This window comes from Solirubrobacter ginsenosidimutans, assembly GCF_027587205.1.
Window position 1 is genome coordinate 1 of record NZ_JAPDOD010000048.1, and the last position, 57,671, is coordinate 57,671.

General features: G+C 70.9%; 52 protein-coding genes (1 of these 52 running past the window's edge). 33 read left to right on the plus strand and 19 right to left on the minus strand.

Annotated elements, in window-relative coordinates; genetic code table 11:
• Positions 1–133: 133 nt before the first annotated feature.
• Positions 134–844, minus strand: coding sequence for a TetR/AcrR family transcriptional regulator (locus tag OM076_RS34750; protein ID WP_270044762.1), 711 nt, complete (start codon positions 842–844; stop codon positions 134–136).
• Between the two features lie 67 nt (positions 845–911).
• Between OM076_RS34750 and OM076_RS34755 the strand changes: the two genes are divergently transcribed.
• The 9 genes from OM076_RS34755 to OM076_RS34795 all read left to right on the plus strand — a co-directional run bounded on the left by OM076_RS34755 (position 912) and on the right by OM076_RS34795 (position 14,716).
• The gene (locus OM076_RS34755; protein WP_270044763.1) at positions 912–2,360 is read left to right on the plus strand and encodes an MFS transporter; all 1,449 of its coding nucleotides are present in this window, start codon (positions 912–914) and stop codon (positions 2,358–2,360) included.
• Positions 2,361–2,383: 23 nt separating this feature from the next.
• Complete coding sequence (locus OM076_RS34760) at positions 2,384–3,622, plus strand: PucR family transcriptional regulator (RefSeq protein WP_270044764.1); 1,239 nt, start codon at positions 2,384–2,386, stop codon at positions 3,620–3,622.
• Positions 3,623–3,931: 309 nt separating this feature from the next.
• Positions 3,932–5,368 carry an ABC transporter substrate-binding protein gene (locus tag OM076_RS34765; RefSeq protein WP_270044765.1) on the plus strand — a complete coding sequence of 479 codons (1,437 nt, stop codon included), beginning with the start codon at positions 3,932–3,934 and terminating at the stop codon, positions 5,366–5,368.
• A gap of 4 nt (positions 5,369–5,372) precedes the next feature.
• A complete protein-coding gene (locus tag OM076_RS34770; RefSeq protein ID WP_270044766.1) occupies positions 5,373–6,398 on the plus strand; it encodes an ABC transporter permease in 1,026 nt (341 codons plus the stop codon).
• Complete coding sequence (locus tag OM076_RS34775; protein WP_270044767.1) at positions 6,399–7,445, plus strand: ABC transporter permease; 1,047 nt, start codon at positions 6,399–6,401, stop codon at positions 7,443–7,445.
• Positions 7,442–8,464 (plus strand): ABC transporter ATP-binding protein, encoded by a 1,023-nt coding sequence (locus OM076_RS34780; protein ID WP_270044768.1) that lies wholly within the window; start codon positions 7,442–7,444, stop codon positions 8,462–8,464. Before OM076_RS34775 ends, OM076_RS34780 begins: the two co-directional genes overlap by 4 nt.
• Positions 8,461–9,741: an ABC transporter ATP-binding protein gene (locus OM076_RS34785; protein ID WP_270044769.1), complete on the plus strand. Its 1,281-nt coding sequence runs from the start codon at positions 8,461–8,463 to the stop codon at positions 9,739–9,741. Before OM076_RS34780 ends, OM076_RS34785 begins: the two co-directional genes overlap by 4 nt.
• 114 nt (positions 9,742–9,855) lie before the next feature.
• Positions 9,856–12,234, plus strand: coding sequence for a hypothetical protein (locus tag OM076_RS34790; RefSeq protein ID WP_270044770.1), 2,379 nt, complete (start codon positions 9,856–9,858; stop codon positions 12,232–12,234).
• 58 nt (positions 12,235–12,292) lie between these two features.
• The gene (locus OM076_RS34795) at positions 12,293–14,716 is read left to right on the plus strand and encodes a hypothetical protein (RefSeq protein WP_270044771.1); all 2,424 of its coding nucleotides are present in this window, start codon (positions 12,293–12,295) and stop codon (positions 14,714–14,716) included.
• Between the two features lie 27 nt (positions 14,717–14,743).
• On the opposite strand, the gene OM076_RS34800 is transcribed toward OM076_RS34795, so the two are convergent.
• The gene (locus OM076_RS34800) at positions 14,744–15,355 is read right to left on the minus strand and encodes a TetR/AcrR family transcriptional regulator (protein WP_270044772.1); all 612 of its coding nucleotides are present in this window, start codon (positions 15,353–15,355) and stop codon (positions 14,744–14,746) included.
• A gap of 94 nt (positions 15,356–15,449) precedes the next feature.
• Here OM076_RS34800 and OM076_RS34805 point away from each other — a divergent pair, with 94 nt between their 5' ends.
• The 6 genes from OM076_RS34805 (at position 15,450) to OM076_RS46485 (ending at position 22,704) form a co-directional block, all read left to right on the plus strand.
• A complete protein-coding gene (locus OM076_RS34805; protein WP_270044773.1) occupies positions 15,450–17,015 on the plus strand; it encodes a 3-keto-disaccharide hydrolase in 1,566 nt (521 codons plus the stop codon).
• Between the two features lie 294 nt (positions 17,016–17,309).
• The gene (locus OM076_RS34810; protein ID WP_270044774.1) at positions 17,310–19,784 is read left to right on the plus strand and encodes a hypothetical protein; all 2,475 of its coding nucleotides are present in this window, start codon (positions 17,310–17,312) and stop codon (positions 19,782–19,784) included.
• Between the two features lie 13 nt (positions 19,785–19,797).
• Positions 19,798–20,193 (plus strand): hypothetical protein, encoded by a 396-nt coding sequence (locus tag OM076_RS34815; RefSeq protein ID WP_270044775.1) that lies wholly within the window; start codon positions 19,798–19,800, stop codon positions 20,191–20,193.
• A 20-nt stretch (positions 20,194–20,213) separates the two neighbouring features.
• Positions 20,214–20,738 (plus strand): TlpA family protein disulfide reductase, encoded by a 525-nt coding sequence (locus OM076_RS34820; protein ID WP_270044776.1) that lies wholly within the window; start codon positions 20,214–20,216, stop codon positions 20,736–20,738.
• Positions 20,739–20,765: 27 nt separating this feature from the next.
• Positions 20,766–21,179 (plus strand): DUF6941 family protein, encoded by a 414-nt coding sequence (locus OM076_RS34825; protein WP_270044777.1) that lies wholly within the window; start codon positions 20,766–20,768, stop codon positions 21,177–21,179.
• An 85-nt stretch (positions 21,180–21,264) separates the two neighbouring features.
• A complete protein-coding gene (locus tag OM076_RS46485; RefSeq protein WP_270044778.1) occupies positions 21,265–22,704 on the plus strand; it encodes an FAD-dependent oxidoreductase in 1,440 nt (479 codons plus the stop codon).
• Here the strand turns inward: OM076_RS46485 and OM076_RS34835 are convergent.
• From OM076_RS34835 to OM076_RS34855, 5 genes are all read right to left on the minus strand, one after another.
• Positions 22,691–26,167, minus strand: coding sequence for an amidase family protein (locus OM076_RS34835; RefSeq protein WP_270044779.1), 3,477 nt, complete (start codon positions 26,165–26,167; stop codon positions 22,691–22,693). The genes OM076_RS46485 and OM076_RS34835 overlap by 14 nt on opposite strands.
• A gap of 124 nt (positions 26,168–26,291) precedes the next feature.
• Complete coding sequence (locus tag OM076_RS34840; RefSeq protein WP_270044780.1) at positions 26,292–26,531, minus strand: (2Fe-2S)-binding protein; 240 nt, start codon at positions 26,529–26,531, stop codon at positions 26,292–26,294.
• Positions 26,528–27,688, minus strand: coding sequence for an NAD(P)/FAD-dependent oxidoreductase (locus OM076_RS34845; RefSeq protein WP_270044781.1), 1,161 nt, complete (start codon positions 27,686–27,688; stop codon positions 26,528–26,530). The genes OM076_RS34840 and OM076_RS34845 overlap by 4 nt, the downstream gene beginning before the upstream one ends.
• A gap of 195 nt (positions 27,689–27,883) precedes the next feature.
• A complete protein-coding gene (locus tag OM076_RS34850) occupies positions 27,884–29,176 on the minus strand; it encodes an aldehyde dehydrogenase family protein (RefSeq protein ID WP_270044782.1) in 1,293 nt (430 codons plus the stop codon).
• Positions 29,177–29,292: 116 nt separating this feature from the next.
• Positions 29,293–30,606, minus strand: a complete 1,314-nt coding sequence (locus tag OM076_RS34855) for a replication-associated recombination protein A (RefSeq protein ID WP_270044783.1) — start codon at positions 30,604–30,606, stop codon at positions 29,293–29,295.
• Positions 30,607–30,623: 17 nt separating this feature from the next.
• Here OM076_RS34855 and OM076_RS34860 point away from each other — a divergent pair, with 17 nt between their 5' ends.
• From OM076_RS34860 to OM076_RS34880, 5 genes are read left to right on the plus strand one after another with little or no spacing between them, the layout of a single operon-like run.
• On the plus strand, positions 30,624–31,649 hold the full coding sequence (locus OM076_RS34860; RefSeq protein ID WP_270044784.1) for a chromate transporter: 1,026 nt from the start codon (positions 30,624–30,626) through the stop codon (positions 31,647–31,649).
• Between the two features lie 2 nt (positions 31,650–31,651).
• Positions 31,652–32,956, plus strand: a complete 1,305-nt coding sequence (locus OM076_RS34865; protein ID WP_270044785.1) for a M20/M25/M40 family metallo-hydrolase — start codon at positions 31,652–31,654, stop codon at positions 32,954–32,956.
• A complete protein-coding gene (locus OM076_RS34870; RefSeq protein ID WP_270044786.1) occupies positions 32,956–33,747 on the plus strand; it encodes a DUF1385 domain-containing protein in 792 nt (263 codons plus the stop codon). The genes OM076_RS34865 and OM076_RS34870 overlap by 1 nt, the downstream gene beginning before the upstream one ends.
• Positions 33,748–33,797: 50 nt before the next feature.
• Entirely contained in the window at positions 33,798–35,309 is a 1,512-nt protein-coding gene (locus OM076_RS34875; RefSeq protein ID WP_270044787.1) for an ATP-dependent metallopeptidase FtsH/Yme1/Tma family protein, read from the plus strand.
• A gap of 40 nt (positions 35,310–35,349) precedes the next feature.
• Positions 35,350–37,455 (plus strand): EAL domain-containing protein, encoded by a 2,106-nt coding sequence (locus OM076_RS34880; RefSeq protein WP_270044788.1) that lies wholly within the window; start codon positions 35,350–35,352, stop codon positions 37,453–37,455.
• A gap of 107 nt (positions 37,456–37,562) precedes the next feature.
• Here OM076_RS34880 and OM076_RS34885 read toward each other — a convergent pair whose 3' ends face one another.
• The gene (locus OM076_RS34885) at positions 37,563–38,402 is read right to left on the minus strand and encodes a diacylglycerol/lipid kinase family protein (RefSeq protein ID WP_270044789.1); all 840 of its coding nucleotides are present in this window, start codon (positions 38,400–38,402) and stop codon (positions 37,563–37,565) included.
• Positions 38,403–38,427: 25 nt separating this feature from the next.
• On the opposite strand from OM076_RS34885, the gene mce reads away from it, so the two are divergent.
• From mce to OM076_RS34915, 6 genes are read left to right on the plus strand one after another with little or no spacing between them, the layout of a single operon-like run.
• A complete protein-coding gene (mce, locus tag OM076_RS34890) occupies positions 38,428–38,838 on the plus strand; it encodes a methylmalonyl-CoA epimerase (protein ID WP_270044790.1) in 411 nt (136 codons plus the stop codon).
• Between the two features lie 47 nt (positions 38,839–38,885).
• Positions 38,886–39,056: a hypothetical protein gene (locus OM076_RS34895; RefSeq protein ID WP_270044791.1), complete on the plus strand. Its 171-nt coding sequence runs from the start codon at positions 38,886–38,888 to the stop codon at positions 39,054–39,056.
• Positions 39,025–39,558, plus strand: a complete 534-nt coding sequence (locus tag OM076_RS34900; protein ID WP_270044792.1) for a phosphatase PAP2 family protein — start codon at positions 39,025–39,027, stop codon at positions 39,556–39,558. Before OM076_RS34895 ends, OM076_RS34900 begins: the two co-directional genes overlap by 32 nt.
• Positions 39,558–40,640, plus strand: coding sequence for a redox-regulated ATPase YchF (gene ychF, locus OM076_RS34905; RefSeq protein ID WP_270044793.1), 1,083 nt, complete (start codon positions 39,558–39,560; stop codon positions 40,638–40,640). The genes OM076_RS34900 and ychF overlap by 1 nt, the downstream gene beginning before the upstream one ends.
• On the plus strand, positions 40,637–41,041 hold the full coding sequence (locus OM076_RS34910; protein ID WP_270044794.1) for a cupin domain-containing protein: 405 nt from the start codon (positions 40,637–40,639) through the stop codon (positions 41,039–41,041). Before ychF ends, OM076_RS34910 begins: the two co-directional genes overlap by 4 nt.
• 32 nt (positions 41,042–41,073) lie before the next feature.
• The gene (locus OM076_RS34915; RefSeq protein ID WP_270044795.1) at positions 41,074–41,430 is read left to right on the plus strand and encodes a diguanylate cyclase domain-containing protein; all 357 of its coding nucleotides are present in this window, start codon (positions 41,074–41,076) and stop codon (positions 41,428–41,430) included.
• Here OM076_RS34915 and OM076_RS34920 read toward each other — a convergent pair.
• Complete coding sequence (locus tag OM076_RS34920; RefSeq protein WP_270044796.1) at positions 41,405–42,268, minus strand: 5'-3' exonuclease; 864 nt, start codon at positions 42,266–42,268, stop codon at positions 41,405–41,407. The two genes, OM076_RS34915 and OM076_RS34920, sit on opposite strands and share 26 nt — an antisense overlap.
• Before the next feature lie 23 nt (positions 42,269–42,291).
• On the opposite strand from OM076_RS34920, the gene OM076_RS34925 reads away from it, so the two are divergent.
• The gene (locus OM076_RS34925; RefSeq protein WP_270044797.1) at positions 42,292–42,747 is read left to right on the plus strand and encodes a MaoC family dehydratase; all 456 of its coding nucleotides are present in this window, start codon (positions 42,292–42,294) and stop codon (positions 42,745–42,747) included.
• Here the strand turns inward: OM076_RS34925 and OM076_RS34930 are convergent.
• Positions 42,744–44,132, minus strand: a complete 1,389-nt coding sequence (locus OM076_RS34930) for a SpoIID/LytB domain-containing protein (RefSeq protein WP_270044798.1) — start codon at positions 44,130–44,132, stop codon at positions 42,744–42,746. The genes OM076_RS34925 and OM076_RS34930 overlap by 4 nt on opposite strands.
• A 66-nt stretch (positions 44,133–44,198) precedes the next feature.
• Between OM076_RS34930 and OM076_RS34935 the strand changes: the two genes are divergently transcribed.
• Genes OM076_RS34935 through pdxH form a run of 3 tightly spaced genes read left to right on the plus strand, consistent with a single transcriptional unit; the run spans position 44,199 to position 47,874 of the window.
• A complete protein-coding gene (locus OM076_RS34935; RefSeq protein WP_270044799.1) occupies positions 44,199–45,845 on the plus strand; it encodes an acetolactate synthase large subunit in 1,647 nt (548 codons plus the stop codon).
• A complete protein-coding gene (locus OM076_RS34940) occupies positions 45,842–47,305 on the plus strand; it encodes an NAD-dependent succinate-semialdehyde dehydrogenase (protein WP_270044800.1) in 1,464 nt (487 codons plus the stop codon). The genes OM076_RS34935 and OM076_RS34940 overlap by 4 nt, the downstream gene beginning before the upstream one ends.
• Positions 47,302–47,874, plus strand: a complete 573-nt coding sequence (pdxH, locus tag OM076_RS34945) for a pyridoxamine 5'-phosphate oxidase (RefSeq protein ID WP_270044801.1) — start codon at positions 47,302–47,304, stop codon at positions 47,872–47,874. The genes OM076_RS34940 and pdxH overlap by 4 nt, the downstream gene beginning before the upstream one ends.
• Before the next feature lie 77 nt (positions 47,875–47,951).
• Here pdxH and mmuM read toward each other — a convergent pair whose 3' ends face one another.
• The 4 genes from mmuM to OM076_RS34965 form a co-directional block, all read right to left on the minus strand.
• Entirely contained in the window at positions 47,952–48,722 is a 771-nt protein-coding gene (mmuM, locus tag OM076_RS34950; protein ID WP_270044802.1) for a homocysteine S-methyltransferase, read from the minus strand.
• A complete protein-coding gene (locus OM076_RS46490; protein ID WP_270044803.1) occupies positions 48,697–49,587 on the minus strand; it encodes a DMT family transporter in 891 nt (296 codons plus the stop codon). Before OM076_RS46490 ends, mmuM begins: the two co-directional genes overlap by 26 nt.
• 64 nt (positions 49,588–49,651) lie before the next feature.
• Entirely contained in the window at positions 49,652–50,431 is a 780-nt protein-coding gene (locus OM076_RS34960; RefSeq protein ID WP_270044804.1) for a GNAT family N-acetyltransferase, read from the minus strand.
• Positions 50,432–50,479: 48 nt separating this feature from the next.
• A complete protein-coding gene (locus tag OM076_RS34965; protein ID WP_270044805.1) occupies positions 50,480–51,820 on the minus strand; it encodes a class II fumarate hydratase in 1,341 nt (446 codons plus the stop codon).
• Between the two features lie 106 nt (positions 51,821–51,926).
• Between OM076_RS34965 and OM076_RS34970 the strand changes: the two genes are divergently transcribed.
• On the plus strand, positions 51,927–52,154 hold the full coding sequence (locus OM076_RS34970; RefSeq protein ID WP_505017726.1) for an NfeD C-terminal domain-containing protein: 228 nt from the start codon (positions 51,927–51,929) through the stop codon (positions 52,152–52,154).
• 2 nt (positions 52,155–52,156) lie between these two features.
• Positions 52,157–53,566 (plus strand): SPFH domain-containing protein, encoded by a 1,410-nt coding sequence (locus OM076_RS34975; RefSeq protein ID WP_270044807.1) that lies wholly within the window; start codon positions 52,157–52,159, stop codon positions 53,564–53,566.
• Here the strand turns inward: OM076_RS34975 and OM076_RS34980 are convergent.
• From OM076_RS34980 to OM076_RS35000, 5 genes are all read right to left on the minus strand, one after another.
• Positions 53,563–54,198 carry an anti-sigma factor domain-containing protein gene (locus tag OM076_RS34980; protein ID WP_270044808.1) on the minus strand — a complete coding sequence of 212 codons (636 nt, stop codon included), beginning with the start codon at positions 54,196–54,198 and terminating at the stop codon, positions 53,563–53,565. The genes OM076_RS34975 and OM076_RS34980 overlap by 4 nt on opposite strands.
• Complete coding sequence (locus OM076_RS34985) at positions 54,191–54,748, minus strand: sigma-70 family RNA polymerase sigma factor (RefSeq protein ID WP_270044809.1); 558 nt, start codon at positions 54,746–54,748, stop codon at positions 54,191–54,193. The genes OM076_RS34980 and OM076_RS34985 overlap by 8 nt, the downstream gene beginning before the upstream one ends.
• An 86-nt stretch (positions 54,749–54,834) precedes the next feature.
• Entirely contained in the window at positions 54,835–55,665 is an 831-nt protein-coding gene (locus OM076_RS34990) for a DUF4394 domain-containing protein (protein ID WP_270044810.1), read from the minus strand.
• A gap of 95 nt (positions 55,666–55,760) precedes the next feature.
• On the minus strand, positions 55,761–56,219 hold the full coding sequence (locus OM076_RS34995) for a winged helix-turn-helix transcriptional regulator (RefSeq protein WP_270044811.1): 459 nt from the start codon (positions 56,217–56,219) through the stop codon (positions 55,761–55,763).
• A gap of 24 nt (positions 56,220–56,243) precedes the next feature.
• Complete coding sequence (locus tag OM076_RS35000; RefSeq protein ID WP_270044812.1) at positions 56,244–57,083, minus strand: alpha/beta fold hydrolase; 840 nt, start codon at positions 57,081–57,083, stop codon at positions 56,244–56,246.
• Between the two features lie 36 nt (positions 57,084–57,119).
• Between OM076_RS35000 and OM076_RS35005 the strand changes: the two genes are divergently transcribed.
• Positions 57,120–57,671, plus strand: the start of a protein-coding gene (locus OM076_RS35005; protein WP_270044813.1) for a xanthine dehydrogenase family protein molybdopterin-binding subunit. 1,578 nt of this gene lie beyond the right edge of the window; 552 of the gene's 2,130 nt are visible here — the first part of the coding sequence; it begins with the start codon at positions 57,120–57,122; its stop codon lies beyond the right edge, outside the window.

The window sequence follows — 57,671 nt, forward strand, 5'->3', positions numbered from 1 at the left end:
CCCCAGCTGAAAGAATGGAAGTCCTGTTGCGCTGACCGCTTGAGCCCGCCGACGCAAATGTTCCTCACCCCCCTCGCGCATGACTCGTTGCTCGCCGAAACCGATCACCGGAAGGCCCGGCGCAGTTGGACTTTCAAGCCGAAGCAGGCCCCTTCATGGTCTCGATCCCCCGCACCAGCGCATCGAGCCCGAACTCGAACCGCGCATCCGGCTCGACCTCGCTCGTCAACGGAACCGCCAGAGCGACGATGTGCGGGAAGCGATCCACGGGCAGCGCCTGCCAGTACCTCCGCAAGTCCGCGATGTACTGCTCGGCGGTCTCCGGGTTGTCTTTGGGTGTGTAGAGGGACTCCTCGTACGCCGTCGCCGTGGCGTACAGCGGCAGCACGTCGACCGCGTAGGAGATGACGTGGTCCGGCAGGCCGGCGTCGCGCAGCACGCCGAGTAGGCCGTTGATCCAGCGCAGGGCGTTCGGGCCGGTCGGGATCGTGCCCAGGGCGGCGCGGGCGAGGTCGCGGTGGGCGGCGAGGCCGGAGCGGATCCCGCGGATCGCCTCCTTGAGCTGTTCCTGCCAGGCGCCGGCGCCGACCTCGGGTGTCGGGAGGTCGGCGGCGAGGCGGTCGATCATCGCGGCGAGGAGCTCGTCCTTGCCCGCGAAGTGGGCGTAGAGCGAGGAGGGGCCGGTGCCGAGCCGGTCGGCGACCGCGCGCATGTTGAGCGAGTCGACGCCGCCCTCGTCGAGCACGGCCATCGCCGCTTCGACGATCGCGTCCGGGTTGAGCGTCCGGCGCGGCGGGCGGCGGGAGCGCATGCGCGGAGGGGTCGGCAGATCGCCACTTGACACGAACACGATTCTAGTGCTAGAACGTTGTTCGTCATAACGAACAACGTTCGGAGCACCGTTCAGAACCATGTCCGCCCTCGCCTCCAGTGCGCCCGCGACCACCACGACCGAAAGCGAAGCCCAAGGCCACCCACGCCGCTGGCTGATCCTCGCGCTGATCCTCGCGGTCGAGTGCATGGACCTGCTCGACGGGACGATCGTCAACGTCGCCGCGCCCTCCATCCGCGAGGACCTCGGCGCAAGCCTGGCCGCGCTGCAATGGATCGCGGGCGGCTACGCGCTGACGTTCGCCATCGGTCTCGTCACCGGCGGCCGCCTCGGCGACATCTTCGGCCGCCGGCGCCTGTTCCTGGTCGGCCTCGCCGGCTTCACCACCGCCTCCGCGCTGTGCGGCGCGGCCAACTCGCCCGAGACGCTGATCGCGCTCCGCCTCGTCCAGGGCGGCTTCGCCGCGATCATGATCCCCCAGGGATTCGGGATCCTCCGCCAGGCGTTCCCGCCGAACGAGATCCAGAAGGCGTTCGGCCTGTTCGGCCCCGTGATCGGACTCTCTGCGGTGCTCGGCCCGATCGTCGGCGGCGCGCTGACCGACGGCGACCTCTTCGGCCTCGGCTGGCGCGCGATCTTCCTCGTCAACCTTCCCATCGGCCTGATCGCGTTCGCCGGGAGCGCGAAGCTGCTGCCGGAGTCCAAAGCGGACCAAAAGCCCACCCTCGACCTGGGCGGCGCCGCGCTGGTCACGGCCGCGATGGGTTTGCTCGTCTACCCGCTGATCCAAGGTCGCGAGGGCGATTGGCCCGCGTGGACGTTCGTCTCGATGGCCGCCAGCGCCCTCGCGCTGCTCGCCTTCGTAGTCCGCGAGCGCCGGCGCGAGCGCGACGGCGTCTCCCCGCTGGTGACCATGAGCCTGTTCCGCAAGCGCGCCTTCTCCGCCGGCCTCGCCTCCGCGTTGACGTTCTTCGCCGGGATGATCGGCCTGATGCTGACCTTCAGCCTCTATCTGCAGCTCGGCCAGGGCTTCAGCGCGATCCACACCGGCCTCACGCTGGTCCCGTGGTCGCTCGGCACGGCCGTCGGCGCCGGGCTCGGGGCGGGCCTGCTCGGTCCGAAGTTCGGCCGCCCGACGCTGCACGCCGGGCTGCTGGTGATGCTCGCCGGCGTGTTCGGTCTCCTCCTGGTGTCCAACGACGGAGCGAGCTCCTGGGCCTTCGTCGGGCCCGAGCTGGTCGCGGGGGTCGGGATGGGCGCGATGCTCGCCCCGCTCTTCGACTTCGTGCTCGCGGGCGTCGACGACGACGAGGTCGGCTCAGCCTCCGGCGTCCTGAACGCGATGCAGCAGCTGGGCGGCGCGATCGGCATCGCGGTGATCGGGACCGTCTTCTTCTCGGTCGCCGCCTCGGGCGGGCTGATCGACGCGTTCCACACCACGCTGTGGATCGAGGCGGGTGTCCTGGTGGTGACAGCAGGGCTCGTCGCGCTGCTGCCGATGCGCGCCCGTGAAGGAGAGCACGGGTGATGCACCGGTAGTCTGGGACGTATATGCCGCCGCGCGATGACGAGGTCCAGGCCCTCGTCGAGCAGCTGAGCGCGGACCTCGACCGCTCGGTGCTCGTCGATGACGCCAGCCTTCGCCTGCTCGCGTACAGCCCGACGCTCGGGTCCGACGACGAGGTCCGCAAGACCGCGATCCTGACGCGCGAGACCCCGCGCGTCATTCGCGACCTGCACTTCGCGCAGGGCATCGCCAACGCCACCCGCCACGTGCGCACGGCGCCGCGGCCCGATGTCGGCCTGGAGTCGCGGGTGTGCGTCCCCATCCGCTGTCAGGGCGCGCTGTTCGGCTACCTGTGGCTGATCGACGCCGACCAGTCGCTGACCGACGGCGACTGCGCGGCGGCGGAGCGGACCGCGGCCGAGATCGGCACGGCGATGTACCGCCGCGACGAACTGGAAAAGCCGCAGCGGGAGCTGGAGGTGCGGTTGCTCGAGCTCCTGCTCGGCGATGACGCCACGCAGCGCGAGACCGCCGCCCACGAGCTCGCGGCCGAAGACGTCCTGGTCCCCGGCACCGCGGTCGGCGTGCTCGCGGTGCGCCGTATGGGCGAGCCCGACGCCGAGCTCGGCGCGGCCGAGCGCGCCCGCCTCGGGCTGACGCTGGACCAGTTTCGCCGCACGCTTCCCCGCCGCCACGCCCTGAGCACGGTGCAGGCCGACCACGGCGTGCTCGTCGTCGCGCTCTCGGAGCGGGCGAGCATCGCCGATCTCGCCCGCCGGGCGCAGGACGCGCTCGACGCGGCGTTCGCGGGCGAGGGCCAAGCGATCATCGGCTACAGCGACCTCTGCGAGCACCTCCGCGACGCCCACCGGGCGCACGAGCACGCCCGCCTGGCGCTGCGGGTCGCTTCGGCGCTCCCGGAGCATGGCTCACCTGCTGGTTGGGAAGGTCTGGGCGCGTACCGGCTGCTGGCCAGAGCGGCCGAGACCCCGCACGCCCGCGAGCTGATCCATCCGGGCTTGCCGAAGCTGTTCGCGCTGCAGTCCAAGGAGTCCCTCGTGCAGACGCTCGAGGCCTATCTGGACAACGGCTGCGACACCAAACTCACCGCGGAGGCGTTGTTTCTCCACCGGGCGAGCCTCTACTACCGGCTGCAGCGGATCGAGGCCATCACGTCGACCTCACTTAAGAGCGGCGCGGACCGTCTCGCGCTGCACTCCGGACTCAAATTGGCACGGCTTGTGGGCATGCATCCAGCGCTGAGACGTACCAACACCGACTAGACCCGGTTGCGACGCTGGTCTAGGCTGCCGCGTCGCGGTTTCCGACGAATGACTGCCGGACCGCGGGCCGCCCGTCCATAGAGTTGTGGGCGAGGTGGAGGTCGAACCCGTGCCCATTGGAGGGGGGCGGAAGATATGCGCGCACAACGAATGGCCGTACTCGGCTGCACGGCGTTGCTTGCCATTGGGGCAGCAGCGTGCGGTAGCTCGAGCGACGATACCGGTGGTAGTTCTGACACCGGGGGCACCACAACGGAAGCCCCGAAGGGGAACGCCGACACCGTAATCCTCGGCACGACCGACGCGGTCGTGGCGCTGGACCCGGTCGGGGCTTATGACCTCGCGTCACAGCAGCTGATCGGCAACATCTATCAGAACCTGATGTCGATTCCGGCGGGCGGCAACAAGCCCGAGCCGGACGCTGCTGAGAGCTGCGAGTTCTCGGACCCGAAGACGTACACCTGCAAGCTCAAGGCAGGCCTGAAGTTCTCAAGCGGCGACCCGCTGACCTCCGAGGACGTCAAGTTCTCGCTGGACCGCATGGTCAAGATCGCCGACGCGACCGGCCCGTACACGCTGCTGGCCTCGCTGAAGTCGGTGGACGCGCCGGATCCGGCGACGGTCACCATGCACCTCAAGAAGCCGGACGGCACGTGGCCGTTCATCCTCACGCACAACGTCGCGGCGATCGTGCCGAACGAGATCTACCCGGCCGACGCCAAGCAGCCCGACGACAAGGTCATCGGTTCCGGCCCGTACGAGCTGACGAAGTACACGCCCGGCCAGCAAGCGGTCTTCAAGGCCAACCCGAACTACACCGGGCCGAACAAGGCGCAGACGCCGAACTTCATCGTCACGTACTTCAAGGAAGCGTCGGCGCTGAAGCTGGCGATCGAGCAGGGCGACGTCGACGTCGCCTACCGCTCGCTGTCCCCGACCGACCTCGACGCTCTGAAGAAGGAGTCCGACAAGGGCATCAAGGTCGTCGACGGCGCGGGTACCGAGATCCGCTACATCACGTTCAACGTGAAGAAGAAGCCGGTCGACAACATCGCCGTGCGTAAGGCGATCGCGCAGGTGATCGACCGCCAGTCGATCGCGACCAACGTCTACAAGGACACCGTCACGCCGCTGTACTCGACGGTTCCGGCGGCCCTTCCGGGCCACAAGGACTCGTTCAAGGACGCGTTCGGCGATCCGGATCCGGCGAAGGCGAAGCAGATCCTGGCCGACGCCGGGATCACGACCCCCGTCGAGCTCGACGGCTGGTACACGCCGACCCACTACGGCCCGGTCGAGGTCGATCTGTGGAACGAGATCAAGCGTCAGCTCGAGGGCAGCGGCCTGTTCAAGGTCAACCTGGACTCGACGGAGTGGGATCAGTACAAGCAGGAGGCCTTCGAGAAGGGCACGTACTACTTCTACGGCCTCGGCTGGTTCCCGGACTTCCCGGACGGCGACAACTACCTGTCGCCCTTCATGCGTGACGGCGGGTTCTTCGTCAACGGCTACTCCAACAAGGACGTCAACAAGGCGCTCGACGAGGAGATCGCCTCAGACGACGAGGCCAAGCGCGCTGAGGCGTTCGGCGTCGTGCAGGATCACGAGGCCGAGGACGTGCCGCTGATCCCGCTGTGGGAAGGCAAGCAGATCGCAGCGGTCCGGGAGGGTGTGGAGGGCGTCGAGAAGACGTTCGACCCGGCCTTCCAGTTCCGTTTCTGGCTGATCACCAAGAAGGAGTCCTAGTCGGATGAGCCGGGCCGGATCGCTCCGGGGCTATGTCCTAGTCCGGATCGCGCTGATGATCCCCATGATCTGGGTTCTCCTGACCGTGGTGTTCCTCATGATGCGCGTTGCCCCGGGCGATCCGATCTCGGCAACGCTCGGCGGGAAACTCTCGCCGGCGCAGCTGGCTGAGCGCAAGGCCGCGCTCGGCTTTGATCGCCCCTTGATTCAGCAGTACCTCGAGTACCTGTGGGACGCCGTGCGCTTCAAGTTCGGCACCACGATCACCGACGGGCAGACGATCGGTTCGATCGTCGTCGAGAACGGCGGCGCGACGCTGACGCTGACCGTCGCCGCGCTGTTGTTCGCGCTCGTCGTCGGCCTTCCGCTCGGGCTCTTCGCCGGCCGCTTCCGGGAGACGGTCCCGGACGCGTTCATCCGCATCTTCGCGATCCTCGGCTACGCCGCGCCGCCGTTCTTCGTCGGCCTGCTGGCGCAGTTGCTGTTCGCAAAAAACCTCGACTGGTTGCCAGCGTCGAAAATGGCGTCGCCAATAGTCCAGGCGACCTCGGTCGAGCACACCCACATCCTGATCGTCGACCTCGCGATCGAGGGCAACTGGGACGGGGTGTGGGACGTAATACGTCATCTCATACTCCCGATGGTCACGCTCGGGTTGCTCGTCATGGGCGTGTTCATCCGGCTCGTGCGGGTCAATGTCGGGCAGGCGCTCGGCGGCGACTATGTCGAGGCCGCGCGCGCCCGCGGCGTGCCAGAGCGGCGTGTCGTCTCGCGCCACGCGTTCCGCAACGCGCTGATTCCGGTCGTGACCGTGATGGGCCTGCAGGCCGCGCTGCTGCTCGGCGGCGCCGTCCTGACCGAACAGACCTTCAGTTGGCCCGGACTCGGCAGCCGTCTCCTGCAGTACCTCAATAGCCGCGACTACATCGGCGTGCAGGGGCTCGTCACCTTCTTCGCCTTGATCGTCGTCGTGATCTCGCTGATCATCGACATCGTCAACGCAGTGATCGACCCGCGAGTGAGGTACTAGGTGACCGCGACCACCACCGTCACGGGCTCCGAGGACAAGGCGCCCGTCGTCCAGCCACCTCAGCGCGGGAACATCTTCGCCAAGATCGCCGCGCCGTACCGCCACTCGCACGGGATCCAGCGCTTCATGCTCGTCTCGGGCACGGCGGTCTCGATCCTGCTGATCCTGACGGCGATCTTCGCCCCGCTGATCGCGCCGTACAGCTTCGACACCTACCAGGACGCCGCCGGGCGCTTCCCGCAGCAGGGAGAGCCGACGGCCCGCAACCACTGGGGCACCACCGTCCAAGGCTTCGACGTCATGTCGCGCACGATCTACGGCGCGCGCACGGCGGTCGAGGTCGTGATCCTCGCCGTCGTCTTCTCGATCGCCATCGGCGTGCCGCTGGGCCTGATCTCCGGGTACATCGGCGGCTGGCTGGACCGCATCCTCGTCCTGATCATGGACGCGCTGTTCGCGTTCCCGTACCTGCTGCTGGCGATCGTCGCAGCATTCCTGCTCAAGAACACGATCGACTCGGGCATCGTCGTCACCGCCATCGCGATCACGGTGGTCTACGTGCCGCAGTACTTCAGAGTCGTCCGGGCATCCACCTTGAGCGCCCGAGAATCCACCTACATCGAGGCGGCGCGGGCGATGGGCGCCCGTCCCTCGGTGATCATCCGCAAGTACCTGTTCGGCAACGTCGTCCAGAGCGTCCCGGTGATCGCGACGCTCAACGCGGCCGACGCGATCCTGACGCTCGCCGGCCTCGGCTTCCTCGGCCTCGGCATCCAGCCGACGCAGGCCGCCGAGTGGGGCTACGACCTGCAACGCGCGGTCGCCGACGCCGGCGCCGGCATCTGGTGGACCGCGCTGTACCCCGGTCTCGGCATCGTGATCGCCGTGACCGCGCTGACGCTCGTCGGCGAAGGACTCAATGACGTGTTGAACCCGACCCTGCGCCGGCGCAACGTGAAGCGGCCGGACGTCCAGCGCCGGGCGATCGGCTCTTCAGCGGTCGGACCGGCGACCGCGCCGGATGTCGAGGAGGAGGCGGGTCGATGAGCGAACCAGCTCTCTCACTGCGCGACCTGCGCATCTGGTACGGCCACGAGCGCGGCGCCGTCCGCGCCGTCGACGGCGTCAGCCTGGATCTGATGCCGGGCGAGACCGTCGGTCTCGTGGGCGAGTCGGGCTGCGGCAAGTCGACGCTCGGCCGTGGCGTGCTCGGCCTGCTCCCCGAGGGCGCCGGCCACGCCGGCGAGGTCTCCTACAAAGGCCGCAACATCCTCGACCTCAAGCCGAAGGAGCTGCGCGCCCTGCGCGGGCCGGAGCTCGGGATGATCTTCCAGGAGCCGATGACCCGGCTCAATCCGCTGATGAAGATCTCGGCGCACTTCGAAGAGGTGCTCAAGATCCACGAGCCGGAGCTCGGCAAGAAGGCCTCGCGCAACCGCGCGCTGGAGACGCTGCGGGGCATGGGCATCCCGCCGACGCGCTACCACCAGTATCCGCACGAGTTCTCCGGCGGCATGCGCCAGCGGATCATGATCGCGCTGGCGCTCGTGCTGCGTCCCGCGGTGGTCGTGGCCGACGAGCCGACGACCGCGCTCGACGTGCTCGTCGAGGCCCAGATCCTGCGGATCATCGCCGACCTGCGGCGCAACTTCGACACCGCGCTGCTGCTGATCACCCACAACCTCGGCATCGTCGCCGAGGCGTGCGATCGCGTCGCCGTGATGTACGCGGGCCGCTTGGTCGAGCAGGGTCCGGCGTTCGACATCACCACCAAGCCGGCGCACCCGTACTCGCGCGAGCTGCTGCGGTCGACGATCTCGCTCTCCACGGTCGAGCTGCACTCGATCCCCGGGGCGCCGCCGAACCTGGTGAACCCGCCGGCGGCGTGCCGGTTCCACCCGCGCTGCCCGGACGCGATGAAGGTCTGCGCAGAGCTGTGGCCGCCGACCGTCGCGACCGGCCCGGCCAGGCGTTCCGAGTGCTGGCTGCACGGCACCCAAGACATCCCGGCGGGCCTCGAGGCACCGCTCGAGCGTGAGGCGCTGGCCGCCGCGGAGGAAGCATGACGGCCATCACCGAGGCGACGAAGACCTTGATGGAGATCCGCGATCTCCAGGTCCACTTCGCGCTGCACGAGACCTTCAAGTCACGGATCACGGGTCGCGGCGGCCGGGCGGTCAAGGCCGTCGACGGCGTGTCGTTCGACCTCGAGGAGGGCGAGGTCCTCGGCCTCGTCGGCGAGTCGGGCTCGGGCAAGACGACGCTGGGTCGCGCGCTGCTCGGCCTCGTCCGCCCGACGGGCGGAAGCGTGAAGCTGCGCGGTGAGGAGCTCGCCGGGCTGCCGGAACGCCAGCTGCGACCCAAGCGCCGCCACCTGCAGATGGTCTTCCAGGACCCGCACGCTTCGCTGAACCCGGGCATGACCCTGGAGACCGCGCTCGCGCACCCGCTGCAGATCCACAAGCTGACCAGCGGCGCCGCCGAGACCAAGGCGAAGGTCCGCGAGGTCCTCGAGCTGGTGAACCTGTCCCCGGTCGACCAGTTCTCCTACCGGCTGCCGGGCGACCTCTCCGGCGGCCAGAAGCAGCGCGCCGCGATCGCGCGGGCGATCATCACCAGCCCCGACCTGGTCGTCGCGGACGAGCCGATCTCGATGCTCGACATGAGCGTCCGGGCGAAGATCCTCGACCTGATGATCGATCTCAAGAAGCGGCTCGGGCTGACGTACGTCTACGTCACGCACGACCTGGCGAGCGCCAAGTTCTTCTGCGACCGCGTGGCGATCATGTACCTCGGCCGGATCGTGGAGATCGGGACCGTCGAGCAGATCTTCAACGATCCCAAGCACCCGTACACCCAGGCGCTGATCCGGGCGATCCCGGAGCCCGATCCGACGAAGGCGCTCCCGCGCGACCTTCCGCGCGGCGAGGTGCCCGACGCGGCCGCGCCGCCGCTGGGCTGCTCGTTTCACCCGCGCTGCCCGAAGGCGTTCGGCCCCTGCGGCTGGGAGACGCGCGACCTGCGCTCGATCCTCGATGAGCGCTGGACGAACGCGGGCGAAGAGGCCTACACGACCGAGCGCGGGCTGTTCGGCGATCTCGAGAAGCTCGAGATCGGCCACGAGGCGGTCGTTCCGGCCGGCTCGGGTCGCGACCCGAGCGAGCTCGTGAAGATGCTCGAAGAGATCCGGGCCGAGGACCCCGACGAGCCGCTGTGGAAGGGCGTCAAGGACATCCAGCCCGAGACGCACGGCGTGCGCGTGACGTTCGAGCCCGGGATCGACCCCGAGCTTTACGACACGGACGGCTCCAGGGTCGCCTGTCTGCTCTATAAACCGGAGTAGAACGCTCATCCGACACTAGTCGGACCCCCACGTCCGGACTTCTGCCGTCTGCCGAAAGACAGCACGGCAGCGGTCCGGAAGGCTTCATGAGAGACCGCTACGGGGAGGGGCTCCATGAGGGTTGGACTGGGTGTCGTACTGGCGGGCGCGGTATTGGCCTGGCCAGGAGGGGCATGGGCGGCGGACTTCCCGCCGCCCATCGACAAGCAGGTCGTCCAGGATCAGGACGACATGACCTGGGGCGACTACAAGCCGGTCCCGGGGACGAACTGGGCCGACCCGACGCTCGTGCCGTCGGTCCGCAAGCTCAAGATCGCCGTGGTCGCGGTGGACTTCACCGACCAGCCGTTCGTGATCACGCAGCCCAAGGGCACCGATCCGTTCGGCAACCCGCAGACACAACCGGTCGCCCGCGCGGATGTACCTCGTTTTTATGCAGACTTCGATGGCCTGCCCAGCGCCCTCAACAACGGGCACACGGTCAACGAGTACTGGATGGAGCAGACGCACGGGCGGATCGGCATGAGCTTCACGCCGTTCGGCCCCTACCTGATGCCGCGCCCGCTCTACGAGTACGGCCTCAACGAGTTCAACCAGCAGAGCGGCTGCCCGGCGGGGCACACCTGCAACGGCAACATGGATCGCGACGTCGACACGCTGTGGACGGCCGATCAGGGCGCGAACATCCGCTCGCAGTTCGACCTCGTCCTGCGCGTCTACGCGGGCTACGACGAGACGACGATCTGGCAGGAGTTCGGCGAGATGAAGTTCGAGACCAAGGAGGAGGTCCCGGACGAGTGGGGCCCGCCGGACCCCTTGCTCCCGAACTGGGTCACGAACCGCTACGTGCCTTGGACCTCGTGGCGCGCGGGCGCCCAGCAGTGGGGTCTCTCCTCGATCCGCCAGGGCGAGAGCTCGGGCACGATCACGCATGAGATCGTCCACACCTTCGGCCTGCCCGACAACAACAACAACCCGTACGCGACGCCGTATCACCGCGTCGGCTCGGGCCCGTGGGACATCCTCGACCGCGGCTCGTTCAACGGCCCCGGCGGCCCGCACAAGCGCTGGCTGGTCCCCGTCACCCAGGGCGGCGCGATGGAGGCGGGGATGACGCTGTGGACCCGCCTGAAGAACAACTGGCTCGACGAGGCCGACGTGCACCGCGTCACCCGCAGCGGGCTCGCCGCCTCCGGCGTGCAGACGATGCGGGTCAAGGCGCGCACCGTCGACCCCGGTACCGACGGCTCGCTGGCGGGCATCAAGCTCGACCTCGACGGCGCGGCGCCGATCGACAAGACGCCGGCCTGCGACACCAACACCAACCCGCTGTGCGCCGGCACCGGCTGGCAGTACTACACGCTCGAGACCGTGCAGCGGATCGGCGAGGACTCGATGACGCCCGACAGCGGCGTCCTGATCCAGAAGAACAAGAACAACTCGTCCAACGGCTGCGGCTACAGCTGCTTCTCGTGGACGATCGACGCCCACCCGGAGGACATGAACAAGGTCGACTTCCTGCGTCCGCGCACGAAGACGCCCGTCATGCGGACGATCGGCGACTACCGCCAGCTCAACGACGCGCTGTTCCACGCCGGGACGAACTCGGGCTCGCAGTACGAGTTCGAGGACACCGCCAACCGCCTGCACTTCTACGTCCTCAACGTGCAGCGCGACGCGCAAGGCGTGCAGTCCTATGACGTCGCGGTCCGCAACCTCGACGGCGCGGGCCCGCACACCCGCGGTGTCACGGTCGGCGCGCCGACCGCGCTCCTGAACCCGGCCGGCGTCAGCACGTGCACGTTCACGGTCAACAACACCGGCGTGACCAAGCCGGTCACCGCGCCGGCGTCACCGCTGGACGACCCGAACCCGTACGTCAGCTCGGACGTCTACCGGCTCTCGGCGACGGCGAGCAACGGCGTGCAGGTGCACCTGACCAACGCGATCGCCGCGATCAAGGCCGGGCAGTCGGCGCAGATCCCGGTGTACTTCCAGGGCGGCAACGGCAGCGTGACGCTGCGGGCGACGTCGGAGAGCGATCCGTCGAAGTCGGCCGTCGGCGTGTGCGTCCAGGGCGACGTCGGCGGCACGGTGCCGGCGACGCTGGCGCTGACGCTCGGCACGCCGGCCGCGTTCGGTGCGTTCACGCCGGGCGCGACGAAGGACTACACGGCCTCGACCACGGCCAACGTGATCTCCACCGCCGGTGACGCCGCGCTCTCCGTGGCCGACCCGAGCTCGGCGAACTCTGGCCACCTGGTCAACGGGGCCTTCGCCCTGCCGCAAGCGCTGCAGGTCAAGGCGCGCACGGCCACCAACCCGGGCTCGGCGCTCGCGCCGCTTCCGGCGACCGTGCTCACGTGGGCCGCTCCGGCGTCCAATGACGCCGTGACCGTGGACTTCGCTCAGCGGGTCAACGCCGTCGACGCCCTGCGCACCGGGGCGTACGCCAAGACGCTGACGTTCACGCTCAGCACGACCACACCGTAGGGCTGTAATCGGGGCGCCGGCTCCGGCCGGCGCCCCGCCATCAATCAAGGGGGGTTCGATGGGCAAGTGCCGGACCGCCGGCGTCGTCGCGACGCTGGCTTTCGCGTGTGTGGCGCCGGGAGCGCACGCACAGACGCTGCAGCCGCTGGACAAGCAGCAGGTGCAGGACCAGTACGACATGAGTTGGGGCGACTACAAGCCGATCCCCAACACGAACTACCAGGACCCGGCGGTGCAGCCGACGGTCAAGAAGTGGAAGGTCGCGCTGGTCCTCGGCGACTTCCCGAACCGGCCGTTCTACGTGACGCAGGCGCCCGGATCGACGATCTTCGGCAACCCGCAGGCGACCGCCGCCAACGTGCCGCGGGCGGACGTCGGCCGCTTCTACGCCGACTTCCTCAACAAGCCGCAGGCGCTGAACAACTTCCAGACCATGAACCGGTACTGGATGGAGGACTCCTTCGGCAAGTACGGCGTCGACGTCACCCCGTTCGGCCCGTACGCGATGGACTTCAAGGACTACCAGTACTGGGCGCCGACCACGAACTGCCCGACGGCCACGGTCACGCCGTGCGGGAAGAACTTCAGCTCCGAGCTGCGGGCCAAGTGGACCGCCGACGTGGGCGCGGCGACCGTCGCGTCCTTCGACAACATCTTCTGGGTCTCCGCCGGCCAGGATCAGAGCTCGACCTGGCAGGAGTTCGGCAACGGCAAGTTCCTCAACGAGAACTCGATCCCGGACGCCTTCGGGCCGAAGGCGCTCGATCCGACGCTCGCCAACTGGGCCTCCTCGCGCTACGTGCCGTGGACCTCGTGGGTCGCGCGGTCCAACGTCTGGCCGAGCGCGTCGGGCAACAGCTCGACCGAGGCTGAGAGCTCCGGCATGGCGACCTACGCCCACGAGCTCTCGCACAACCTGAGCATCCCGGACAACTACAACAACCCGTTCGGCGAGGTCCAGCAGCGCGCCGCCACGGGCATCTGGGACATGCTCAGCCGCGGCTCCTTCAACGGCCCCGGCGGCACCCACACCCGCTGGCAGATCCCGCCCACGCAGGGCGGCTCGCTCGGCGCGATGCACAACGTGCGCAACAAGCGAAAGCTCAACTTCCTCGACGACAGCGAGCTGTTGCGGTTGAACCGCAACGGGCTCGCACAGACCGGCCTGGCCGTGAGCGAGGTCACCGCGCGCGAGGTCGAGCCCGGCCCGAACGCCGGCGGCGTGCAGGTCACGCTCGACGGCGGCGACAAGACCGCGCCGTGCGACTGGAACACCAACCCGCTCTGCGACGGCGTCCGCTCAGGCCCGAACGGCACCACCACCAACACCTGGAACCACTACACGATCGAGGTCGTGCAGCGGATCGGCGCGGACTCGTTCACGCCCGCCCAGGGCGTGCTGATCTCCAAGACCAAGGACAACAACTCCTCCTGCGGCACCTACTCGTGCTTCGTCTGGATCATCGACGCGCACCCGGAGGACATCAACCGCCTGGACTTCGTCAAGCCGGACGGCACGCCGCAGAAGGTCACGATCGCCGACCCGCGCCAGCTCAACGACGCGACGTTCAACGCGGGCACCAACTCGGGCACCTCGTACGAGTACGAGGACACCGCGAACCGCCTGCACTTCTACATCCTCGACGTCCGCAAGGACGCCGCGGGCGTCGTGCACTACAAGGTCGCCGTCAAGTCGCTGGACGGCGCGGGCCCGCAGACCCGCGGGGTCAAGCTCTCGACGCCCACGCCCGGCACCGCCGACGGCTTCGCCACGTGCACGTTCGGGCTCACCAACACGGGCGCGGCGGCGGCGACGCCCAACGTCCATCCGCAGGACGCCTCCGCGTTCCTCGGCTCCGACGTGTACCGCCTCTCGGCCACGGCGAACGGCGCGGGTTGGTCGGCGCAGCTGAAGAACGCGCTCGCCACGGCGAAGTTCGGTGAGACGATCCAGGTGCCGGTCTACGTCACCAAGGGCGCCGGCGCCGGCTCGGTCACGCTGCAGGCGACGTCGGAGAGCGATCCGAGCAAGAGCGTGTCGGCGAGTTGCTCCGACGCGAGCGTCGGCGGCACGGTGCCCGCGACGCTGGCACTCACCACCGGCACGCCCGCGAACTTCGGCCCCTTCACCCCGGGCGTCGCTCGCGACTACACCGCCACGATGGCCGCGACCGTCACCTCGACGGCCGGTGACGCCGCGCTCAGCGTGGCCGATCCGAGCACTGCGAACCCCGGCAAGCTGGTCAACGGGACGTTCACGCTCGCCACGCCGATCACCGTGAAGGCGTCCAGCGGCGCCGGCACGGGTGGCGACTACACGCCGGTCGGCGGTACCACCGCGCCGGTGCTCGCCTACAGCGGCCCGGTCTCCAACGACGCCGTCACCGTCGGCTTCCGCCAGACGATCGGCGCCAATGAGGCCCTGCGCACCGGGGCGTACGCCAAGACGCTGACGTTCACGCTCAGCACGACGACTCCGTAGCCGGACGGACGCCGCCGCCGGTCGCGCTCACGCGGCCGGCGGCGTCTCCGCGGGGTTGAGGAAGAGGGCGATCAGATCGGCGTAGGTCTCCTCGAGCTCGATCGAGCCCTCGTCCAGGTACTCCTGGAGCTGCAGGCCGTCCAGCACCGCGATGACGACCGCGGCGAGGCGGTGCGGCGGCAACGCGTCAATCACGCGCCCGGCCGCCTGCTCGGCGGCGATCAACCGGGTGAGGTCCCCGCGCAGGGCGCGGTAGCGCTCGACGAAGTGGTCGTGCGCCGGATGCTCGGCGTCCATGGCCTCGGCCGCCAGCACCAGCAGCATGCGGATCAGACCCCGGTTCGGGGCACTCGCGCGCACATAGGCGCGCATCGTCGCCACCAGCACGCGGTCGTTGTCCTCGAAGAGCTTGACGACCGTCTCCGCGTTGTCCTGCTCGTGCTGGTCGAGCGCCGCGACGAGCAGCTCGGTCTTGCTGGGGAAGTGGTACAGCAGACCCTGGCGGGACACCCCGGCCTCGGCGGCGATCGCGTCGATCGAGACGCTGCGGAAGCCGCGGCCGGCGAACACGCCGATCGCCACCTCGAGGATGCGGTCGCGCGTCACCTGGCCCTGCGGGGTCGTGAAGGTCTTGGCCATCTCGCGACAAGACTATTGCGGGTTGACGGTCTGACGGTTCCGTAAGTAGGGTCTGACAGGTTAGTAAGTCGGGTCTGTCATGAGGAGACGTTCCGTGTTGCGGATCAAGCAAGTTGGGTTGGCGGTGGGCGTGGCGCTCGCGCTGGCGGCGGCGCCGGGCGTCGCGCACGCCGAGCCGGGGTACACGACGATCTTCGATGGCACTCCGACCGGGTCGGACGCCTCGTTCGACAAGTGGGCGCAGGTCGGCGGCGGCAACATCGCGCTGCAGGCCGACGGCACGATGCGGACCTCGTCGGGGTTCGGGATGCGCTGGTACACGGTCAAGTCGTTCGGCGACATGTCGCTGAAGGTCGAGTACCGCGACGCGCGCACGGCGCCGGGTTACTCGAACGGCGGCGTGCTGGTGCGCTTCCCGGACCCGCGGACGCCGGCGGCGCAGACGCCCACGTCCTGGGCGTACGACTGGGCGGGCGCGAGCGGTCCGTTCCCGCCGGCCAAGCACTACCAGAGCGACCCGGCGTCGAGCGATCTCGGCCTGCAGACGAGCTGCCAGCGGGCCATCCCTTCGCTCATCCCGGCCGAGTGGGCGCCCACCTGGGTCCCGGTGGTCTGCGGCGAGGAGGTCCAGATCAACGACTCGCCGGACGGCGGCGACCTCGACCCGCGCAAGACCGGCTCCGTCTATGGCTTCGCCGACCTCGACGCACAGCGCTCGAACGCGGTCGAGCGCTACCCCGCCCTCGGCGCGTGGCACACGATGGAGGTCCGCACCGTCGGCCAGCAGTACACGGTCCTCGTCGACGGCAAGGTGATCAACCAGTGGGACGGAGCGGTCCCGATGAGCTTCCCGTCGCGCGGTCTGGGTGACCCGCCGACGATGGCCCGCCAGCTCGCCAGCGGCTACATCGGCCTGCAGGACCATCAGGACGGCGACGTCGTCGAGTACCGCGACGTCCGGGTGAAGGAGCTGGCCGCAACGCCGAAGAACACGGCGGCGCCGGTCGTGGCCGGCGACGGGTTCACGGGTCGCCCCCTGACCTGCACCACGGGCACGTGGAGCAATGTCGACGCCAACCAGGCGTACGTGATCGACTGGATCCGCTCCAACCCGCCGGTCAACGACGCGCCGACCGACGAGCAGATGGGCAACGTCAAGGTCGCCACGGGGGCGACCTACACGCCCTCCAGCGCGGATCTCGGCAAGGTCGTCTGGTGCCGGGTGACGGCGATCAACGCCGCCGGCGCGACCGCGTGGGCGACCAAGGCGGCGCCGGCGATCACCTTCGCGAGCGACGCGGCCGGAACCGTCGGCGGCTCAGTCCCGGCGACGCTGGCCCTCACGCTCGGCGCACCGGCGACGTTCGGCGCGTTCACGCCGGGCGTGGCGAAGGACTACGCCGCGTCGACCACGGCCACGATCACCTCGAGCGCCGGTGACGCCGCACTGGCCGTCAGCGATCCGGGCCACCTGACGAACGGCACGTTCTCGCTGCCGCAGGCGCTGCGGGTCGAGTTCTCCAAGGCGGTCTGGACGGGTCCGGCCTCCAACGACAGCTCGACGATCACGTTCCGCCAGCACATCGGCGCGACGGACGCGCTGCGCACCGGCGCGTACACGAAGACGCTGACGTTCACGCTCAGCACTACAACGCCGTAGGAGCTTCTCATCTCGCTTTCCGCCGCGGCCCATGTCGGGTCGCGGCGGGTGCGACAGCGGTCGTCCACGGCGCTCTGGACTTCTGGCACGTGACGGATGCGCGAGAAGTCCGACGACACGTAGGTTTGCTTCAGGGTCGTAGAGGAAGCACTTCCAGGAGGTGTCGTGCCGAGGTTCCGTCTTTGTCGCCAGGCTGCGTTGGGCATTGCGCTCGTCGCCGGTTTCGCTGCGCCCGCGGCCGCATCGGCCGCGGTACCACCGCTCGATCCGCAGCAGGTCGAGGATCAGCAGAACATGACGTTCGACGATTTCAAGCCGATCCCAGGCGTCGACTGGGCGACCAACGGCGCGGTCCCGACGAGCAAGAAGGTGACGATCTCGCTCGTCGCGTTCGACTTCGACGACCAGCCGTTCGTCATTACCCAGCCCAAGAAGAGCGATCCCTTCGGCAACCCGCAGATCGATCCGGTCCCGCGGGCGGACGTCCCGAAGTTCTACGCCGATTTCTACAACAAGCCGAGCGCGCTCAACCACGGCCACACGATCAACGGCTACTGGATGGAGCAGAGCGGCGGCAAGGTCGGCATCACCGACATCAAGACGTACGGCCCCTACCGGATGCCGAAGAAGCTCTACCAGTACGGCGTCAACGACATCGGCCAGCAGGGCAAGCCGACGGGCAACGGCTGCCCGGCCGCGACCACCGTCACGGGCGCGCAGACGGCCACGCAGACGATCACGGTCGACGACTCGGCGTTCTTCTACGTCGGCGACGTGATCACGTTCAGCGCGGTCACACCGTCAGGTACCAAGACGGTCACCGCGATCCCGGACGCCACTCACATCACGGTCAGCGTGCCGATCACGGTCGCCAACGGCGCCACCGTCCAGGACTGCGTCAACACGAACTTCAACACCGACGCCAACGCCCTCTGGAACGCGGACACCGGCTGCGCGGCGACCAACTGCGGGTCGACGATCCACCTGTTCGTCTACGCCGGCTATGACGAGACCTCGGTCTGGCAGGAGTTCGGCGAGATGATGTTCCAGAACAAGGAAGACATCCCGCACGCCGTCTGGGGCAACCCGAATCCGAAGAAGCCCAACTGGGTGGCCAGTCGCTACGTCGACTGGACCTCGTGGTTCGCGGGCGAGCAGCAGTGGGGCGAGTCGAGCATCCGCCAGGGCGAGAGCTCGGGCACGATCACCCACGAGATCAGCCACAACATCTTCTCGGTCGGCGACAACAACAACAATCCCTACGTCACGCCGTACCACCGCGTGGGTTCCGGGACCTGGGACATGATGGACCGCGGGTCCTTCAACGGGCCCGGCGGCCCGCACAACCGCTGGGAGGTGCCGGCGCAGTACGGCGCCTCGATGGGCGCGGAACACACGCTGCGCTCCAAGGTCGGCATGGGCTTCGTGCCCAACTCGCAGGTGCTGCGCGTCAACCGCAACGGGCTCGCGCAGTCCGGTCTGGCGGTGGCGGATGTCGTCGCCCGCGCGGTCAACGCCGAGCCCCAGGCCACCGGCATCCGCTCCGGCATCCAGGTGTTCCTGGACGGGTCGGCGCCGGTCGACAAGGAGCCGACGTGTGACATCAACACCAACCCGACGTGCGACGGCGGTGGGCCGAGCGGCCAGTGGACGAACTACTCGCTCGAGACCGTCCAGCGCGTCGGCTACGGCTCCTTCGAGCCCGACAACGGCGTCCTGATCGCCAAGAACAAGGCCTGGGCGTCGGGCGCGACGCGCGGCACCGAGGGCTCCCAGTGCGGCTACAACTGCTTCACCTGGGTCGAGGACGCGCACCCCGAGGACATGAACCAGGTCGACTACTACAAGCCCGACGGCACCCCCGTCATGCGCACGGTGGCCGACTACCGGCAGCTCAACGACGCGCTGTTCCACGCGGGGACCAACTCGGGCTCGTCCGCGGAGTACGTCGACGCGGCCAACAACCTGCACTTCTACGTGATCGACAAGTACACGGACGCCCGCGGCATCCTGCACTACCACGTGGGCGTCCAGAACACGACCGGCGCCGGCCCGCAGAAGCGCGGCGTCTCGGTGGCCACCGAGGCCGGTGACGCGCTGAACACCTGCACGTTCAAGCTCACCAACACCGGCGCCGCCGCGACGACCGACCCCGCCCTGCACCCGCAGGACGAGACGGCATCGCTGAACAACGACATCTACCGCCTGTCCGCCTCGGCCTCCGGCCAGGGCTGGTCGGCGGACCTGCGCAACGCGCTCGCCACCGCGAAGTTCGGCGAGAGCATCGACGTGCCGGTCTACGTCTCCCACGCCTCGGCGGCGGAGCCGGGCAACACGGTGACGCTGACCGCGACGTCGGTGAGCGATCCGTCGAAGACCGCCACCGCCACCTGCGCGCAGGCGCAGACCGGCGGGACCGTGGGTGGCTCGGTGCCGGCGACGCTGTCGCTGACGCTGGGTGGACCGGCCGCGTTCGCTCCGTTCCAGCCGGGCGTCGACAAGGACTACGCCGCGTCGACCCCCGCCACGGTCACCTCGACCGCGGGTGACGCGACGCTCAGCGTGAGCGATCCCGGCCACCTCACCAACGGCGCGTTCTCGCTGCCCGAGGCGCTGCGGGTGGAGTTCTCGAAGTCGACGTGGAGCGGGCCGGCATCCAACGACCTCTCCACGATCACGTTCCGACAGCACATCGGCGCGACGGACGCGCTGCGTACGGGTGCGTACAGCAAGACCCTCACGTTCACGCTCTCGACGACCACTCCGTAGCCCTCTGGTCGTCGTGATCGCCGCCGCCGCAGCGCTCTCCAGCTGCGGCGGCGGCGCCTCCTCCGGGCACGCGCCGCCGCCGAACGTGGCGGTGGTCGTGCCCGACGGCGTGTTGCGCGAGCTCGGCGAGCCCTGTGCCGGCGGCGAGCCGTACCTGTACGCGCACGCCACCGCGGCGTTCCGGATCGAGGACGCCGGCGGGAAGACGGTCCTGCGGGGCGAGCTGCCCGAGGGCAAGGCGATCGCCGCGCTCAATCATGATCCGGGTGTGCCTCGCGTCCCGACCTTCTGCCGTTTCGAGCTGCACGCCGACCTGGCGACGAGCGCTCGGTACCGACTCGTCCTCCCCGAGGGCGATCCGGTCCCGCTCGCGTTCAAGGACGGCAAGGCGACGGCGGTGATCGGGTGAGGCGGGTCGTCTGCCTCTGCATGGTGCTGCTGTTGGCCGGCTGCGGCGGGGCCGCCCTGTCACATGACGGCGGGCGGGCGACGCTTCCGGGTCCGCTGCCGTCGGGCGTGCGCTTCGCGGCCGCGACCTCAAAGGCACAGGCCCCGCCGTTCTCGCTCAAGCTCCTCGACGGCACGCCGGTGCAGGCCGCCAAGCTCTGGGGCGACCGGCCGGTGGTCGTGTTCTTCTTCGCCTCGTGGTGCAGCCGCTGCGCGGCGCAGCAGGACCGGCTGGCCCCGCTGGTCAAGCGCTACCGCGACGTCGTCACGTTCGTCGGCGTGGGCGCGCAGGACAAGGCACCGGCGGTCAAGTCCTGGCTCGACGCGCACGACGTGACCTATCCGGTGGCGATCGACGGCGGGCAGGACATGTGGCGCCGCTACGCGGTCCGTCAGCCACCGGCGGTGGTGCTGATCGCCCCCGGCGGCAAGCTCGAGCGCGGGTGGACGGGCGGCGTCACGACCGACGTCCTCGACACCGAGCTCAAGCGCCTTGTCCAGCGCTGAATCTCGCTCTGCGATGCTTGCCGTCGCATGAAAGTGACTCTGTTGCTGGCCGACGCGGCCCAGGTCTCCGAGGGCAAGCTGCACATCCTCGGCGGTGGGTGGAGCGTCACCGGGCCACCCGCTCCGTCGGCGATCGCGCTCCTCGTCGAGGTGCCGTGGGATCAGACCAACCGGCGGCTCGAGTGGCGCCTGGAGCTCGTCGACAGCGACGGCTACCCGGTCATGACCCCCGACGGCGAGGGCGGCGAGACCGCGATCGTCATGGGCGGCGAGTTCGAGGTCGGGCGCCCGCCGGGCACCCCTCACGGCGCGCCGATCGCGATGCCGGTCGCGCTGAACCTCAGCCCGCTCCCGCTCGCGTCGGGGAGCCGGTACGAGTGGCGATTCACGATCGACGGCGAAAGCCGCGACGACTGGCGCCTCACCTTCAGCACCCGCTGAGTTCCGGCACATCTCGGAACCGCGGGCGCCGAACCCTCGACATTTGGCGATTGGTCGGCTCTCGGACCGGACGTAGGCTCGTCCGGTGAGCGAGGAGAAGCAGGTCGACGTCGCCATTGTCGGCGGCGGGCCGGCGGGGATGGCCGCTGCCATCGCCGCCCGCAGGGCAGGGTCGTCGGTCGTCGTGATCGACGAGTACGCCGCGCCCGGAGGCCAGATCTGGCGACGTCGCTTCGACGAGGTCGGCGCTTCCGCGCCGAAATCGCTTCCGCCTGAGGCGCGCGCGCAGGTGGCCGAGTTCACGGCCTCCGGCGCCGAGCTGCTCGCGGGCCGCTCCGTGTGGGGCACGCCGGAGCCCGGCGTGCTGATGCTCACCGGCGACGGGCCTTCGCGGGTCCGCGCTCGCGCGATCGTGCTCTGCACCGGCGCCTACGACCGCCCGGTCGCCTTTCCGGGTTGGACACTCCCGGGGGTGATGACCGCGGGCGGCGCCCAGGCGTTGGCGAAGGGCCAGGGCGTGCTCCCGGGCAAACGGGTGCTCCTGGCGGGTGCGGGACCCTTCTTGCTCCCCGTGGCAGCGCAACTGGCTTCGCTGGGCGCGGAGATCGTGGCCGTCGCCGAGGCGACGCGGCGACGCGAGTGGGTGGGCGTGGGGCCGCGGATGGCCGCCCATCCGGCGCGGCTCGTCGATTACGCCAAGTACCGCACGCGGGTCCGCAAGATCGTGTGGGGGCACGTCATCGTGCGCGCTTCAGGCGAGGGGCGCGTGCGAACCGCGACCATCGCCGAGGCGGGGCCGGACTGGGCGCCCACCGGCGCCGAGAAGACCTTCGAGGTCGACGCGGTCTGCACGGCCTACGGCTTCCTCCCGTCCGTCGACCTGGCGCGCGCCCTGGGCTGCGAGCTGGCGGGTGACGCGGTCGCCCACAACGAGGACATGCAGACGTCGGTCAAGGGCGTGTTCGTGGCGGGCGAGGCGACGGGGATCGGTGGCGCCGACCTCGCGCTGGCCGAGGGCGAACTCGCGGGGTATACCGCCGCGGCCCACGCCGCGAGCCCCGGGACGGCGGGCGTCGACGGCCACGCCGGGCCGCTGGCCGGCGCAACGGGCCGCTTCGGCGCCGCGAAGGCCGACGGCGCGCGGCCCAACGGCGTCGTGCCGGCGCGGCCCGCGGTCGACCTCGCTCCGCTCCGCGCCCGCCGCGCCAAACTCGCGAACTTCGCCGGCATCCTCGCCGATCTCTTCGATCCGCGGCCCGGCCTGCGAACGCTGGTCGACGCGGACACGACGCTCTGCCGCTGCGAGGACGTGACCGCGGGCGCGGTCGACGCCGCCGTCGCCGGCGGCGCCACCACCCTCTCGGCCCTGAAGGTCGTCACCCGCTGCGGGCAGGGACCGTGTCAGGGCCGCGTGTGCGAGCGGCTCGTCGCCGCGCGCGTCCCGGCCCCCGAGCGCTTCAGCGCCCGGGAGCCGATCCGTCCGATTCCGCTCGGCCTCCTGATGGCCGAAGCTACGGATTCGTAGTGCTCAGCGTGAACGTCAGCGTCTTGCTGTAGGCGCCCGTTCGCAGCGCGTCGCTCGCCTTCACGGCCTGCTTGAAGGCGATCGTCACCGGGTCGTTGGACACCGGCGCGGCCCAGGTGGACTTGCTGAAGCTCACCTGCAGCGGCTCCGGCAGCGCGAACGTCCCGTTCATCAGGTGGCCGGGATCGCTGACCGTCAGCGTCGCGTCGAGCGCGGTGCTGACGATGTTCGCGGTGGTCGAGGCGCTGTACTCCTTCGCGAGGCCGGGCGTGAACGGCCCGAAGCTCGCCGGAGCGCCCAGCGTCAGCGACAGCGTCGCCGCCACCGTGCCGCCCACCGGGGCGGGCACGACGGTCGCGTCGCCGCCCGCGTCGGCCGGGACGACCTCGCCCGGCCCGCACGACTTCGTGCGGTCGATGTAGACGATCGGCGCGATGCAGTGCCACGTCTGCGGCATCACCTCCGACGGCGTCTGGCGCACGAGCGCGGCCCGCTCGAACGCGTAGCCGAACCCGAGCAGCTTCGCGTCGTCGCCGGCGGTGCCGGTGAACGAGATCGATTGCGGGCGGCGGGCGGTCGCGTCATAGCCGGCCGGGATCGACACCTGCGGGTAGCCGGCGCGGGTGCCGACCTCCGCCATCGTCGCGGTCAGCGAGAGGATCGCGTCCACCGGCGCGCCGGCGTTGGCCAGCAGCGTGTCGATGTACGCCTTCGACAGCGTCCGGCCGTTCGCCAGGTCGTTGGCGTACGACGTCGCGGTCGCGGGGTCGCCGAGGTTGATCGCGGCGGCCGCGCGCAGGCGCGCCTGGCCGAACTTCAGCGTGTCGCGCGGGTGGGCGTCGTTGAAGGCGACGATGTCCGCCGTCGACTTGCCGTAAGGCGCCAGGTAGGCGTCCAGGTCGCGCTTGAACTCGCGGTCGACGATCTTCGCCGTCGTCGGGCGGTTCGGCGCCGTCAGCGGGACGATCGTCGCGCCGAGCGCGGTGATGTCGGCCACCGCGTCCGTGAACGGCGTCAGCGAGTTGCCGCTCGTCGGCGCGATCACGCCGATCCGCTTGCCCGCCAGTGCGCCCTTGGTCAGGCCCGCCGCGTAGTCCGGCGCGACCGCGGGAGCGTTCGCGGTGGTGGCGTCCGCCGGGTCGGGGCCGACCAGTCCGGAGAGGACCGAGGCGATGTCGGCCACGGACTTGCCCACCGGGGCCGGGATGTCCTGCGAGCGCGCGACCGGCATCACGCCGGTCCGCGAGACGAGGCCGAACGTGGGCCGGAACGCGGCGACGCCGGTCGCCGCGGCGGGGGCCAGCGCCGAGATCGACGCGCTGTTGGTCGCGTTGTTGGTGCCGGAGGTGGTCTCGTCGGTCTCGACCCCGATCGTGGCCGCGGCCAGGCCGGCCGCGGCCGCCGCCACCGCACCCGCGCTGGACCCGTTGGTCGAGGTGCGCACGTCGTAGGGGTTGAGCACCTGGCCGTGCAGCGAGCCGTAGCCCGCGGGCATGCCGGTCGCCACCATCCCGTTGAGCTCGGTCACGTTGACCTTGCCGAGGATGATCGCGCCCGCCGCCTTGAGCTTCGTCACGACCGCGGCGTCCTTGGTGGGCACGACGTCCTTCAGTGCCAGCGAACCGCCGGTGGTCGGCATCCCCGCCACGTCGATGGTGTCACTGACGAGGACCGGGATGCCGGAGAGCGGACCCGGCCGCGGAGCCGCGGCTTCGGCCAGCGCGCCCGGGTTGATCGCACGGACCGCGTCGATGCCCGGCCCCTGGTTGTTGACGTAGTGGATGCGGTCCAGGTACGCCTTCACGAGCTGCGTGCTCGTCAAGGTCCCGGCGGCGAAGCGCCGCTGGATGTCGTTGATGCTCAGGTGCTCGAGGTCGAGCACCGGCGCGATCAGCGCGTCGGTCAGCGGGCCGGCGAAGCCGGCGAACGGGCCGCAGCCGACCGGGTCATAGGCGGCGGTGCCGGGCACGCAGCGCCAGGACGCGGGGTTGATCTCCGACGCCGGCTTGCGGTTCTTGGTCGCCTGCTCGTACGCGTAGGCGTAGCCGAGCAGCTTCGCCTCGGAGAAGCGGCGGCCGACGAACGTGATGTTGACCGGGCGTCCGGTGTCGGCCGGGAAGCCGCCGGGGACGCTGACGATCGGGTAGCCCGCGAAGGCGGCAGGCGAGATCAGCCCGAGCTGGGTCTGCAGCACGGCGTCGACACCGTTGAGCAGCCCGTCGAGGTAGGTCCGCGCGCGGTTGATCTCGAACGTCTTGACGCCCTCGTACTCGGCCTCCTCGTCGGGGTTCTCGAGGTGGTACTGCGCGGGCGGGCCGAACCGCGAGTCGCCGTACTTCAGGCCCTCTTCCGGATGGTCGTGGAAGTAGGCGTAGGCCTCGTCGTAGCTCTTGATCGGCGCGCTCGCGGGCAGCCGCGAGAGGTAGTGGTTGAGGTCGCGGCGGAACTCGCGGGTCTGCAGCGACTGCGCGGTGGGGAAGTTCGGGAGGGTGATCGTCACGAGCGTCGCGCCGAGGTTCTGGAGCGCGGTCTTGGCGGCCGCGTACTGTGCGCTGCCGCCGCTGGTGACGGCGATCCGCGCGCCCTGGAGGGCGTCCGGCTTCAGGCCCGCCGTGTAGTCCGTCCCTACGACGGGCGCGGTCTCCGCGGTGTGCGGGTCCTCCGGGTCGACCGCGGTCAGGGCGTTGAGCAGCAGCGCCGCGTCGCTCGTGGTCTGCACGAGTGGCCCGAGCGTGTCCTGCGACTCGGAGATCGGCACGACGCCCGTGCGACTCCACAAGCCCGTGGTCGGGCGGATGCCGACGACGCCGTTCTGGGTCGCGGGCGAGAGGATCGAGCCCTCGGTGTCCGACCCGATCGTCAGCGCGGCGAGGCCCGCCGCGGCGGCGACGCCCGAACCGGCGCTGGACCCACCCGGGTCCGTCGAGGTGTCGTACGGGTTGAGCACCTGCCCGTGCAGCGAGCCGTTGCCGCTGGACTGGTTGTTGGAGACCCACGCGGCGAACTCGGTCAGGTTGACCTTGCCGAGGATCACCGCACCCGCGGCCTTCAGGCGCTGCACGACGAACGCGTCCTTGTCGGGCACCGAGTGCTCGAGCACGATCGAGGACGCCGTCGTCGGCATCCCTGCGACGTCGATGTTGTCCTTGAGCAGGACCGGCAGGCCTTCGAGCGGCCCGCGGACGCTGTGCGTCGCGCGGGCGAGGTCGGAGACCCGCGCTTCTCTGAGCGCGTTCGGGTTGAGCGCGCGGACGGCGTTGAGCGCCGGGCCGCGCTGGTTGACCGCGGCGATGCGGTCGATGTAGGCCTTGGTGAGCTCGACCGACGTCAGCTCACCCGCCGTCAGCTTCGCCTCCAGCTCCGTGGCCGAGGTGCGTTCGAGATCCGGCACGGCCGCCGCCGCCGGCTGCGCTCCCGCCGCCAGCGCGGTCACCACGGCCAGCGCCGCGATGTGCTGCTTCATCTGTCCCCCTCCGTTGAGGTGTTGCTCCTCCGAGCGGAACGCTATGTCTGGCGCCGGTTTGCGCCCAACCGGCAGATGCCTGAAGTGGGGCCGGACCCGACCGGCAGGTGTCGCGACTCGGCCCCTACGTGTGGCCCGTCGTGACCCGCATGCCCGCGGTCACGGGGGTGATGCACGAGCGGACGACGACCCCGTCGACCACGACGCGGCATTCCTGGCACACGCCGATCCCGCAGTAGAGGCCGCGCGGGTTGCCCGCGGGGCTGTCGCGCAGGGTCTCCTGGCCGGCGGTGAGCAGCACCGCGGCGAGGCTCTGCCCGCGTGGCGCGGTGAGCGCGCGCCCGTCGACGATCACCTCGATCACGAGGCGGCCAGCTCGACCGGGGCGAAGCGGTCCGGCGAGAACCACTCGATCGGCACCGGGCTCGGCGCGCCGGTGTGCCACAACGCGACGAGCTCGCCGGTCGCGGGGGCGAGGCCGATGCCGGCACCCTCGTGCCCGGTGGCGACGCAGATGTTCGGCGCCTCCGCGAACGGGCCGATGATCGGCACGTGATCGGGCGTCAGCGGGCGCAGGCCGGCGTACACCCGCAGCGCGCGGGCGTCGTTGAGGACCGGGAAGAAGCGGGCGGCGCGACGGGCGATCGCGCCGGCGACGCCCAGCTCGACCTCGCGGTCGAAGCCGACGTGCTGTCTCGAACTGCCGAGCAGCGCGGTGCCGGACGGGGTCGACTCGACCACCATCGCGATCTGCAGGGCGGCGTCGTCGGCCTCGACGGCGGCGACGTACCCCGCCTCGCTCAGCTTGCGGCGGAAGACCACGGGAGAGCGTTCGAGCACCACGATCTGGCCCTTGCGCGGCGTGACCGGGACGGTCAACCCCGCGGTCTCGAGCAGCTTCGGCGTCCACACGCCCGCGGCGATGACGACCATGTCCGCGCCGACGCGGCCGGAGCTCGTCTCCACGCCGGTCGCGCGGCCGTCGGCTCCGCGGAGGATCGCCTTCACCGTGACGTCGGTGACCAGCTCCGCCCCGAGGCGCACGGCGCCGCGGACGAGCGCGGCGGTCGCCAGCCGCGGCTCCAGCTGCGCATCGGCCGGATAGAGGACGCCGCCCGGGAGGTCGTGCGCGGCGTACGGCTCCTCGCGGCGCAGCGCGTCCGCGTCCAGCACCTCGCCTTCGACGCCCAGGCCCGCGAGCACGCGGTTGCGCTCGGCGCAGGCGAGCAACTCGGCCTCGGTCTCGGCGACGACGATGCTGCCCTTGCGGTCGTACTCGAAGTCGTCCAGCTCGGCCGAGAGGCCCTGCCAGAGGTCGCCGGAGCGAAGCGCGAGCGGCAATTCGCGCTCGAGCTCCTTGTCCCACGCGAGCACATTGCCCTCGCACGAGCCGGAGCTCCCGGAGGCGACGTAGGAGCGATCGTAGAGCCGGACGGACACGCCGGCCGCGGCCAGGTAGTAGGCGCACGAGGCGCCCACGACGCCAGCGCCCACCACGACGACGTCAGGACTGCGACCCATGATCCCACCCTAGGGGCTATGTGCGATCCCGGCTTCCGACATTCGATGCATGGAAGCCCTGCCGCCCTTCGACATATCTCCATTGCGGGGGTCATCCGACGAGACGGAAAATGCCGGGCAAGGGGGACCACTGGGTCCATGTAAGAGGGGTGTGTGCGCGACGGTGAGTGGTGCGAGCGGAGGGGCCGCCGCCACTCACCGGTTGCGCGCGGACCGCACGAGCGCTCGCAACGCCGGCCAGCGGCGCGACTCCCGCCCGTGGCGCGCTTCGGCCACAGCGGTCATGAACGACGTGTCGCGCACCGGCAGCCGCGGCGTCCCCGGGGCCCAGGCGGCGCGCCATTCGAGCTGGCGCGGAACGACGTGGCGCGCGATTCGCACCTCCGGCGCCGTGGGCGAGAGCCCGTGGCGGCCGAACCACGTGGTCTCCGACGGCAGCCGGCGCGAGACCCGCTCGCCCTTGTAGCGGTCACGGGCCCAGACGGAGATCGGGCCGGCGCGACCGTCGCGGGCGGCGACGCGGACGGCCGTATCGGCGTCCGGGACCACGACGACCGCCAGCGTGAGTCCATCCGGGCGGGTGAACCGCGGGTCCTCGGCGGTGAGGCCGTCGAGGATCATCGGCGTCGCGAAGACGCCCGGCGCGCTCGGGCCGATGTCGGTGTCCTCGGCTCGCGGGTCGCCGACCTTCAGGCGCGCGGCGCCCTCGCGCAGCGCCTCGACGAGGCCGACCACGGCGCCCTCGACCATCACGAGCCGGCCCGCGGCGGCGGGGTGACGCCCCGATCCGGCGAACGCGGCCCACAGGGCGGCCTCGACCACCTGATCCCTCGGCGCGCCCTCGAGCACGAGCAGGGTCCCGAGCCGGGCGGGCGGCTGCAGGTCGAGCACGCGCCGGCAGTGGTCCTCGAGCCCGGGCGCGGGCGGCATGGCGGTGGTCAGAAGCTCGCCGGGAAGGCCGGCACGCAGGAAGATCTGGCGCAGGCGCTGAGCGGCGAGCGGCGCCCCCGCGGCGAGGATCACGGCATTTCCGGCGAGCAGCGCCGCAGCGGCCTCCAGGACGGGCTCGGCCCACGGCGAGGCCGACGGGCCGCGCAGGCCGATGACGCCCACCGGCGATTGGATCAGGCGGGTGCTGCGACCCGCGAGCAGCGCCACCCGCGAGGCGAGGCGCCGGTCGGCGAGCGCCCGCGGCCCGTCCGCGGCGAGCCGGTGCAGACCCTCGACGGTGGGCAGGAGCTCGGAGCGGACGATGTGGCTCTTCGGCCAGCCGGTCTCGTCCGCGAGCCTGAGCGCGACGGCGTCGAGCTCGTCGAGCATCGCCACCGCCGTGCGCCGGATGTAGCGCGCGCGGGACGCGACCGGCACGAGCGACCACAGCGGCTGCGCCATCCTGGCCGCCGCCGCGGCGCCGGCGAGGTCGACCGGGTCGAGCGTCCCGAGCAGTGCGCCGCTGGCGGGCGCGCGGATCTCGACGGCGTCAGTCACGCGCCCACCGCGGCCGGGGCAGAGCGCCGTCTCGGCCCGCGAGCGTCGAGTTTCTCGCGCTGTACTCGAGAAAGTCGACGCTCGCGTCGCGCGCGCCGGCCCGCCTCGCGCCCACTTCACGCATCTCGGCGCCTCGCGCTGCGCGCGGCGTTGAGCCGCTCGCGCATCGTCGGCTCGGTGTCGCCCGGGTCGTAGAAGCGCAGGCCTTCGAGGCCTTCGGGCAGGTGCTCCTGGTCGTTGACGTTGCCCGGGTGATCGTGCGGGTAGTCGTAGCCCTTTCCGCGGCCGAGGGACTTCGCGCCCGGGTAGTGGGCGTCGCGCAACGCGGACGGTGGCAGCGCGGCTCCGTGCTCGCGGATGTACGCGCGCGCCGCGGACAGCGCCATCCCCGCGGCGTTGGACTTCGGGGCGAGCGCGAGGTAGACCGCGGCCTGGGCGAGGGCGAAGTGCGCCTCGGGCAGCCCGACGTGCTCGACCGCGTGCGCGGCCGCGACCGCCACCTGCAGCGCCTGCGGGGCGGCGTTGCCGATGTCCTCGGAGGCCAGGATGATCATCCGCCGCGCGATGTAGCGCGCGTCCTCGCCGCCCTCGAGCATCGCCGCGAGGTAGTAGAGCGACGCGTCCGGGTCCGACCCGCGGGTGGACTTGATCCAGGCCGAGATGTAGTCGTAGTGCTGGTCGCCGCCCTTGTCGTAGCGGACGGCCTTGCGCTGCATCGCGTCCTCGGCGTCGGCCAGGGTGACCTCCTGGCCGGTGCGCGCGGACGTGTCCAGCGCCAGCTCGAGCGCGTTCAGCGACGACCGCGCGTCCCCGCCGGAGCGCCCGGCGATGAAGTCGATCACCTCGTCGGACACGGTCCGCCCGAGCTCGTCGAGCGCCCGCCGCAGCAGGCCCGCGATGTCGTCCTGCGTGAGCTCGTGCAGCTCATAGACCTGCGCGCGGGAGATCAGGGCGGAGTTGACCTCGAAGTACGGGTTCTCGGTCGTCGCGCCGACCAGCACGACCAGGCCCTCCTCGACGGCCGGCAGCAGCGCGTCCTGCTGGGCCTTGTTGAAGCGATGGATCTCGTCGAGGAAGAAGATCGTGTGGCGGCCGTTGCGGCGTCGTTCGCGAGCGCGGGCGATCACTTCGCGCACCTCCGCCCGCCCCGCCTCGACCGCGCTCAGCTCCTCGAAGGCGGCGTCGGCGTACTCGGCCGACATCCGCGCGAGCGTCGTCTTGCCGGTCCCGGGCGGTCCGTAGAGGATCATCGAGTGCGGCTCGCCCGACTGGATCGCGGTGCGCAGCGCGCTCGACGGTCCGAGCAGGTGGGTCTGGCCGACGAACTCCTCCAGCGTGCGCGGGCGCATGCGCGCGGCGAGCGGCAGGTCGCCCGCCGGGGGCTCCGAGCGCCCGGCCGGTTCGTCGGGCACGTCGAAGAGCCGTCCCATTGCGCTAAGTATGCGGCGTGCCCCTCGCGTCCCTGACCACGGTGGCGCGCGAGTGGGGGCGGATCGGCGTGCTCGGCTTCGGCGGGCCACCCGCCCACGTCGCGCTGCTGCGCGATCTGACGGTGAAGCGACGCGCGTGGATCGACACGCGCGAGTTCGAGGATGCCTTCGCCGCCTGCAGCCTGTTGCCCGGCCCGGCCAGCACGCAGCTGGCGATCTTCACGGCGATGCGCGTGGCGGGGCGGACCGGGGCCGTCGTGGGCGGGCTCGCGTTCATCCTGCCCGGCTTGATCGCGGTGCTCGCGATCGCGGCGGTGTCGCTCTCCAGCGAGCCGCCGGCGTGGATCGCCGGGTTCGGCGCCGGCGCCGCGGCGGCGGTCGTGGCCGTCGTCGCGCAGGCGGGGATCGCGCTGATCGACCCGCGGCGCGGGCTCGTCTACGTCGTCGCGGGAACGGCGGGCGCGGTGTTCCTCGGGCCTTACGTGGTCGCCGTGCTGCTGCTCTGCGGCCTCGCCTCGCTGGGCCGCTACACGCTCCAGTCCACGGTCTGGCCGGCGCTCGTCTGGCTCTCGATCAAGGTCGGCGCGCTGTCCTACGGCGGCGGCTACGTGATCATCCCGCTGATGCGCGAGGACGCGAGCGCGTGGATGAGCCCGCAGGCCTTCGCCAACGCGGTCGCCTACGGGCAGATCACGCCCGGCCCGGTCGTCCACACGGTCGCGTTCGTCGGCTACGGCGCCGCGGGGCTCGGCGGCGGCCTGGTGGCGGCGGCGATCGCCTTCGCTCCGAGCTTCGCGTTCGTGCTGATCGGCGGGCCGCACTTCGAGCGCCTGCGCGGCTCCAAGCACGTCCGCGCGTTCCTCGACGGCGCCGGCCCGGCCGCCGCGGGCGCGATCCTCGGCGCCGCGGTCCCGCTGCTGGACTCGTTCGAGCACGCGTGGCAGTGGGTCGTGCTGGCGCTGGCTGGCGTCGCGCTGCTGCGGATAGCGCCGATCTGGGTGCTCGTGGCGGGTGGGGTCGCGGGGGTCGCCACTACGCTCTAGCGATGGGGCTCGCCGAAGATCTGCAGGACGAGACCGCCGAGGTCCTGGCGAAGCTGATCCGCTTCAAGACCGTCAACCCGCCGGGCAACGAGCGGGAATGCCTTGAGTGGCTCGCGGGCTATCTCACGGACGCCGGGCTGGAGTGCGAGCTCGACGGCGCCGAGCCCGAGCGACCCAACCTCGTCGCCAAATACGAGGGGGGCGAAGACGGCCCGGTCCTGGGCTACCTCTCCCATGTGGACACGGTGCTGGCCGACAGCGAGGACTGGACCGAGGACCCGTGGGGCGGCGAGGTGCGCGACGGCTTCCTCTACGGCCGCGGCACGATCGACATGAAGAACCAGACCGCCGCCGAGGCCGTCGCGGCCGCCCATCTCGCCCGCTCGGGCGCGCGCTTCAAGGGCACGCTGAAGGTGATCGCGGTCTCCGACGAGGAGACCGGCGGGGAACTGGGCGCCAAGTGGATCACCGAGCAGCGGCCGGACCTCTCGCGAGTGGACTTCCTGCTCAACGAGGGCGCGGGCGCGGTCATGCCCTACGGCGACCGCCGCCTGTATGGCGTCTGCGTGGCCGAGAAGGGAACCTTCCGCTTCAACGTCGACACCACCGGCACCGCCGCCCACGCGTCCGTGCCCGGCCTGGCCGAGAACGCGCTGCTCAAGCTCGCGCCGGTGATCACGCGGCTCGGCTCCAACCGTCCCCGCTACGACCTGATGGAGGCGACGAGCGCGCTCGTCGCCGCGCTCGGGGAGGACCCGGAGCACCCGAAGGCGGCGCTCGAGCGGATCGCCGCGGTGGAGCCGCGGCTGGCTCCGCTGCTCGACGCCGCCATGCGCGTCACGTTCGCGCCGACGATCGTCTCGGCGGGCTCGAAGATCAACGTGATCCCGGCCCGCGCGCAGGTGCGCGTCGACTGCCGCGTCCCGCCCGGGATGGGCACCGACGTGGCGCTCAAGCGCGCGCGGGAGGTCCTGCAGGACGACAGCCTCCCGGTCACGTTCACCGAAGAGGTGACCGGCAACCGCTCGCCGGTCGAGTCGCGGCTGATGGACGCGATCGGCGGCTGGCTCTCCGAGAACGATCCCGGCGCCGAGGCGGTGCCCACGGTCCTGCCCGCGTTCACCGACTGCCGCTGGTTCCGGGTGGCGTTCCCGGACTGCGTCGCCTACGGCTTCTTCCCCCAGCGCCACCAGACGGTGTACGAGACCTGGCCGCTGATGCACGCCAAGGACGAGCGCATCGACATCCGCGACCTCGGCTTCGCCGCCGCGTTCTTTCACGACCTGCCCGGGAGGCTATTGACCTGATGCCCGTTCCCAAGGACAAGCTGCGCCTCGGCGGGATGGCCCTGCGCAACGGCCTGCTGGTGCACGGCCCGACCCACTGGGCGGCCGCCGTTCGCACCAAGGCGGGTGACGTGAAGGTCGCGTCCGGCGCCAAGCCGCGGGTGCGCTTCGCCGACGACGTGCCCGGCGTGCGCGGCCTCGTCCGCCTCGGCGAGGCATTCGCGGTCATCCCGCTGGTCAAGAAGGGCCTGCCCGAAGCGAAGATGGCGTTCGAGCAGCCGAGCGTGCTCGGCGTCGCCGCGGGCGCGTCGATCGCCGGCACGCTGCTGCGGCGTCGCGCGCCCGGTGTTTCCGGTGAGCTGGCGTCGTCGCTGATCGCCCTCACCCCGGCGCTGTTTGCCCTGCGCGGCGGGGAGCTGGCCGCCTACCACGGCGTCGAGCACAAGGCGATCGCCGCCTACGAGGCCGACGACGAGGACGCGCGGGACGCGCTCAAGGAGCACGAGCGCTGCGGCTCGCACCTGATGGCGCCGATGCTGGTCGCGAACCTGGCGGGCACCCTGCTGCTCAAGCGCGCGGCGGCCCGTCCCAACGCAGTGACGGGCGGAGCGGTCGCGCTGGCCTCCACCGCCGCGGCCGTCGAGGTGTTCGCGTGGACCGAGCGCCATGCCGACTCCCCGGTCACGAAGGCGCTCAAGAAGCCGGGCTACGAGCTGCAGCGCCTGATCGGCACCCGCGAGCCCGACGAGCGCCAATTGGAAGTGGGCCGCGCGGCTCTGGCCGAAATACTGAGGGTGGAGGACTCGAACTAGGGTCCAGACCCCCTAGCCAAACCCGGACGCGCGGCGATACTTGGTCCCACATGAGCCTGTGGGACCAAACCAAGGACTTCATCCAGACATGGGGTCCGTCGATCTTCATGACCCTGATCGTCTTCTTCCTCTGGCGGATGATCCGGATGATGCCGAGCACCAAGCCGCAGGAGATCAAGCCGGACTCCAGCGTCTCGATCAAGTGGGACGACGTCGCGGGTGCTGACGAGGCGAAGGCGGAGCTGCAGGAGGTCGTCGACTTCCTGCGCGACCCGAAGCGCTTCAAGGCGCTCGGGGCCAAGGTTCCCAAGGGGATCATCCTGCACGGTCCTCCCGGCACGGGCAAGACGCTGCTGGCCAAGGCCGTCGCGAACGAGTCCGGCGCGCAGTTCTTCGCCCAGTCGGCGTCGAGCTTCGTCGAGATGTACTCCGGCCTTGGTGCCAAGCGCATCCGCCGGCTGTTCCGCGAGGCGCGCAAGCACTCGCCGGCGATCGTCTTCATCGACGAGATCGACGCCGTCGGCGCCGTCCGCGGCTCGGACAACAACTCCGAGCGCGAACAGACGCTCAACCAGCTGCTCGTCGAGATGGACGGCTTCGCCGGCAGCAACGAGCTGGTCGTGATCGCGGCGTCCAACCTGCTCGAGAAGCTCGACCCGGCGTTGATGCGGCCCGGTCGCCTGGACCGCCAGATCCTCGTCGGCGCGCCCGACGTCAACGGCCGCGAGGCGATCCTGAAGGTCCACACGCGCAACAAGCCGGTCGCCGACGTCGACCTCGCGACGATCGCGCGCCACACGGCGGGCCTGACCGGCGCCGACCTGGCGAACATCGCCAACGAAGCGGCGATCTCCGCCGCCCGCGGGCACCGGAGCACGCTCAACCAGGAGGACTTCAACAGCTCGCTCGAGCGGGTCGTGGCCGGCATGCAGTCCCGCCGGCGGCTGACCGAGCACGAGCGCCGCGTGATCGCCTTCCACGAGTCGGGCCACACGCTCTGCTCAGAGCTTCTGCCGGGCGTCGACCGCACCCACAAGGTCTCGATCGTCCCCCGCGGCACGGCGCTCGGCTACATGCTCCACTTCCCGGAAGAGGACCGCTACCTCAAGACGCGGACCGAGCTGCTGGACCAGATGACGGTCCTGCTGGGCGGCCGCGCGGCCGAGCAGCTCGTCTTCGGCGCGGTCACCACCGGCGCGTCGGACGACCTCAAGCAGGTCGCGCAGATCTCCCGCGCGATGATCCACGAGTGGGCGATGGGCACCTCGGTCGCGGCGCTGCAGCTCGCCGCCGAGGGCGGCGCGGTCTCCGATCGCACGCGCGAGCTGCGCGACGCCGAGCAGCAGCACCTCGCCGACGAGGCGATGCGCCGCGCGGTCAAATTGCTGACATCGCATCGCGCGCACCTCAACGAGCTCGCGAATGCCCTGCTGCGCCAAGAAGTCCTGGAACGCGACGACATTGAGCGCATCATGGCCGACGTCGAGACGCCCCGGCGGGTCGCAAACGGCCACCTGTGGGTGGCTGCCGCCGAGGCAACAGATGTCCAACAGACCTCCTGAGCGGTACAGATGATGCGTTTGCGGCCGATCTCCCGAAAGGATGGGCGCCGCAGACGACTTCAGGGTGTTGCTCGAGCCCGGCGCGATCCGCGCCGTGTTCCAGCCGATCGTCCGGCTCTCTGACCTCGGGACGATCGGGTACGAGGGCCTGGCGCGCTTTCCCACGCCGCCGGGCCTGGTCGCGCTTCCGCCGGATGTGACGCTCGCCGCCGCGGCCCGCGCCGGCCTGCGCGACGACCTCGAGGTCGCGTGCTGGCGGGCGATCGCCGCCGCCGGCGTCCCGCCCCACGGGCGGCTGCTGTGGGTGAACCTCTCGCCCGAGGCGCTCGGCCATCCCGGGCTGCTCGAGCTGGCGGGCAAGCTGCCGTCGCGGCTCGTGATCGAGCTGACCGAGCAGGACACCGTCTTGAATCACGCGCTGCTGCGCGAGCGGCTGCGGCCGTGGATCGCCCGCGGCGCGCTGGTCGCGGTCGACGACGCGGGCGCGGGCTTCACGTCCTTGGAGTACGTCGCCGACATCCGGCCGGACTTCCTCAAGCTCTCCCGCGGGATGGTCGCGGGCGTCGACCTGGACTCCACCCGCGAGGCCGTGCTGCGGGCGACCGCCGCCTTCGCCCGCGAGGTGGGCGCGCGCGTGGTCGCCGAGGGCGTCGAGCGCGTCGAAGAGCTCGAGGCGCTGCGGGCGATGGAGATCGACTACGGCCAGGGCTGGCTCTTCGGCCGCCCGGGCGAGGCGTGGCCGCTGGAGGCGACGGCTTGTGAGTCCGAGCCCGCGCGTCGCGTGGCGGTCTCGGGCCGGCTCGAGCGCGACCTCGACAAGGCCTGCACGGCACGCGACGCCAGTGAAGCGATCGTCGACCATCTGGCCCGCCGCGGCCTGCTGCCCGCGGTCTACCTCGCGCAGGAGGGCCGGCTGCGCTGCCGCGCCGTGCGCGGCTATTGGCAGGTCTTCGACGGGCTCGCGCCGAGCACGGGCATCGTCGGGCGGGTCTTCCGCACCGGGCACGCCGCGATCGTTCACGACGTGGGCGACGCGCCGGACTACCTGCCCGCCGTCCCGGGCGTGCGCGCCGAGGTCTGCTTCCCGCTGGTCGTCGCCGGACACGTCATCGGGGTACTGAACGCCGAGTCGGTGACGGCGATCGACGCGACCGCCGTGGCCGAGATCGAGCGCTGCGCTGCACTCTTGTCGGCGCGGGTGGAGGAGGTCGGCGCGGTCGGCGCGTCCTCGCCCGCCCAGCGCTTGGCGCGGACCGCGGTGCGGCTGGCCTCCACCGAGGACCCCGAAGGCGTCGTCCGCGAGGCCCTGTCGGCCGCGCTTGAGCTCTCGGGCTTCGAGTCGGGCGTGGTCGCCCTGGCCGACGGCCACGGCGCGCTCTACCCGCATCTCGCCGAGGGTCCCTTCGGCGTGGCGTTCTCGCAACTGGCCTCGGAGGAGCTCGCGTCGATCGCGTCGTGGGTGGACGAGGGCACGTCGTCCTACACCGTGGGTGACAGCGCCGGCCGCGGGTTCGTCGGCCACGAGGTCCTGCGCCGCGCGGGCGTCGGGTCGCTGATCGTGCTCCCGCTGAGTGCCGCGGGCGAGCGGCTCGGCCTGATCGTCGTCGCCGACCGCGGCAACCGCCGCCCGGTCAACGAGGACGTCGAACTGCTCGAGTTGCTGGCGCTCCAGGCCGCGAGCGGCCTTCGCATGGCGTCGATGATCTCCCAGCTGCGCGAGCGGGTCTCGCGCGACCCACTGACGGGTTTGCATGCGGCCCTGCCGCCGCTCCCGGACCGCTCGGGTGTGGTGCTGGTCGACGTGGACCGCCTGGGGGACATCAACGACGCCGGCGGCCAGGCGGCGGGGGACGACGTCTTGCGCGCCACCGCGGGCCTGCTGCGCGAGTTGATGCCGCCGGGGTCGCAGGCCTTCCGGGTCGGGCCGGATGAGTTCGTCGTGACGTTTGACCCCGCCCGGACGTCGGCCGCGGAGCACATCGGGTGGGAACTGCGCGCCCAGGCGCCCTTGCGGATCGGGCGGACGGTCTCCGTGGGTGTGGCGGTGGGTGTCGCGGGTGAGGCGGGTGAGTCCGTGGTGTCTCGGGCGGGTGAGGCTTTGGAGGGCGTCAAGCGGGCCGGCGCGGACGGCGTCGGGATCGCGTAGCCCGCCGCAGCCGCGGTCTTGCCGCCGCGCGCGGGGTCACGCGCCGCGAGCGTCGACTTTCTCGCGCTGTACGCCAGAAACTCGACGGTCGTCGTGCGTGCGAGCGGCTACGCGCCACTTCCGGGCACGACGAGCGCGAACGCGGCCGGACTGGCGGACACACGGTCCAGGCCGCCATCGACGAACTCGCCGTCCACGTTGAGCTCGGTGCCGGACGGCAGCGCCACGCGCACCTCTCGCCCCGCGAAGTGCGGCACTGCCCGCTGCCGCTCAATGGTCTGCGTCCGCAACCCCCACGCCCGCCGGACCAACGCCACGCGCGACCCCGCCGGCACGACCACGACGTCCACCTGACCGTCGGTCGCATCCGCCGCGCCGATCCCCGACCCGCCGCCGAACGCTCCACTCGACGCCACGATCACCTGCCAGGCGCGGCCGGAGAACACCATCAACTCATCCACGCGAACGGTGACGTCCAACGGGCGCCCGCTCAGCGCGGCACGCGAGGCACCGATCCCATAGGCCAGCGGTCCGAAGCGCGACTTCAGCGGCGCGGCTCTCCGCGCGGCGACCGACGACAAACCAGCGCTGGCGACGTTCACGAACGGTCGCCCCGTGCTCAAGCGCGCCAGCTCCAGCGAGCGCAACGTCTCACCCGACGCGGCCAAAGCCACAGCTTCCCGCGGATCGAGCGGGATGCCGTGCGCACGCGCGAAGTCGTTCGCCGTCCCGCCCGGGATCACCGCCAAAGGCACGCCCAGGGACGACGCGCGCTCCGCGACCGGCGCGATCGTTCCGTCTCCGCCGCAGACCGCGATGCGATCGACGGAGGCGATCCGGTCCAGCTCGCCCAGCCCGAAGATCTCCGCACCGCCGAGCATCGAGGCGAGCCATGCCGGGTCCAGTCCACGCCCGGACCGGCGGTTCGCCACTAACGCAACTCTCACGTACCTCGAAGATACACTCGCAGCCGTGTTCGGCCGCATCGACCACATCGGGCTCGCCGTCGCTGACCTGGAGTCGGCGATCGAGCTCCACACGCGCACCTATGGCATGCCGCTCGTGCACCGCGAGACGATCGCGGAGCAGGGGGTCGAGGCCGTGCTGCTCGACGTCGGCGAGAGCCATGTCGAGTTGCTCAGGCCTCTGAGCGAGGACTCGCCCGTCGGGCGTTTCCTGGCGAAGAAGGGGCCGGGGCTGCATCACGTCGCCTATCAGGTGGACGACGTGGAGGCCGCGCTCGGCGCGGCGCGCGAGGCGGGGATGCGGCTGATCGACGAGACGCCGCGCACCGGCATCCGGGGGACGCAGGTCGCGTTCCTGCATCCCGCCACGGCCGGCGGCGTCCTGACCGAGCTCGTCCAGCCCGTGGAGGCACATTGAGTCCCAACGCCGTACGTCGCACCGCCGTCGGGTTCCATGGCGGCCAAGTGCTCTCACTACGCCTGTCCGAGGCGGCGCTCAGCAACCTGAGCGACACGCTCAAGGAAGGCAAGGAGCGCTGGGTGGAGGTCGAGTCCTCCGACGGCGCGGTCCTCGTCGATGTGGGCCAAGTCGTGTACCTGCGCGTTGAATCAGACGACCAGCGAATCGGCTTCTAAACCCGCCTGGCGGGTTCAGTTCAACGCCGTCGACCTTGCGCTCTACCGGCGGGTGCGGCTGCTCGCGCACTCGCCGGACACCGTCACCTGGGTGCGCCGGTACTCGCATCTCGGCGAGCACGGGGCGATCTGGCTGGCGACCGGCGCGACGGCTGCTTTAGTTGACCGGCGGCGCCGCGGTCGCTGGCTGCGGGCCACCGCGTCCATCGGGGCGGCCTACGCAACGTCTACGTCGATCAAGCTCGCCGTCGGCCGCAAGCGCCCGGCGGTGGAGGACCTCCCGCACCTGATGGCCACACCCACCGGACTCTCCTTCCCGTCGAGCCACACGACCTCGTCGTTCGCCGCCGCGCGCGCGTTCGGGGCGCTGATCCCGGGCGCGCCGCTGCAGCTCGCGGCCGCGGCCATGGGCCTCAGCCGGCTCTATCTCGGCGTGCACTATCCGTCCGACGTCGCGGCCGGCGCCGCGCTCGGCATCGCGATCGGGAGCCTGGGCCGATGATGAAGGTCGGCCTGGTCGGCATGCCCAACGCGGGCAAGTCGAGCCTCTTCAACGCGCTCTCCCAGGCGGGCGCCGAAGCGGCGAACTACCCCTTCACCACGATCGAGCCCAACGTCGCCGTCGTCCCGGTCAAGGACGAGCGGATGGAGCAGGTCGCGGCCACCGTGAAGGCCTCGAACATCGTCTGGGACACGATCGAGTTCCACGACATCGCCGGCCTCGTCGCCGGCGCGTCGAAGGGCGAGGGCCTGGGCAACAAGTTCCTGGCCAACATCCGCGAGTGCGACGCGCTCCTGCACGTCGTGCGCACGCACACCGACGACAACGTCATCCATCCGGAGGGTTCGGTCGACCCGGCGCGCGACATCGCGACGATCGAGACCGAGCTGCTGCTCGCCGATCTCGACACCGCCGAGCGCCGCCACAGCAAGGTCATCCGCGACGCCCGCTCCGGCGACCGCGCGGCCGTGGCCGAGGAGGTCTGGCTGCGCCAGATCATCGAGGCGCTGCAGTCCGGCAAGCCCGCGCGCAGCGTCCCGGTCCCGCAGGACGCCCCCGACGCCCTGCGCAACCTGAGTCCGCTGACCGGCAAGCCGGTGCTGTTCGTCGCCAACGTCGACGAGGGCGAAGACGCGGTGCCGAGCGTCGTCGCCGACCACGCGGCTGCCACCGGCGCGGGTGCGGTGGCCGTCTCCTCCCGCGTCGAGGCGGACCTCTCCGACCTCGGCGACGACGAAGAGGCGGCGATGATGCGGGAAGAGCTCGGCATCGGCGAGTCCGGCCTGCACCGCGTGGTCGACGGCGCCTTCGGCCTGCTGAAGCTGATCGCGTTCTTCACCGCCGGCGAGGACAAGCCCGCCCAGACGTGGCACCTGCGCCAGGGCCTCACCGCCTGGCACGCGGCTGGGCAGATCCACTCCGACATCCAGAAGGGCTTCGTCCGCGCCGAGGTCATCGGCTGGGACGCGCTGGTCGACGCCGGCGGCTATGCCGGCGCGCGCGAAAAGGGCACACTTCGCCTGGAAGGCCGCGACTACCTGATGGCCGACGGCGACGTGATCACGATCAAGCACACGGGATGAGCGAATACAGCGTCATGCGCGGCGCCGAGGCGCCCGACTACACAGGTGACAATCCGGGCGCCTTCCTTGGCTACGCCCGCCCGATGGGTTCCACGCAGCTCGGCTTCAACATCCGGGTGCTCGAGCCGGGGATGGCCAACACTCCGCCCGGGGGCGACCCCACCTGGGGTCACAGCCACACGACCGTCGAGGAGATCTACCTCGTGCTCGAGGGCGAGATCACGATCAAGCTCGGCGACGACGTGATCACCCTCGGTCCGCGTGACGCGGTCTTCATCGAGCCCTCGACGCCGCGGGCGACCCGCAACGACGGCGATGTGACGGCCGTCTTCGCGATGGTCTCGGCCAAGATGGCCGACCCAATGGCGGAAACCAACGCGCATGAGAACTTTTGGCTATAGCCACGCCTGCCGGGCGTAGGTAGTGTCGGGCCGTGCGACGGCCCTTCGTCCTGCCGGGCCCTGATGTGGGTCGGCTGCTGCTCGACCGCCTGGTCGCGGAAGGCGTGCGCTACGGCCGTGACTTCGCGCTGGTCCGGATCGTCGTCCCGCTCGGCACCGCCGAGAGCGTCGCACCGGTGCTCGCCGGCATCCTGCGCGACGCCGACGTGGTGGTGCGCTGGGAGGCGGACGAGCTCCTCGCCCTGCTGCCCGCCACCGATCGGGCGGGCGCGGATCGCGCGGCGCAGCGGATCCACGAGGCGACGGACATGCCGATCTCCGTCGGTGCCGCCCACTGGGTGGGCGACACCACCTACGACCTGCTCACCCGGGCTGAGCCGCGTCGCTGAGGCGCTTGGCGAGCCGCCCCATCCCGATCTCCTCGGCCGCCTTGGCGCCGCCCGCGTAGTCGGTCGGCGCGTCGGCCGGGCGGTCGAGCGCCACCATCCGCAGCGTCGCGATGTCCTTGAAGGTCCGCAGCTGCTCGGCCTGCTCGATCAGCGCCTTGCGCACCGAGGGCGTTTCCCGGATCGCGCCGAGGATCACGTGGTCGAGGTCGCCCTTGCGGCGCAGCAGGTCCGCCGCCGTCTTGGCGCCGATCCCCTTGGCGCCCGGCAGGCCGTCGCTCGGGTCTCCGCGCAGCGCGATGAAGTCCGGCACCTGCGCGGGGTCGATCCCGTAGATCTCGCGCACCTGGTCGGGCCCGACCTCGTCCGGGCCCTGCTGGCGGGCCTTCTGCAGCAGGATCGTGACCGAGTCGTTGGCGCACTGGAACATGTCGCGATCCGCGGTGAGGATCAGCGTCTCGCCGCCCGATTCCGTCTCCAATGCCGCGAAGGAGCCCATCAGGTCGTCGGCCTCCAGCGACTCGTGGCCGAGCACCGTCCACCCGAGCGCGCTGTACAGCGCGCCCGCGCGCTCCCACTGCCACGCCAGGTCATCCGGCATCTCCGGGCGGGCGGCGTGGTAGTCGGGGTAGGCGTCGGTGCGGTAGGTCGCGGACTCCTGGCCGAAGCACATGACCACCGCGCGCGGGGCGTACTTCTCGATGCACCACAACGTCATGTTCACGGAGCCGACGAGGGCGTTGACCGGCCGGCCTTCGGCGCCCTTGATCGAATCAGGGAGCGCGAAGAAGCCGCGGTAGAGCAGTCCGGGGGTGTCGCACAAGAGAAGCGGAGCGGGCACGGCCCGAAGTATGGTGCCCCGCTATGCGGACGATCACCGGACTCGAAGAGCTCAAGGCCGCCGAGGGCGAGACGCTCGGCACCTCCGACTGGCACGAGGTCACGCAGAAGGACGTGAACACGTTCGCCGACGTGACCGGGGACCACCAGTGGATCCACGTCGACGTCGAGCGCGCCAAGCAGACGCCGTTCAAGGGCACGATCGCCCACGGCTACCTGACGCTGAGCCTCGGCCCGTACCTCAACAACCAGGTCTTCAAGCTCGAGGGCTTCACCTTCGCCCTCAACTACGGCCTCAACAAGGTTCGCTTCCCGGCGCCGGTGCCGATCCCGTCCAAGGTCCGCGTCGCCCCGAAGGTCAAGGAAGTGACGGACATCCAGGGCGGCGCCCAGGTGGTCTTCGAAGTGACCTTCGAGCGCGAGGGCGAGACGAAGCCGGTCTGCGTCGCCGAGACCGTCGTCCGGGTGTTCGCAGGTTAGAGCGTGATCGACGGGCCGGCGGCGTCGCCGAAGACGACGCGGTAGGTACCGGGTTCAGTCGCCGTGTAGCGGTAGGCGCCGTGGCGGAGCTTGACGGCGGCGACGTCGGTCCAGCGCCCGTCGACGCGCTGCTGCACGAGGCCGCGCGACCCACCGCCGACGACGGTGCCTCGCAGCACGCCGGCCGCCGCGGGCCACTGGAAGGCGAACGAGCGCGGCGGGATCGTCGCCCCGCCCGAGCCGTCGGTACTCGGCGCGCCGTCATCGGGCGCCTTCTCGGCGCTGATCGCCGTGAAGTACGCCCACGTGTCGAACAGGCCGAACTTCGTGCGCAGCGTCGCGCCGTCGGTCGGCGTGGTGCCCTTCGAGCCGACGACCTCGGCGGTCATGATCCGCGGCGACGCGCCGCGCTTGGTCACACGGATGCCCTTGAACGTGCCCTGCACGAGACGGCCGAGCTTGCGCGCCGCCTGGCGCATCGTCAGCTTCGTCGTCCAGCGGTGGCGTGGCGAGACGCCGTCGTACTCGTCGTCGACGGACTTCAGCCAGGGCTTGGGCTCGTTGCCGAGGGTCGTGTTCTCGACGTCCTCGGTCTTGCCGCCGGAGGTCGAGAAGAAGTAGGTGACGACCGGTTGGCCGTTGTAGGTCACGATCTGGCCGCGGGTCGCCGCGACGGCCGCGTTGGTCGCGGCGGTCTCGATCCCGACGCCCTTGTAGACCTGCGAGCGGGTGTCGGCGTAGTGGTCGAAGTCGGCGCTCTTGGCGGTCGTGATCGCGTAGGTGCGGGCGGCGATCGCCTGCGCCTTCAGCGCCTCCGCCGGCCACGAGGCGGGCGATTCGGCCGGGACGACGCCCTGCAGGTAGTCGTCCAGGCCCACCGAGTTGATGACCGAGAGCCCCTTCAGGACCGTGGGCGCGAACTCGAGCACGCCGCGGTAGCTGCCGACGCCGCTGAGCGCGATCACATCGCCGCCCACCTGCAGCGGCGCCGTGAACGTCGCGAGCCGCTTGCCGTTCGCGCTGAGGTCGACCTGGGTCAGCCCGCGCCGCTTGACGGTATAGGTCTGCGTCGGATCGAGCTTGCGCGAGCCCGCCTGCTTGGCGCCCGAGATCCGCAGCGACGTGCTGTCGGCGACCAGCTGGATGCGGACCTTGCGGTTCGGGTCGGTCGTCCCGAGCGCGGTGCCCGAGTAGTAGTGGGCGAGGATCTGCGCGGCGTTCGATCCGTGCTCGGCGTAGCCCATCGCGCCGTACTGGCTCATCCCGACGCCATGGCCGAAGCCGGCGCCACGGATCGTGAACGTCGTCTTGGGTTTGGCGAGCGCGGCAGGCGCGGTAAGCGCAAGGAACAGCGCGGCCGCGATGAGAGACAGAGTGCGAGTCATAGGATCAGCGGCACGGCGTGGCATCTAAGTTAGCCGGACACACCTGCTGTGGAGGAGTTGCGGACATTGAGTTCTCGCAAGGCGTCTGACCTGTTCGTGGAGTGCCTCGAGGTCGAGGGCGTCAAGTACGTGTTCGGCATCCCGGGCGAAGAGACCCTTGACCTGAATGAGTCCCTGCAGGATTCGTCGATCGATTTCATTCCCGTGCGCCACGAGCAGGGCGGCGCCTACATGGCCGACATGTACGGGCGCCTCACCGGTCGCGCGGGGGTCTGCCTCGGCACGCTGGGGCCGGGCGCGACGAACCTGATCACCGCCGTCGCCGACGCGTTCCTGGACCGCTCGCCGCTCGTCGCCCTGACTGGGCAGGCGGATCTGCAGCGGATGCACAAGGAGTCGCACCAGTACATCGACGTCGTCTCGATGTTCAAGCCGGTGACGAAGTGGAACACGCGCCTGAACGCCGCGGGCGTGATCCCGGAGGTCGTCCGCAAGGCGTTCAAGGTGGCCCAGGAGCCCAAACCCGGCCCGACCCACATCGAGCTGCCCGAGGACGTCATGGGCGACCAGATCGACGCCGAGCCGCTCCCCGCGGGCGCCGGGCGCCGGCGGCTGGAGCCCAGCGCGGCCGACCTGCTGGGCGCCGCGGAGCTGATCGGCAATGCGATCTACCCGATCATCCTGGCCGGCAACGGCGTCTCGCGAGCGGGTGCGGCGCCGGCGCTGCGCGAGCTGGTGCGGGCGACCGGGATCGGCGTGGCCGAGACGTTCATGGGCAAGGGCGCGCTCGATTTCGAGGACCCGCACGCGCTCGGCACCGTCGGCCTGCAGTCACGCGACTACGCGCTGGCGGGGTTCGAGGACGCCGACGTCGTCATCACCATCGGCTACGACCTCGTCGAGCACGCGCCGTCGAACTGGAACCCGAAGCGCGACAAGAAGATCATCTGCATCGACAGCGTCCCGAGCGAGGTCGACGCGAACTTCGTCACCGAGATCGACCTCGTCGGCGACCTCTACCACATCCTCAGCCGGCTGGCCGAGGAGCTGCGGCACTCGCCCCGCACGGTCGTCCGCTCGCGGCTGGACGACATCGTGCTCGGCCGCTTCGAGGCCGCCAAGGACGACGACGCGTTCCCGATGCAGCCGCCGCGGGCGCTGTGGGAGATCCGCCAGGCGCTCGGGCGCCACGACATGCTGATCTCCGACGTCGGGCTGCACAAGCTGTGGATCGCGCGGATGTTCCCCGCCCACGAGCCGAACACGGTCCTGATCGCCAACGGCCTGGCGGGGATGGGGATCGCGCTGCCGACGGCGATCGCGGCCAAGCTCGTCCATCCCGGCCGGCGCGTGGTGACCGTCAACGGCGACGGCGGCTTCCTCATGAACGTCCAAGAGCTCGAGACGGCGGTCCGGCTCAAGACGCCGATCGTCAACGTCATCTGGGAGAACTCCCAATTCGGCTCGATCGTTTGGAAGCAGGACAAGAAGTTCGGCCGCCATTTCGGGACAGACTTCACCAACCCAGATTTCGTCAAGCTCGCAGACGCCTTCGGCATGCCGGCCTGGCGCTGTGATTCCGTGGAGGACTTCGGTTCACGCCTGCGGCACGCACTGTCGCTCGAGCTCCCCAGCCTGATCGTGGTCCCCATCGACTATTCACTTGACGTGTCCATCTCGGAGGAGCTCGGAACGGAGACGGTGGCGGCATGAGCGCAACCCAGGAACGGACCGCGGTCGACGCGGTACCGACGCAGCTGTTCATCGGTGGCGAGTGGATCGACGCTTCTGGCGGTGCGACGCTTGACGTCGAGGACCCGTCGACCGGCGAGGTCATCGCCTCCGTCGCCGACGCGACCCCGGATGACGCGAAGGCCGCGCTGGACGCCGCGTGCGCGGTCCAGGAGACGTGGGCGACCCACGCGCCGCGCGAGCGGGGCGAGATCCTGCGCCGCGCGTACGAGTCGATGGTCGCGCGGGCGGACGAGCTCGCGCTCGTGATGACGCTGGAGATGGGCAAGCCGCTGGCCGAGTCCAAGGCCGAGGTCACCTACGCCGCGGAGTTCCTGCGCTGGTTCTCCGAGGAGGCGGTCCGCATCGAGGGGCGCTTCGGGACCGCGCCCAACGGCGTCGGGCGGCTGATCACGATGAAGCAGCCCGTCGGCCCGTGTTACGCGATCACGCCGTGGAACTTCCCGGCGGCGATGGGCACGCGCAAGATCGGCCCCGCGATCGCCGCGGGGTGCACGATGATCATCAAGCCCGCGCAGCAGACGCCGTTGAGCATGCTCGCGCTGGTAAAGATCTTCGAGGAGGCGGGGCTGCCGGCGGGCGTGTTGAACGTGTTGACCGCGTCGTCCTCGGCGGAGGTCTCGGCGCCGATCATCGGCGACCCGCGCCTGCGCAAGCTGACCTTCACGGGCTCGACCGCGGTCGGCATCAAGCTCGTCGAGCAGTCGGCTCCCGGGCTGCTGCGGACCTCGATGGAGCTCGGCGGCAACGCGCCGTTCCTCGTCTTCGCCGACGCGGACGTCGACGCCGCCGTCGAGGGCGCGGTCATCGCCAAGATGCGCAACATCGGCGAGGCCTGCACAGCCGCGAACCGCTTCCACGTGGCTTCGTCGATCGCCGACGAGTTCGCGGAGAAGCTGGCCCGCAAGCTGGGCGAGATGAAGGTCGGCCGCGGCGTCGAGGACGACGTCAAGGTCGGGCCGCTGATCGACGCCACGCAGCGGGGGAAGGTCGCCGAGCTGGTCGACGACGCCAAGGACAAGGGCGCCTCGGTGCTGGTCGGCGGGTCCGAGCGCGAGGGCGCGGGCTACTTCTTCGACCCGACGGTGCTCGCCGGCGTCTCCCCGGACGCCCGGCTGCTGAAGGAGGAGATCTTCGGCCCCGTCGCGCCCGTCATCGGCTTCGACGACGAGGAAGCCGCGATCGCCGCCGCCAACGACACCGAGTACGGCCTCGTCGCCTACCTGTACACGAACGACATCAAGCGGGCGTTCCGCGTCAGCGAGAAGCTCCAGACGGGCATGATCGGGCTCAACCAGGGGCTCGTCTCCAACGCCGCGGCGCCGTTCGGCGGCGTCAAGGCCTCCGGCTTCGGCCGCGAGGGCGGGCGTGAGGGGATCGACGAGTACCTGGAGATCAAGTACATCGCGATGGCGATGTGAGCGAGCCGCTCGAGCAGTTCCGGCAGTGGTACGAAGGCGCGGTGGCCGCGGGCGTGGTCGAGCCCGAGGCCATGGCGCTCGCGACCGCCGACGCCGGCGGCATGCCGTCCGTGCGCTTCGTGCTGCTCAAGGGCATCGATGCCCGGGGCGTCGAGTTCTTCACGAACTACGAGTCGCGCAAGGGCCGCGAGCTGATCGCGAACCCGCGCGCGGCCCTGGCGGTGCTGTGGAAGCCGCTGCACCGCCAAGTGCGGCTCGAGGGCGCGGTCGAGGTGCTGTCGCCGGAGGAGTCCGACGCCTACTTCGTGACCCGTTCGCGCGGGTCGCAGCTGGGCGCGTGGGCGTCGGCGCAGTCCGAGGTCATCCCGGACCGGGAGTGGCTCGAGGCGCGGTTGGCCGAGGTCGACGCGCAGTATCCGGATTCGGTGCCGCGCCCGCCGCACTGGGGCGGCTTCCGGCTCTTGCCCGCGGTGATCGAGTTCTGGGAAGGCCGCGCGAACCGGCTCCACGACCGCGAGGCCTTCAGGCGGGTCGAGGGCGAGTGGGTCGCGTCGCGCCTGTCCCCGTGAGTGGCGCGTAGCCGCTCACCGGCGGCGGCGACCGTCGAGTTTCTCGCGTAGAGCTCGAGAAAGTCGACGCTCGCCGGCTATGACGTCAGCGCGGCCGGGCCGACACCGCAGCACCCACCGACGATCGCGGCGTTGCCGCTCCACGAGGATGCGCCGCCCCTCCACGTCTTCGTCGAGGCGTCGTAGACCCGGCCCGCGTTCGGGTAGGCGACGAGCGGCAGGTCGGTCACCGACCGGATGCGGGCGAGGAGCTCGTCGACGTGCTCCGGTGCGGTGCAATTCACGCCGACCGCGGCGACCTGCCGTGCGAGGACGGCCTGAACCGCCTCCTCGATCGGTTCGCCGTGGCCCGTTCGCTCGCCGTCGGAACAGGTGAACGTCACCCAGCAGTCGATGTCCTCGAGCAGCGAGACGATCGCCGCCGCCTCGTCCGCGCGTGGCTGCGTCTCGATCGCCAGGAAGTCCGGCTCGCCTTCCAACAGCAGGGCCAAGCGGCGCTCGTGCCACCCCGCCGGTACCTCGTAGTCGCCGGTGTACTCCTGCCCACCCGCCAGCGACGCGCCGTACGGCGCCACCGAGCCGGCCACCAGCACGCCCGCCCGCCGCGCCACCCGCACGCTCTCCGCGAGCAACTCATCCGGCGCCTGGTAGCTGGCGCTGATCACGATCTCGGCTCCCGCCGCGACGAACGCGCGGTGCGCGGCCAGCACCAGCGACGGCTCGTCGCGCAGGATCCGCGCCGTCCACAGCGGGTCGTCGAGGTCCGCTCCCAGCTCCTCGAGGGCGGTCGAGAGGCCGCCGTCGAGCTGGACCCGGCGGCCCTCAGCCAGCAGTTGCCGCAGGTGCACGGCGCTTCTTGACGGCGACGGAGAGCACGCCCGCCAGGATGAAGGTCACGCCCAGCAACTGCAACGCGGACGGCTCCTGGCCGAGGAGGATCGCGCCGAGGCCGACCGAGGCGATCGGCTGGATCGTGAGGATGATCGACATCAGCGCCGCGGGCAGGCGCGGCAGCGAGAACGTGATCAGCAGCCAGCCGACCACCTGTGACGTCAGCGCCAGCGTGATCAGCCAGCCCGCGCTCGGCCACGCGGGGGCGAGATCGTCGGCGCCGATCGCCAGGCCGAACGCGAGGCACACGACCGCGGCGACGAAGGACATCTCGAACAGCGCGCCCGCCGGGCGCCGCAGGTCCATCGACCCCTGACGCTGCACGAGCAGGTAGGCCGCGTACGCGAGGCCGGTGGCGATCCCCAGCAGCGCGCCGCGGGCAGGGTTCGCCCCGTAGGCGCCGTGCTCCAGCGCCCCGGACACGAGCAGCACGCCGCCGCAGACCGGCGGCAGGGCGATCAGGATGCTGCGCGGGATCGCCTCGCCCAGCACCGCCAGCGCCAGGAACGGCACGACGACGACCTGCAGGTTCCCCAACACGGTCGCCAGGCCGGCGCCGACGTCGCGGATCGCGTAGTGCCAGACCATGATGTCGACCGCGAAGAGCACGCCCGCGGCCGCCGCGAGCCAGCGCTCGCGCGCCGAACGCGGCCCGTGGCGGCGGTGCTCGCCCCACGCGAGCGCGCCCAGAATGGGCAGCGCGTAGGCACAGCGCCAGAAGGCGGCCGTCGCGGGGGTGACGTCGGCGAGGTCGACGAGGATCGCCGAGAACGCGATGACGAGCGCGCCCAGCACCCCGGCGAAGACGGCCCGGTCGCTCACGCCGGCCGCCCCCGGCCGCTCGAGACCCGCGCGCGGGGCCGCGGCCGCGTATCAGCGGGCGCGCTCACCCGACGATGCAGGCCGTGCCGACCCGGCGGAAGCCGAGGCGGGCGTAGACGCGGGCGATGTCGTCGCTCCCCGCGGAGATGAAGACGGTCTCGACGCCGCGCGCCAGGGCGTCCTCGACCAGCGCGCCGGTCACGGCGCCCCCCAGGCCTTGGCGCCGCACGGCGGGCAGCGTGGCGACGCCGACGATCTCGCTTACGCCGTCGACGGGCTGGTGCGCGCCGGCCGCGACGGGCCCGTACTCGCTCTCGGCGACGACCGTCACGGTCAGGCCGCGCCGCATGCGCTCGCGCAGGAAGGCCGAGTCGGCGTCGTCGATCGCCGCGTCGCGTTCACGCACGCCCTCCGGGCCGGGGGCCGTCCCGGGGGCGCCGAAGCCGACCGCCTGCACCGCCGAGGCCGCAGCGAGCGCGGGATCGTCGGCGTCGAGCACGCGCAGCGTCATCCCGGACGGCGGCTCGGGCGCCCGCCAGGCAGACCGGTCGAGGACCAGCAGCGGCGCCTCGAGCACCTCGAGCCCGGCCGCGCGAACCGCGTCCAGCAGCGTCGGGGTCGTCTCATGCACCCACTCGATGTTCTCGGGCTGGCCGAGCTCGCGCTTGCGCGCCGTCGCGGCCTCGACGTCGGCGATCGTGAACGCGTGCTCGAGGCCCAGCCGCGGCCGCGCGTAGTACGACCACGAGCCCGTCCCCACGAACACGGAGAACGGGCCGACCTGCTCAACGCGGGCTGCCGAGCGCGGCGCCGCGTCGTAATACCGTTCCAGCTCAGGTAGCAACTCGCTGCCACACATCCGGAATGCCCGGACCGCTAGGCCGGTCCTTCGTCATCCGCCGGCCGGGCTCGCACTCGACCCCGCGGCGATCTTGCGCAGGTCCAGCGCCTTGTCCAGCGTCTCCTCGTCGACGCCGTGCTTGCGGGCGACCTCGCGCAGGGTCCCGCCCGAGGACGAGGCCTCCTTGACGATCTCGGCGGCCTTGTCGTAGCCGATGTACGGGTTCAGCGCGGTGGCGACGGCCAGCGTGCCCTCGGCCGAGGCCTCCAGGCCGGGCAGGTTCGGCTCGATCCCGTCCACGCACTTCTCGGCGAACAGCCGCGACGCGTTCGCGAGCAGGCTGATCGACTGCAGCAGGTTGCGGGCGATCAGCGGGATGCGCACGTTGAGCTCGAACTGGCCCTGGAGGCCGCCGATCGTGATCGCCGTGTCGTTGCCGATCACCTGCGCACCCACCTGGAGCACGACCTCCGGGAGCACCGGGTTGACCTTGCCGGGCATGATCGACGAGCCCTTCTGCAGCTCGGGCAGGTAGATCTCGCCGATCCCGACGCGCGGGCCGGAGCCCATCAGCGCGAGATCGCCGGCGATCTTGATCAGCGAGACGGCGACGACCTTCAGGGCCCCGCTCAACTCCACGAGCGCGTCGCGGTTGCCCTGCGCCTCGAACGGGTCCTCCGGCGCCGAGATCGTGAGGCCGGTGTCGGCGCTCATGCGCTCGCGCACCTTCGCGGCGAAGTCGCGGTGCGTGTTCAGGCCGGTGCCCGTGGCGGTGCCGCCGAGCGGGATCTGGGCGACCTGCGGCAGCGCGTTCTCGATCCGGCGCTGACCGAGGCGGATCTGCGCGGCGTAGCCGGCGAACTCCTGGCCGAGCGTCACCGGCACCGCGTCCATCAGGTGGGTGCGGCCGGACTTGACGAGGTCCTTGAAGGCCTCGGCCTTGGCGGCGAAGGAGGCCTCGAGCTGCGCCAGCGCCGGGAGCAGCACATTGGTCGCCTCGTCGAGCGCCGCCAGGTGCACCGCGGACGGGAAGACGTCATTCGACGACTGCCCCATGTTCACGTGGTCGTTCGGGTGGGCACCCGACAGCGTGGCGATGACCTCGTTGGAGTTCATGTTCGACGACGTGCCAGAACCGGTCTGGAAGACGTCGATGGGGAACTGCGCGTCGTGCTTGCCCGCGGCGATCTCGTCGCCCGCGGCCGCGATCTTCTCCGCCAGGTCGGCATCGAGCAGCCCGAGCTCCGCGTTCACGCGCGCGGCGGTGCCCTTGATGCGGCCGAGCCAGCGGACGACCGGCAGCGGCACGCGTTCTCCTGAAACAGGGAAGTTCGCGACTGCCTTGGTGGTCTCGCCGCCCCACAGTTCCTGCGCAGATTCCTGGACGCTCATGCGCTCCTCCGTGTCATCGGTTCGCTCGGCGCCTAACGCTAGCGCTCAGCGTGCAACGGAAACTTTGGCCAAGAGCGTGAGGCATCTCGGTACGTTTGCGAAACGAATGTCCAATAGCGAATCGCCAGTCGGCAGCCACGGTCGGGTCACCTCCACGGGAGGAATGGGTCCGGACCGCACGGGCGAGGTCATGGTCGCGATCCGTGGAGGCGTCGAGGCGTTCCTCGCCCGCGACGTCGACGGCGGGACGATCGAGCCGTACACCCCGATCGTCGTCATCGACTACCAACCGCCTCGGTTCGTGCTCGTCACCCCTCTCACGCAGGAGTCGTAGAAGTGAACTCCACGCTGATCGTGGTCATCGTCGCGGTGATCCTCATCCCACTCGTCTTGGCGATCCTGTTCAAGGTCCTGTGGAAGGTGCCGGCCGCCGACGAGGCACTGATCGTCACCGGCTTCGGGGTCAAGGGTGCAGCCGTGGCCGACCGGACGTTCAAGATCGTCACGGGTGGAGGCGCGTTCGTCGTGCCCGTCATGCAGAAGGCGCAGTACCTCGGGATGTCGGCCGACAAGGCGCTGCTGGAGGTTGAAGGCGTCGACTCCCAGAAGATCCCCGTGGGGGTACGCGGCGTGGCGATCTTCAAGGTCGGCGACGACGAACGCTCGATCACGAACGCCGCCACGCGCTTCCTCGAAGCCCAGCAGGGGCAGATGCACGACCTCGTCCGCGAGGTCTTCCACGGCCATCTGCGCTCGATCATCGGCGGGCTCTCGGTCGAGGACCTGATCGCCAACCGCAACGAGCTCGCGCAGGCCACCCGCGACGCGAGCGCGGACGAGATGCAGAAGCTCGGCCTGATCATCGACTCGCTGCAGATCCAGGAGATCATCGATCCGACCGGCTACATCCGCGCCCTGGGTGAGCCGCGGGCGGCCGAGGTCAAGATGCGCGCGCGGATCGCCGCCGCGGCCTCCGATCGCGAGGCGACCGAACGCGAGCAGGAGGCGGAGGCGCTGAAGGCCGCCGCACGCCGCGACTCGGAGATCAAGCGCGCCGCCTACCAGGCGGAGATCGACAAGCAGGCGGCCATGTCCGCGCAGGCCGGGCCGCTGGCCGACGCCGAGGCGCGCAAGCAGGTCGTCGTCCAAGAGACCGCGGTCGCCGAGCTGGAGGCCGAGCGCGAGGAGAAGCGCCTCGACACCGCCGTCCGCAAGCCCGCCGACGCCGCGGCCTACGAGAAGCAGGTCCAGGCCGAGGCCGAGCGCGTCGCCCGCATCTCGATCGCCGAAGCGCAGGCCCGTGAGGTCGAGCTCGCCGCGGCGGCCAAGGCCAAGCAGATCGAGCAGATCGGCGCCTCAGAAGCGCGGATCACGAGCCAGCGCGGCATCGCCGAAGCCGAGGCGACGAAGGCCAAGGGTGAGGCCGAGGGCGCGTCGATCCGGGCCAAGGGCCTGGCCGAGGCCGATTCGATCGCCAAGCGCGCCGAGGCGCTCGAGAAGGAAGCCGACGCGGTCATCGGCCAGCAGATCGCCGAGCAGCTCCCGGAGATCGTGCGCGCCGCCGCGGAGTCCTTCAAGTACGTCGACAACCTCACGGTGCTCAACGGCGCCCAGGGGATCTCGGAGATCATCGCGCAGGTCATCGGGCAGGCCGGCCCGGCGCTCGAGATGGCCCAGGCCGCGCTCGCGCGCACCTCCAAGGCCGCCTCCAACGGGTCCGAGCCCGACAAGAAGCCGGAGGCCTAACGGAGGACTTCGGGGCCGATCCGGCGCGGGTTGCCGTCGCTGGGCTGCAGCGTGACCACCAGGCGTGGGTAGCGCTTCGGATCAGCAGCGGCCAGCAGGCGCACGCTGCCGCGGCCGTGCTCGTCGGGATGGAAGGTTCCTGCCGAGACCCGGTGCGGCCGGCGGGACGTGTCGTCAGGGGCGACGAACCAGAGCTCGTAGAGCCCGTTCGGGCGCGGGTCGCGCAGCCGCCGGATGTCGAGCTCGACCTCGCGCCCGACAGGCGTCACCCGCACGGCCGCGGTGACGTCGACGCGCTCCCCCGTCGTGCTGTGCAGCGCGAGGCGCTCCGGCGTGGCTCCGCCGCCCGTGAGCAGCAGCACCGCGGCGGCGACCGCGGCGGCGGCGGGCGCGGCCACCCACGCGAGGCGAGGCAGGCGCCGCGCGCGCTTGGCGGGCAGCGCGCGCTGCTCCAAACCGGCGGGAACGTCGAACGGCGCCGCCGCGTGCTGGAGCGCGAGATGCGTCCCGCGCAGCTCGTCGGCGTCGCGCCGGCAGGTCTCGCAGGTCGCCAGGTGTGCCTCCAACGCGCGCGTCTCGACAGGGTCGAGCTGTCCCAGCGCCCACTCGACGAGATCGGGATGCTCAGTCATCGAATCCGCGTTCCCGCAGCGCGGCACGCAGAGCTCGCAGCGCGTAGAACGCGCGCGTCTTGACGGTGCCGAGCGGCACGTCGAGCTTGCAGGCGATCGCGCCCAGTTTCAGATCCTCGTCATAGATCAGCTCCAGCACCTCACGATGGGCTGGAGACAGGGACATCATCGCGTCACGGACCGTGACGGCGAGCAGTACCTCGTCGGCGCGTGCGTCGAACGCCGCGCCATCCTCGACCTCCGGCGCGAATGCGCGGGAGGAGGGACGCCGGCGGAGGTCGATCGCGACTCTCCGCGCGATCGTGAACAGCAGGGCCCGGACCGTGCCGCGGGTGGGGTCGAACCGGCGAGCTCCCTGCCACAGACGCATGAAGGACTCTTGGACGAGCTCCTCGGCGAGACCACGGTCGCCGAGCAGCCGCAGCCCGAACCCGTACACGCGTCTCTCATACCGCCGGTAGAGGGTGCGCATCGCCGCGTCGTCGCGGCGGACGAGCAGGTCGGCTTCCTCTTCGTCGAGGGTGGAGATCTGGTCCAGCGTCTGCAGCACTGCGAGTTCGTGCGCATGACGGGTGTTGAGCGGATCAACCGCGCGAGCGGGCCGCCGCGTAGGCGACCCGCTCGGGGAGCGCGCGGTCAGTCCTGCCAGGCCGCCAGCCCGGTCACGACGAGCCGCTGCCCGCCGCCGATGCGGCCGGACAGGCGGCTGCGGCCCGTGGCGGGATCGACGGTGTAGAGGCTCGACCCGCGAGTGGAGCGCGTGGCGAGGTAGCCGACGTTGTTGGCGCCCGCGATGTCGAATCCCGACTGGTCGGAGACGTCGAAGCCGAGGCGCTTGGGCATCGTCAGCGTCCCGTTGTTCGGCGGGTTCTGGACCGAGATCGTGTCGCTCGCGGAGTCGATCACGTACAGCGTCGTCGCCGCGGGCCTGACCGCGCTGAAGGTCGAGTTCGTGTAGCCGGCGTCGACGACGCGCGGCATCCCGGGGTTCAACGCGAGGTCGCTGCTCAGCAGCGTCCCCTCGTCGACGTTAAGACGCAGGTTCTGCGCGGCGTCGGAGACGACGCGGAGCTTGTCGACGGTCGGGTTGAAGTCGACGCCGAAGAACGCGCCGGTGAGGCCCGCCGTGAACGCGGGCCCTTCGGCGACGGCGATGCCCGTACGCGGGTTCACCCGATAGACGACCGAGTCGGTGCCGACGCCGTAGAGGTCACCGGTCGCGGGCCGGAAGTCGATCCCGGCGAGCGTCACGCCCGCGGGCAGTCCGGTGATCGCGCGAACGTCGCGAAGGCGCTCGGGCTGGGCGGCGTTGAAGCGGATCAGCGTGTTCTGATCCGTGGTGGCGAACAGGACGCGCGAGGTCTGCGCGTCGTCGAAGCGCGGACCGTGGCTCGCCGAAGCGGTCCCGGCGAGGGCGAGGGTGGACATGACAGCGAGCGCCGCGACGCGGCGGAGGGGACGGCTCACGATGGAGACCTCCGGTGAGTAGGGGAGCGGGTACGCCCCAGTTCGGAGTGGTCCTCATGAAAGGTTCATCGCCGGCGAGCGCCGGCGCGCCGGGCTCAGGCCGTGGCGACGTCGGAGTCGGCTCGCTCCGGCGTGACCTCGTGCGGGTCCAGCTCCTCGCGGCAGTGCGAGCAGACCAGCAGCGGCTCCGCGGCGTGGCCGCACGGGTTGTGGCGCAGCACCACGGGCGGGCCCAGCTCACCCGAGAGGTGGCGGTCACCCCAGCGCATCAGCGTGACGATCGCCGGATAGAGATCCTTGCCGGCCTCACTCAACCGGTACTCGTAGCGCTCGGGCTCGGCCTGGTAGAGGACGCGGACGAGGATGCCCGCGCCGACCAGGGTCTGCAGGCGGGTGGAGAGGATGTTGCGCGCGATCCCGAGGTTGCGCTGGATATCGGAGAACCGGCGTACGCCGTAGAACGACTCGCGCAGGATCAGGAACGTCCAGCGCTCGCCGAGGATCTCCATCGCACGCCCGATCGAGCACGTCATGGGACGGTCCAGCTCGTACATCTCTTCTAAACGATAACGATCCCCTCACCCACAAAAGGCAAGAATTTCGCGTGCCAGACCCACCGGATCGTCGTAGGCGACCAGGAAGCCCGTTCGCTTGAGCACGCGCAGCTGCGCATCGGGCAGGAGGTCGAGCGCTTCCTCGGCGATCGTGAGCGGGTGGAAGGCGTCCTCGTCCGCCCACAGCAGCAGCACCGGGAACGTGAACCCCGGGTAGGCGTCGATCAGGTCCTTCTGGGCGCCCCGCGGCCAGCGTCGCGCGGCCTTGGCCCACGAGCGGACGCGGTTGCCGTTGCCGCCCAGATCCATCAGCGCGTGGCGCATCACGTCGCGCGCCCCGGGGGAACCCGTGACGGTCAGCTTGTCGCCCCGGCTGGGTCGCAGGACGAGCGTGGCCGAGCGGGCGATCACGCGGTCCACCCCGGGCACGACCGCCGCACGGACCACGACGCGCCCTGCCCGTTCGAGGCCGCAGCGCTTGGGCTTGGTGTGCATCGGGTTGGGGAGCAGGACGAGCTTGGCGGGCTGGATGGCGTGGCTCGCCGTCGCCATCAGCGCCAACTGCGCGCCGAGTCCGTGACCCCCGATCAGCGGCCGCGGGCCGCACGTGTCCTGCAGGAACGCGGCGAGCACCTCGGTCAGCCAGTCGGGTGAGTACGCGTGCGTCGGCCGGTCCTCCGAGGCACCGTGCAGGGGGAGGTCGGGGAGCACGACGCGGTAGCGATGCGCGAGCTCGTCGACGACCGGCTCCCACTCGCGATGGGTCAGGCCGGTCGAGTGCAGCAGTGCGAGTGGCGGTCCGGTCCCCGCCTCGCGATACGCGATCCTCGCTCCGTCGGGGTGGTGGTACAGCCGAAGCTTCACTGCGACGCGCAGCTTTCCACAGATACCCTCGATCTCGTGAGTGCAACGGTGTCGATCGGCCGGCCGGTCCGCCGTCGCGAGGACGAGCGGATGCTCGCCGGACGCTCCGAATTCCTGGATGACATCCGGCGCGAGGGGATGCTGCACATGGCGTTCGTGCGCAGCCCGCACGCCTACGCCAAGGTGCGCGCGGTGCGCGGGGCGCTGTGGTCGGCGGCCGACATCGCGGGGCGCGCGTTCCCCGGCCGCGTCGACCCGCCGCCGGGGTTGAAGGTCGCCGACGCGCCGCATCCCGTGCTCGCCGGCGATGAGGTCCGCTACGTCGGCCAGCCCGTCGCCGTGGTGGTGGGCGAGACGCGGGCGCTCGCGGAGGACGCGGCCGAGCGGGTCGAGGTCGACTACGAGGTCCTGACGCCGGTCGTCGATTCCCGCGCCGGGTCGGAGCTGGCGCGTTGGGAGCAGCGGGCGGGCGACGTGGCGGGCGCGTTCGCCGCCGCCGCCCACGTCGTGCGCACCGATCACGTGATCCCGCGGCTGGTGGCCACGCCGCTGGAGACCCGCGGCGCGCTCGCGGAGCTCGCCGACGGG

What these genes read in the sequence shown, in the direction of transcription:
- OM076_RS34755 (WP_270044763.1), top strand. Translation starts at nt 912, where the DNA reads ATGTCCGCCCTCGCCTCCAGTGCGCCCGCGACCACCACGACCGAAAGC.
- OM076_RS34760 (WP_270044764.1), top strand. Translation starts at nt 2,384, where the DNA reads ATGCCGCCGCGCGATGACGAGGTCCAGGCCCTCGTCGAGCAGCTGAGC.
- OM076_RS34770 (WP_270044766.1), top strand. Translation starts at nt 5,373, where the DNA reads ATGAGCCGGGCCGGATCGCTCCGGGGCTATGTCCTAGTCCGGATCGCG.
- OM076_RS34780 (WP_270044768.1), top strand. Translation starts at nt 7,442, where the DNA reads ATGAGCGAACCAGCTCTCTCACTGCGCGACCTGCGCATCTGGTACGGC.
- OM076_RS34785 (WP_270044769.1), top strand. Translation starts at nt 8,461, where the DNA reads ATGACGGCCATCACCGAGGCGACGAAGACCTTGATGGAGATCCGCGAT.
- OM076_RS34790 (WP_270044770.1), top strand. Translation starts at nt 9,856, where the DNA reads ATGAGGGTTGGACTGGGTGTCGTACTGGCGGGCGCGGTATTGGCCTGG.
- OM076_RS34795 (WP_270044771.1), top strand. Translation starts at nt 12,293, where the DNA reads ATGGGCAAGTGCCGGACCGCCGGCGTCGTCGCGACGCTGGCTTTCGCG.
- OM076_RS34800 (WP_270044772.1), bottom strand. Translation starts at nt 15,355, where the DNA reads ATGGCCAAGACCTTCACGACCCCGCAGGGCCAGGTGACGCGCGACCGC.
- OM076_RS34810 (WP_270044774.1), top strand. Translation starts at nt 17,310, where the DNA reads ATGACGTTCGACGATTTCAAGCCGATCCCAGGCGTCGACTGGGCGACC.
- OM076_RS34820 (WP_270044776.1), top strand. Translation starts at nt 20,214, where the DNA reads ATGGTGCTGCTGTTGGCCGGCTGCGGCGGGGCCGCCCTGTCACATGAC.
- OM076_RS34825 (WP_270044777.1), top strand. Translation starts at nt 20,766, where the DNA reads ATGAAAGTGACTCTGTTGCTGGCCGACGCGGCCCAGGTCTCCGAGGGC.
- OM076_RS34835 (WP_270044779.1), bottom strand. Translation starts at nt 26,167, where the DNA reads ATGAAGCAGCACATCGCGGCGCTGGCCGTGGTGACCGCGCTGGCGGCG.
- OM076_RS34845 (WP_270044781.1), bottom strand. Translation starts at nt 27,688, where the DNA reads ATGGGTCGCAGTCCTGACGTCGTCGTGGTGGGCGCTGGCGTCGTGGGC.
- OM076_RS34855 (WP_270044783.1), bottom strand. Translation starts at nt 30,606, where the DNA reads ATGGGACGGCTCTTCGACGTGCCCGACGAACCGGCCGGGCGCTCGGAG.
- OM076_RS34865 (WP_270044785.1), top strand. Translation starts at nt 31,652, where the DNA reads ATGGGGCTCGCCGAAGATCTGCAGGACGAGACCGCCGAGGTCCTGGCG.
- OM076_RS34870 (WP_270044786.1), top strand. Translation starts at nt 32,956, where the DNA reads ATGCCCGTTCCCAAGGACAAGCTGCGCCTCGGCGGGATGGCCCTGCGC.
- OM076_RS34875 (WP_270044787.1), top strand. Translation starts at nt 33,798, where the DNA reads ATGAGCCTGTGGGACCAAACCAAGGACTTCATCCAGACATGGGGTCCG.
- OM076_RS34880 (WP_270044788.1), top strand. Translation starts at nt 35,350, where the DNA reads ATGGGCGCCGCAGACGACTTCAGGGTGTTGCTCGAGCCCGGCGCGATC.
- ychF (WP_270044793.1), top strand. Translation starts at nt 39,558, where the DNA reads ATGAAGGTCGGCCTGGTCGGCATGCCCAACGCGGGCAAGTCGAGCCTC.
- OM076_RS34910 (WP_270044794.1), top strand. Translation starts at nt 40,637, where the DNA reads ATGAGCGAATACAGCGTCATGCGCGGCGCCGAGGCGCCCGACTACACA.
- OM076_RS34925 (WP_270044797.1), top strand. Translation starts at nt 42,292, where the DNA reads ATGCGGACGATCACCGGACTCGAAGAGCTCAAGGCCGCCGAGGGCGAG.
- OM076_RS34930 (WP_270044798.1), bottom strand. Translation starts at nt 44,132, where the DNA reads ATGACTCGCACTCTGTCTCTCATCGCGGCCGCGCTGTTCCTTGCGCTT.
- OM076_RS34940 (WP_270044800.1), top strand. Translation starts at nt 45,842, where the DNA reads ATGAGCGCAACCCAGGAACGGACCGCGGTCGACGCGGTACCGACGCAG.
- OM076_RS34965 (WP_270044805.1), bottom strand. Translation starts at nt 51,820, where the DNA reads ATGAGCGTCCAGGAATCTGCGCAGGAACTGTGGGGCGGCGAGACCACC.
- OM076_RS34970 (WP_505017726.1), top strand. Translation starts at nt 51,927, where the DNA reads ATGTCCAATAGCGAATCGCCAGTCGGCAGCCACGGTCGGGTCACCTCC.
- OM076_RS34980 (WP_270044808.1), bottom strand. Translation starts at nt 54,198, where the DNA reads ATGACTGAGCATCCCGATCTCGTCGAGTGGGCGCTGGGACAGCTCGAC.
- OM076_RS34995 (WP_270044811.1), bottom strand. Translation starts at nt 56,219, where the DNA reads ATGTACGAGCTGGACCGTCCCATGACGTGCTCGATCGGGCGTGCGATG.